Consider the following 57671-nt stretch of genomic DNA (forward strand, 5'->3'; position numbering starts at 1 on the left):
TGTCTCGGCGTCAGCGGATGCGTACTTTACGACTCTCACCGGCAGTTGGCAACCCTTGGATGAAGAAAAAGTTGATGATACGACCCAGTCGTCATCAAACAGTCACCTCGAGGCCTTCTCTCTTAGATAATCCAGTGCTCCAGAAAGGTATTGACCGGCATCGCTTCGAGCTGCGCAGCATCTTCATACAAGGCGAGTATCCGCTCGCCTCGTTGTGCCGGGAAGCGCGTTGCCAGGTTACGGCGAAACTTCTCTTTCAACAGGGGAATCCCCTCCTCCCGCCGACGTCGATGCCCGAGGGGATATTCCACCGCCACCCGGTCGGTGTGCGTTCCGTCATTGAAGAAGACCTGAATGGCGTTAGCGATGGAGCGCTTGTCCGCCTGGTGATACTCGCGGCTGTATCGCTCGTCTTCTACGATCTCCATCTTGTCACGCAGGAGATCGATGACAGGATGCGCCCGATGGAAGTCATCCTCGTAATGCTCGGCGGTCAAGTCACCGAACGCCAGCGGCACGGCGATCATATATTGCAGGCAGTGATCCCGATCGGCAGGGTTGGCGAGCTCCCCCACCTTGGAAATGATGCGGATGGCAGATTCGTGCGTGGTCACCACGATCCGCTCGACCTCGTCCAGGCGATCGCGCACTTGAGGATGTAGTGCAACGGCTGCTTCGGCCGCGGTCTGGGCATGAAACTCGGCCGGGAAGCTGATCTTGAACAGGACGTTCTCCATCACGTAAGTCCCGTAGGGCTGAGACACGCGAAAGGCACGCTCGGCCTCGGGCTTGATCGCCTGGTCCCTGTTGGTCTTGCTGAACAGGACATCGTAGAACCCCCACTGCGGCGCGGAAAGTACGCCCGGAACGCCCATTTCGCCCCGCATCGCCATATCGGCCAGCCTCACCGCCCGGGATGTTGCATCCCCTGCCGCCCAGCTCTTGCGCGATCCGGCGTTGGGTGCGTGGCGGTAGGTGCGCAGACTCTGCCCATCGACGAACGCATGAGAAAGCGCCGAGAGCAACTGCTCGCGGTTGGCGCCCATCAGCTTGGCGACCACAGCCGTCGATGCCACCTTGACCAGCACGACGTGATCCAGGCCTACACGATTGAACGAGTTCTCCAGCGCCAGCACGCCTTGTACCTCGTGGGCCATGACCATGGCGTCGAGTACATCACGAAGGGTCAGCGGTTGTTCGCCCTTTGCCAGGCGCTGCTGGGAAAAGTGATCGGCCACCGCCAGAATGCCGCCGAGATTATCGGAGGGGTGCCCCCATTCCGCCGCCAGCCAGGTGTCGTTGTAATCCAGCCAGCGGATGATGCAGCCGATATCCCAGGCCGCCTTCACCGGATCGAGTCGAAACGGAGTACCGGGTACCCGGGCCCCGTGCGGAACGATCGTACCTTCTACCAGCGGCCCCAGATGTTTGGTGCATTCCGGAAAACGCAGTGCCAACAGTCCGCATCCCAGCGTATCCATCAGACAGTGACGCGCAGTATCCAGCGCTTCCCGACTTTCGATGCGATAGTCGAGCACGTAATCCGCAATCGCCTGAAGCTCCGGATCGTAATCGGGGCGCTGGTTGAAATCGACGTTGGCACTCATGGCATTTCCTTTGATTTGTGACTTGTCCGGCTCGATGTTCGAAGCCGATATCATTGACGCTGCTCGATCGGCACCCAGTCGCGTTTTTCCGGTCCGACATAATCGGCACTGGGACGGATGATACGGTTGTTGGCGCGCTGCTCGAAGACGTGTGCGCACCATCCCGTCAAACGGGAGCAAACGAAGATCGGCGTGAACAACTTGGTGGGAATGCCCATGAAGTGATAGGCGCTGGCGTGATAGAAATCGGCATTGGGGAAGAGCTTCTTCTCTCTCCACATGACTTCATCGACACGCTGCGACACCGCATAGAGGTGATTGTCGCCCACGTCATCCGCCAGTTGTCTGGCCCATCCCTTGATGATCGCGTTACGAGGATCGGACTCGCGATAGATCGCATGGCCGAAGCCCATGATCTTGTCCTTGCGCTCGAGCATTTCGAGAATATGGCGCTCCGCCTCGTCCGGCGTCGACCAGCGGCTGATCATTTCCATCGCCGCTTCATTGGCACCGCCATGCAATGGTCCGCGTAGCGAGCCGATCGCCCCGGTAACGCAGCTGTGCAGATCCGACAGTGTCGACGCACACACCCGCGCCGTGAAGGTCGAGGCGTTAAACTCGTGCTCGGCATAGAGAATCAGCGAGACGTTCATCACCTTGGCGTGCAACTCGGAGGCCGGCTTGCCGTGAAGCAGATGCAGGAAGTGACCACCCACGGAGTCGTCGTCGGTTTCGGTCTCGATGCGCTCGCCGTAATGTGAATATCGATACCAGTAATTGAGAATCGACGGCATGACCGCCAGCAGCCGGTCCGCGTGGCGCTGTTGATCTTCCATGCGCTGCTCGGTTTCCAGATTGCCCAGCATGGAAGTCCCCGTGCGCAGTACATCCATCGGATGCGCATCGGACGGGACCTGCTCCAATACCTTCTTCAGCGCCTCCGGCAGCGAACGGGAACGCTGGAGCAGCGCAACGTAGTCATCCAATTGACGCTGATTGGGCAACTCCCCCTTGAGCAGCAGGTAGGCGACCTCTTCGAAGCGCGCATTCTCCGCCAACGCCTGGATGTCGTAGCCACGATAGGTGAGCCCCGAGCCGCTCTTGCCGACCGTGCAGATTTCGGTCGAGCCGGCGCTCTGCCCGCGCAGCCCGGTGCTTTTGGGTCGTTCCGCCATGGTAGTCTCCTCCGATAGTCTTCTTCCTGGCTGCGACTCAGTCGCCCCCTTTCTCGAAGAGCGTATCGAGCTTGCGTTCGAAGGCGTGATAGTCGAGGAAGTCGTAGAGCTCTTCTCGTGTCTGCATCAGATCGACCACGTCTCGCTGATGCCCTTTGGCGTGAATGTCCCGATACACCTTGAGTGCCGCGGCATTCATCGCACGGAAAGCCGAGAGCGGATAAAGCACCATGCGACAGCCGACCTCGGCCAGCTCCTGCTGGGTAAATAGCGGCGTAGCCCCGAACTCGGTGATATTGGCGAGGATGGGTGCCTCGACGCCCTCGCAGAACGCCCGATAGTCATCCAGGGTATGCACCGCCTCGGCAAAGATCGCATCGGCGCCCGCCTCGATACAGGCGTTAGCCCGCTCGATCGCAGCGGCCAGACCCTCCTTCTGGAAGGCATCGGTGCGCGCGATGAGATAGAAATCCGCGTCGTGACGGGCATCGGATGCCGCCTTGATACGATCGACCATCTCCGACTGGGAAACGATCTCCTTGTTGGGACGATGGCCGCAGCGTTTCTGCGCCACCTGGTCCTCGAGGTGAACCGCGGCAACACCGGCGCGCTCCATCTCCTTGATCGTGCGGGCGATGTTGAAAGCCCCGCCCCAGCCGGTATCGATATCCACCAGCAGCGGCAGATCGCAGGCGCCAGTAATGCGACGGGCGTCTTCCACCACATCGTTGAGCGTGGTCATGCCCAGATCCGGCAGCCCGTAGGACGCGTTGGCCACCCCGCCGCCGGACAGATAAAGGGCATGATGCCCGACCGCCTTTGCCATCATCGCGCTATAGGCATTGATGGCGCCGACGATGGGCAACGGACGGTGGCGATCGAGCGCTTCACGAAAGCGGGCGCCGGGGCTTGGTTGAGTCATGATTCGATCCTCGGGATGTCGGGAGAGTCGGACGCCTCCTCTCCCAGCGTACGGGCATAATGGGCAGCGACGTTCTCGCGAGAGGCGCTGACATGGCGGCGCATCAGCAGCTCGGCCAGCTCGGCATCGCCCGCTTCGATCGCATCGACGATACGATGGTGCTCGACGAACGCTCGTTGCGGCCGGGAGCCCTTGGCACTGAATTGGGTACGATAGAGCCGCACCAGGTAATAGAGGTCATCGCACAGCAAGGTCATCAGCATGCGATTGTGGCTGCCTTGCACGATGCGATAATGAAAGTCGAGATCGCCCTCGCGCTGGTAATAAGCCTCTCCGCTGGACAAGTCTTCCTGACGTTCGTGAAAAGCCAGCACTTCTCGCAGCCCGGCAATTTCCTCGGCGGTCATCGACTTCGCGGCCAGTCGCGCCGCCATGCTCTCCAGCGCCTCACGCACGTCGAACAGCTCCAGCAGCTCGTCCATCGACAGCTTGACGACCCGGGCACCGACATGGGGCACGCGCTCGATCAGGCGATAGGTTTCCAACCGGCGCATGGCTTCCCGCAACGGCCCCCGGGAGATACCGTAATGCGACGAGAGGTCCGGCTCCGTGATGCGCGTGCCGGGTGGCAGCTCGCCACGAACGATGGCACGCTGAAGCTGGTGGAAAACGCGCTCGGCCAGGGTACGAACTACAGGAAGTTCGGTGTCGGCATCGTGCGCATCGGAAGTTGGTTGAAACATTAAGTTGTTAACAATCAAAGGGCGAAGACCCAATCATAGGCGCCCCGTTTTCCCGGGGCAATGGAAAAAACGTCGCAGATATCGCACTTTAGTCGAAAACCACAAACTTCTTTCTGCATCATTGTCGACAATCAATTCCACAAGCGGCCAGACACCGGCAGATACGCTTCCGCTCCCGGCGCCATTCACGTTCGCCCCACGAGAGCGCAAAGACCTCGCTCATCATCACGACTCCCGATAGACTTGCCGCCAGGCATTCGTTGCCCGCATGACAAGGCTTTCGATGCCGTGTCGTTGTTTCATTCGTCAGGAAAAAGGTGTTCATGGCTGACGCGCGACCGTGGCTCGAGATAGCCGACCTTCCCTATACCTCCGATCCCACGTCGCTCTTCGAACGATTGCAGTCGCGTCCCGGTGCCGTATTACTGGACAGCGGCCGTCCGGGCGCCCCGGGTGGACGCTTCGACATTCTCAGCAGCGATCCGCTGGCGATGCTGACCATCGATGACGGCCACCCTCGTTGCGAGCCGTCGATGCCACTGCCCGCCGCCCCCTTCGCGGCACAGCAGGCCTTGCTGGAGCACGCCGAGACCGAACTGCTGCCGAGACTGTCGGACACCGTCGCGGCGCGGGCCAGCGCTCTTCCCTTTCTCGGCGGCCTGCTCGGCTACTGGGGCTATTCGCTGGTCAAGGCTCACGATGCGACGGACGACGCTGCCCGGCGAGCCGCCCGCCGACCGGGGCCCGGGCTGCCCGAGGCCAGGCTCGGGCTCTACGACTGGGCGCTGATTCAGGATCACTACGCCCGGCGCACGTTCGTTGTCGCCACGGCCGAACGTCGCCAGCAGGTCATGGCCTGGCTGAACGAGCCTGCAACGCCGACACGGCCCGGCTTCACCCTGACCCGCCCCTTCGTGGCCGACCTGGATCGCGCCGGCTATACACAGCGCTTTCAGCGGGTCATGGACTACCTTCACGCGGGTGACTGCTATCAGATCAACCTGGCCCAGCGCTTTACCGCCCATTTCCAGGGGAGCACCTGGCAGGCGTACCAACGTCTTCGTCAGGCCACGCCGACGCCCTACGGCGGTTATCTCGCTTGGGAGGACCAAGCCATTCTGTCGCTGTCGCCGGAGCGCTTCATCGGTATCGCCGATGGACGGGTCGAAACCCGCCCGATCAAGGGGACTCGCCCCCGTGGCTCGACGCCCGAGGACGACCGGCGTCTGGCAGCAGAGCTACAGCAGAGTGCCAAGGATCGCGCAGAGAACGTCATGATCGTCGATCTGCTCCGCAACGACCTCGGCCGTGTCTGCCGGCCCGGCAGCGTCACGGTTCCCCAGCTCTGCGGACTGGAGAGCTATGCCAACGTACATCATCTGGTCAGTATCGTGCATGGGAAACTCGCAATCGGTGCGAGGCCGCTGGATCTGCTGGCTTCCGCTTTTCCCGGCGGCTCGATTACCGGCGCCCCCAAGCATCGCGCCATGCAGATCATCGACGAGCTGGAGCCCTCTCAACGTAGCGTCTACTGTGGCAGTCTCGGCTATCTCGATCGTCGCGGCCGTCTCGACACCTCGATCGCGATCCGTACCGTCATCGCCGATGGCGACACGCTGCATATCTGGGGCGGCGGCGGGCTGGTCGCGGATTCCGACGAAGAGGCCGAATATCAGGAAACGCTGGCCAAGATCGCACGACTGATGCAAGCGTTAGCGGGTTGAAGCCGTCGCGAGCCCGATTTCTGATAGCCTTTCCCTGGCTGACGCCGCCCGACGCCACCTCCAGACAACGATTCTTGCCTTGAAAGCCACCACTCGCTTGCCTCACATCGCGAAGCCGGAATCCACGGCTGCTCGCTACCTGGCCCGCCAGCGGCGTCAGCGGGGGTTGATCGTCCTGACCGCCCTGGCGGTCCTGGCTTCTCTCCTAGCCGATGTCGCCACCGGCCCGGGTGCCTATGCCCTTCCCGACGTGCTGAAAGCGTTGGTCGCACCGTCGGAGGTGTCTCGCGTCCTCCAGATCGTGGTGTGGGAGATTCGGCTACCGGTCGCCTTGATGGCTATCATCGTCGGGGCCAGTCTCGCCGTCGCTGGTGCGGAGATGCAGACTCTGCTCGACAATCCGCTCGCCGACCCGTTCACGCTCGGCATCTCTTCGGCGGCCAGCTTCGGCGCCGCGCTGGCCATCGTGCTCGACTTCGGCCTCCTGCCGGTGGCCGGCACGCTGCTGCTGACCGGTAACGCCTTCCTGCTGGCCATGTTCGCCTCCCTGGCGATATGGGCCTTGAGTCGACTACGCGGCGTCAGCATCCAGACGATGGTGCTGATGGGCATCGCGATCATGTTCTTCTTCAACGCGCTGCTGGGAATCCTGCAGTACGTCGCTTCCGCCGAGTCGCTGCAGCAGCTGATGTTCTGGTCGCTGGGCAGCCTGGACAAGGCCAGCTGGGGAAAGCTCGGGCTCGCCGGCCTGGCATTGCTGGTCACGATACCCATCTTCGTCAGGGCACGGTCGCGACTGACCGCCCTGCGACTGGGAGACGTTCAGGCCAAAGCGATGGGTATCGATGTCGGCAGACTTCGGCTGCGCATGCTGCTGTGCTGCGCACTGCTGTCGGCGACGGCCGTCGCCTTCGTGGGAACCATCGGCTTCATCGGCCTGGTCGGTCCGCACATCGCGCGCCTCCTGGTAGGCGAGGATCAGCGCGTGTTCCTGCCGATGTCCGCGCTGACCGGTGCCCTGATTCTGTCGTTGACCTCGATCCTGTCGAAGACGCTGATTCCCGGCATCCTGCTGCCGATCGGCATCCTGACGGCCCTGATCGGCCTGCCGTTCTTCGTCTCGCTGATCCTGCGTTCGCGCCGGGAGCTATGGCGATGACTCTCACCATCGATCATCTCGACTGTTCGCTGGGAAAGCGCCAAATACTGCACGACGTTTCCGGCCTGAGGGCAAGCCCGGGCGAGATCACGGCATTGATCGGCCCCAACGGCTCGGGCAAATCGACGCTGCTCAAGGCGATCGCCGGCATCGAAGCGGCCAGCGGTCGCATCCGGCTGGGCGAACGGCAACTCGATGCGCTATCTCTCGAGCAGCGCAGCCAATGCCTCTACTATCTTCTCCAAGATACCAGCACCCAGGCGGCGCTGAGTGTCTTCGAAGCCGTCCTGCTCGCTCGTCGCACGCAGGTTGCCGAGCCCGCCGCCACCGCGCTGTCGGCGGTCGAACGAGCCCTGACATCGCTGGAACTCGACCCCTTGGCCGAACGCGAGCTGGTCACGCTTTCCGGCGGCCAGCGCCAGCGAGTCGCAATCGCGCAAGCGATCGTGCGGAGGCCGAGGCTGCTGATGCTCGATGAACCGACCAGCGCGCTGGACCTGCACCATCAACTGCAGGTGCTCGACTATCTCAGGCGTCTGGCGCGCCGCGAAGAGATCGTCATCGTTCTCGCGATTCACGACCTCAACCTGGCCGCCCGCTTCGCCGATCATCTGTGGGTCGTGAAGGAAGGTCGACACATCGTCAGCGGCATGCCAGAGCAAGTGCTGACCCCCGAACGCCTGCGAGACATCTACGCTATCGAAGCCCACGTGGAATGGCCGATCGACGCCCCACCTCGTGTCATCCCGCTATCGGCCCTGCACCGGCTGGGCGGCTAATAATCAGAAGCTCGATTTCCAGCCCCAACTAGATAATCTGGTTATATATCCATCTAACCAAACGGTATTGGTGGATGCTTGGCCGCCCTTGCTAGAGTGACAACCACTCCACGCCCCCATCGGATCTTGCCCATCCTGCGGCGTGACCACCCTGAAGGAGTCAGCCATGGCGTTCGACCTCGATGCCCTCAACCGTGAAATCGGCCACGATCCGCTGGCCATTACCGAATTCGCACTGAGCCTAGATCAGAAGGCGATCTGCACCACCAACTTCCGTCCGTTCGAGGCCGTGATACTGCATCTGGTCACCCGTGTGCGCCCCGACATTCCGGTCGTGTGGATGGATAGCGGCTACAACACGCCCGCGACCTACCGCTTCGCCGACGAACTGACCAGGCAACTCGATCTCAACCTGACCATCTACCATCCGCTTCGCTCACGCGCCCATCGCGAGGCGGTGGAAGGTCCGACGCCGCAAATCGACGACCCGCGTCACGCGGCGTTCACCGAAGAGGTCAAGCTCGAACCGTTCCGCCGCGCCCTGGCCGAGACGGCGCCGGATGTCTGGTTCACGGCACTGCGGGCAGAAGACACCGCGGAGCGCTCGCGCATGCAGCCCATGTCCCGCAATGCCGATGGGCTGTTGAAAGTGGCTCCGGTACTGCACTGGACCGCCAAGCAGATGTATCAATACCTGCAGCAGCACGACCTGCCCAACAACTTCGACTACTTCGATCCGACCAAGGTGGAAGAAAAGCGCGAGTGCGGTCTGCATTTGCAACATTGACCGGCAACGCGTCTCGCTCGGTCCGCACCCTATAACGCATGAGCCCCGCCAGTGGCGGGGCTCATGCGTTGAGAAAAAGATCGTCTGCTGGAAACGATCCCGACAGGAACCGGCCTCTACGACACGGTTTCTACAGCACCGGCAGCTGAATTCCCTCGAACAGCTCGGCCTCGTGCCGCGGCCCCGCCGCCAGCGCCGCCTCGACGGTTTCTCGATCGAGGTGTGGTGCCATGCGCTTGACGAAGTCGTACATGTAGGTACGCATGAAGGTGCCGCGACGTATGCCGATCTTGGTGGTGGAACTCTCGAACAGATGCGACGCATCCACGGCGATCAGGTCGCTGTCGGCAACGGGGTCGACGGCCATGTGCGCAACGATGCCAATCCCCAGTCCCAGGCGCACGTAGGTCTTGATCACATCGGAGTCGGCCGCCGTAAGCACGACATTGGGCGTCAGGTCCCGGGACTTGAACGCATCATCGAGCTGCGAACGACCGGTAAAGCCAAAAACGTAGGTGACCAGAGGATGTTCGGCGACGCGTTCGAGCGTCAGCTCGCCGGTGGCCAGCGGGTGCCCCTTGGGTACGAGCACGCAACGATTCCAGCGGTAGCACGGTAGCAGTACCAGATCGTTGAACAGCTCCAGCGACTCGGTGCAGATCGCGAAATCCGCGGACCCTTCACTGACCATCTGCGCGATCTGCTTCGGCGTCCCCTGCTGCATGTGAAGAGCGACATCCGGATACTTCTGCCGAAACTCGCTGATTACGCCAGGCAGCACGTACCGTGCCTGGGTGTGCGTGGTGGCAATCGCCAGGTTACCGCGGCGTTCGTCGCTATGTTCCTGCGCGACGTGCTTGATATCCTCGACCGTTCGCAGCACCTTGCCGGCCAATTCGACGATCGCCTCCCCGGCGGGTGTCACGCGAGTCAGATGCTTGCCGCTGCGCGCGAAAATCTCCACCCCGAGTTCGTCTTCCAGCAGCCGAATCTGCTTGGAGATACCGGGTTGCGACGTGAACAGGCTTTGGGCCGTCGCCGATACATTGAGCTGATGCCGTGTCACTTCCCATACATAGCGCAACTGCTGAAGCTTCATAAGCGACCTCGTGGCTTCCCGACTCGCCAAAAATGGCATAAGAAACGATTTAAAGATTACTTTACGCAATAAGTGGCAGCACGTGAAGGCCAAAAAACGCTATTCCGGATATGAAAAAATGACCTTTAATAACTTGGCGCTATCGTTTCGATAAGCCAGGATATTTGCCAGCATCCCATGCAAGGGCTAACATCGACGCCATAAGCTCGGTAAGAGCCCAATGTCTACAGGAGTTAACGTCATGTCCAACAACGTCGATGTCACCACGGCCAATTTCGAACAGGAAGTGCTGAATTCGGACAAGCCCGTTCTGCTCAAGTTCTGGGCGCCCTGGTGCGGTCCCTGCAAGATGATGGCGCCCGTCGTCGATGAAGTCGCCGATGAAAAGGCCGAGGATATCAAGGTCGTCAGCGTCAACGTCGATGACGCCCCGGAGATCGCCTCCGAGCATGGGGTGCGCGGCGTCCCCACGGTGATGCTGTTCAAATCCGGCGCCAAGGTCGCTTCGCTGGTCGGCGCTCAGTCCAAGTCCCAGCTGACGCAGTTCCTCGAACAGAACGGCTGATACCGGCAAGCCGCCGGCAGGTAGTCTCGGTTTCGCTGCATTCCCTCGGCCGCACTCTCGTGAGTGCGGCTTTTTCATGGCCGCCATTCCGGTCGCCGGGTAACCGAACGGCAGTCGGAACCTCGAGAGGCCAAGCCAGCCTGCTCTCGAACTGGGTCCGACCGGTCGAATCTTCGGTGTCTGACACTACCTGATCGCTACTCGATTTCTTCCTCCAGCTCATCCAGCGCTTCCTGAGCCTTGCGCTGACGCCGCCGTCTACGCTCCGAGGGGCTCAACATCTTGGCGATCCAGCGCGTCTCGGGATGGCTGTCCAACGCGATCTTGAGCGTCATCGTCAGCGGTACCGACAGCAGCATGCCGACCGGCCCCAGAACCCACCCCCAGACCACCAGGGAAAGAAACGCGACCAGCGTCGATAGTCCCATCGTTCGGCCCATGACACGCGGCTCGACGATGTTGCCAAGAATGAAGTTGATGGTGAGATAGGTACCCGACAGGATCAGCGCCTTCACTACCCCGCCGTCCGGCATCGCGAGTGTCAGCAGGACCGGCGGCACCGCGGCCAGCACCGAGCCGATATTGGGAATGTAATTGAGAATGAAAGCCAGCGCCCCCCAGAGCAGCGCGAACTTCACCCCGACGAGCCATGCCGAAATCGTGACCAGCACCCCCGTGATCAGGCTGATCACGGTTTTTACTGCCATGTAGCGCTTGAGGTTGTAGCTGAACTCGGTGAACCGCTCCAGACTCGGCCCCGGATTGGTCAGTGCCCTGGCCACCTTCTGGCGAAAATCCAGCGTCTCGAACAGCATGAAATTGACCATCAGCAGAATGACCAGACTCTGGGACAAGACTAGGCCCAGGCCGCTGAGAAAGCCGGAGACCCAGCTCTGGTCGTCGGAGTCGTCGACCATGTCGGAAAGCTGCTGCGGCGAGACGGAGAGCCCCTGGTTGGCCAGCCACTCCAGCAGAGTCAAATAGTGCCCTTGGAGCTGCTTCTGCGTTTCCGGCCAGCTCTCCATGAACATCGCGAAGCTGTTGGCCAGCAAGGTGCCGAACAGCGCCAGCAATCCGCCCAGTATCAGCAGCGTGATCAGTACGGCCGCAAAGGAATTGACCCCTCGGCGGTAGAGCCAGTGGACCGGCGAGGCACAGATCACGGCAACGAACAGCGACAGCAGTATCGGGATGATGAGACTTTCCGCGGCGCGTATCCCGGCGATGATGATCGTCAGCGACGCCAGCGTCAGCATCAGATTGAAGGGAACGTTCCGAAACGTGGGTTCCTGCCCGGGCGACATAGTGATAATCCTAGTGACACATCCTGTGAATCGAGACAGTAGCACGATCCTTGCACGGGTTCGTTGCCACGATGCAAAGTGTCGGAAATATCCTCTTTATCCAGACGCTGAACGCAGACACGCCCGAGCCAGAGCCCGGGCGTGTCTGCCAACCTCGATCGACATCCGATCTTCGGCGATCAACCATAACGGCCGGTAATGTAGTCCTCCGTCCGCGATTCCTTCGGCTGGGTGAAGATCCTGGTCGTGTCGTCACACTCGATCAAACTGCCCAGATACATGAAGGCGGTGATATCCGAAATGCGGGCTGCCTGTTGCATGTTGTGCGTCACGATGACGATCGTGTAGTCCTTCTTGAGCTCGTTGATCAGGTCTTCGATATACCCGGTCGAGATAGGGTCCAGCGCCGACGTCGGCTCGTCCAGCAGGATCACTTCCGGCTTCACCGCGATGGTGCGGGCAATGCAAAGTCGCTGCTGCTGCCCGCCGGAAAGCGCCTGACCACTCTGCTTGAGCTTGTCCTTGACCTCGTTCCAGAGCGCCGCCTTGCGCAGCGCCCACTCGACTCGCTCTTCGAGCTCGCGTGCCGAGAGCTTCTCGTAGAGACGAATCCCGAAGGCGACGTTGTCGAAGACCGACATCGGGAACGGCGTCGGCTTCTGAAAGACCATCCCGACCCGGGAGCGCAGCAGGTTGAGATCGACGCCCGAATCGTAGATGTCGTGATCGTCGAGCAGGATCTGCCCCTCGGTCCGGATCCCCTCGTAGAGGTCATGGATGCGGTTGAAACAGCGAATCAACGTCGACTTGCCGCACCCGGAGGGGCCAATGAAGGCCGTGACCTGACGCTCCGGAATTTCCATGGAGACGTTCTTGAGCGCCTGGAACTTGCCGTAATAGAGGCTCAGATCGTCCACCCGCAACTTGGTAGCAACCTGGGGAGCAGGCGTCGCATCGACGGGATCGGCGTCGCGTTTCTGCTTGAGAGAAATATCGGCTGTCATGGCAGTCTCGCAGCTGGAAATCAGGAACGCTGGCGCGAGAAATAGCGCGCCGCAATGTTCAGAATCAGGATGGCAGCGGTCAGGATCAATGCACCGCCCCAGGCCAGTGCAACCAGGTCGGGAATGAAGGCATTGATCGTCATGTTCTGGTAGATGGTCATCGGCAGGTTGGCCATCTCGCTACCCAGGTCGAATAGATTCCACTGGTTGGAATTCAGCGACGTGAACAGCAGCGGTGCCGTCTCGCCACTGATACGGGCAAAGCCCAACAGGATACCGGTCAGGATGCCTGCGCGAGCGCCGCTGTAGCAGACCCGAACGATGATCCACCAGCGATGGGCGCCCAGCGCAGCGGCCGCTTCACGCAGCGAATTGGGGATCAGACGCAGCATGTCCTCGGTGGAGCGAATCACCACCGGCACGATGATGACGGTCAGTGCCAGCACGCCCGCCCAGCCGGAGAAGTTACCCATCGGCACGACGACCACGGCGTAGATGAACAGGCCGATGATGATCGACGGTGCCGACAGGAGGATATCGTTGATGAAGCGAATCACCTTCGCCATCAGTCCCTTGCCGCTATACTCCGCCAGCCAGGTGCCCGCAGCGACGCCAATGACGGTACCGATCAGGGTCGCGGCGCAGGTCATGATGAACGTTCCCCAGATCGCATTGCCCAGGCCGCCGCCGGTCATCCGCGTACGCTCGACGAAGGTCGACGGCGAGATCGCGCCGATGCCCTTGGTCACCAGCGTGAAGAGGATCGCGAACAGGAAGACGAACCCGATCACGGTGGCCAGCTGACAGAGCAGCATCACCAACTGATTGAGCCGTTTGCGTCGGCGGTAAAGCGGCGTTTGACTGATATTCATGGCTCTCTCCTGCCGCTTACGCGTGACGACCGGTACTGTTGCGCAACAGATAGCGCGCGAACGCCAGTACCGCAAAGGTGATCAGGAACAGAATCAGACCGAGCGCCAGCAGCGCCGAGCGCTGAGTGCCGTCCGACTCGGAGAACTGGTTGGCGATCAAGGCTGCGATCGACGTGCCCTGCCCGGTCAGAGTCGTGTTCAGGAACAGGTTGTTGCCGATCACGAACGTTACCGCCATGGTCTCGCCCAGCGCACGCCCCAGACCGAGGACGACACCGCCGACCAGACCGCCTTTCACCGACGGCAGAATCACGCGCCGCGTCACTTCCCAGGTCGTGCAGCCCAGCCCGTAGGCGGACTCGCGCATGACCGCAGGCACGGTATTGATCACGTCCCGGCTTACCGCCGTGATGAAGGGAATGATCATCACGGCCAGAATGATGCCCGCCGTCGTCAGACCGGTACCGGCGGGAAAGACCGTAGGGAACCAGGTGCGCAGCAACGGTGCCAGCACTTCCATACCCCACATGCCGTAAATGATTGATGGGATACCTGCCAGCAGCTCGATCAACGTGCTCAGCGGCTGACGCAGGAACCCGGGGCATCGCTCGGTCAGGAAGATAGCGATGCCGAAAGAGACCGGCACGGCAATGACGATCGCGATGAACGACGTCAGCAGCGTCCCGTAGATTGCCGGCAGTGCGCCAAAGACCTCGACGTTGGCCGCCCAGCGGTTTTCCGTAAGAAAGTCCAGGCCGTAACGCTGGATTGCCGGCCAGCTGGACAACATCAATGACGCGATGATCGCCCCGAGCAGCAGCAGCACGGCAAAGGCGAACGCGAACAGCGTGCGCTCGAACCATACATCGATGCGTGCCTTGCGTCGTAGCCGCTTGCGGGCAGCATCGCTGAGATGCCCCAGGCCGCTGGCTTGAATCGCGTTGGAGGTGGCCATCTTCATTCCTCATCGACTTGCCAACATGCCGCCAACCGGCGGCATTCGATACAGCGCCGCGACGGAGGCGGTATCCCGCCCACCGTCGCGGCATGTCATGCAGGGATTACTGGTTCCAGACAGCGCCGCCATCCGGACCCTGGATTTCGCTCCAGCTGTCGCGAACCATCTCGGCGACGTTCTCCGGCATCGGCACGTAGTCCAGCTCCTGAGCCATCTCGCTGCCGTTGTTGTAGGCCCAGTCGAAGAATTCCAGTGCCTGACGCGCAGCGTCGGCGTCCTGGACTTCCTTGTGCATCAGGATGAAAGACGCACCGGTGATCGGCCAGCTTTCGTCACCCGGCTGGTTGGTCAGCACCAGATACATGCCCGGCGCGGCCTTCCAGTCGGCGTTGGCGGCAGCAGCCATGAACGATTCCATGCTCGGCGCAACGACTTCGCCGGCCTGGTTCTTCAGGTGCACCAGGCTCAGGTCGTTCTGGGCCGCGTAAGCGAACTCGACATAACCGATCGCGCCATTGGTGTTGGCGATCTGGCTGGCGACACCAGCGTTCGCCTTGGCGCCGACACCGGCCGGCCACGCGACGGACTTGCCTTCACCCACGTTGTTGGCGAAATCTTCGCTGACCTGGGACAGGTAATGCGTGAACAGGAAGTTGGTGCCCGAGCCTTCCGCACGGTAGACCGGCGTGATCTGGGTATCCGGCAGATCCATGTTCGGGTTCAGCTTGGCGATCGCCTCGTCGTCCCAGCTGGTGATCTTGCCCTGGTAGATGTCGGCCAGCGTCGGGCCGTCCAGGTTGAGCGAACCCCCTTCGATACCTTCGACGTGGAATGCCGCGACCACGCCGCCCATGACCATCGGCCACTGCATCAGGCCGTTCTCGTCGAGCTCTTCCTTGGTCATCGGTGCATCGCTGGCGCCGAAGGTGACCGTCTTGGCGACGATCTGCTGAATGCCGCCACCGGAACCGATCGCCTGATAGTTGAGGCCGACACCGGATTCATCCTGGTAGGCGTCCGCCCACTGCGAATAGACCGGGTACGGGAAGGTTGCGCCGGCGCCGGTAATGGCTTCCTGGGCCTGAACACCAGCGGCACCCAGAACCAGCGATCCGGAAATGAGCGTTGCGAAGACGTGTTTAAGCATAGCGATATCCTGTTTCCACCTTGAATGCGTGAGCGATAACGACGTTGCGAAGGTTGCCAACACTCTCAGCACACACCGTACTTCAGTGTCGTGACAGTTTTATGACACCGATGTAGCAACTATCGCGAAGGTTTCGAGGTCGTGCCCGCCCTGTTATGAAAAAACCATCGAACGATTGCCCGAAGTCTTCAGGATCGTCGATGGTTCTTTGACGGAGCATTACCGTGACAACCTTCGCGCCACCACAGTGGCAAGGTTTGATGACAACAGGATGACAAACGTCAAATCGGGTAACGATATCGCCGCTTCGGGTAACGGCTCAGGATGTCATCTCGTCAGACACGACACGGCGTTTGAGCGCCCGGCCGGCCAGCATGCGAACGGCAACATTGCCCAGTAGCGTGGCGCCCAGCATCGTCAGCACCGTCGGCCAGGCGCTGGCCAGTTCAAAGGCCCCTACCAGCGCCCCCGAGACGGCGCCGCAAGTAAACTGCAGACAGCCTTGCAACGCGGTCGCCGTCGCGCTCATGCGCGGGAAATGATCCAGCATCGACGACATCGCATTGGGGCTGATCAGCCCCTGCATGCCCACGAACACCACCATCAGCGGCGCGACGGTGAAGATGGAGTCCAGCCCCGTCGCCACCATGGAGACCAGCAGTAACCCCGCCGTGAGCTGGATTCCCAGCCCCAGGAGCAGATTCTGCTGCGGTGTGCGCGTCTTCAGCAGCCGGATATTGAGCCGGCTGGACGATGCCATGATCAGGATGTTGGCGCCGAAGACGAAAGGATAGAGCGTGGTCGAAAGCCCGTAGTGCTCCATGTACAGATAAGGAGAGCCGGTGATGAACGCGAACATGCCGGCAAACGACATCGACACCGCACCGATGTACCCCATCGCTTCGCGATGCCGAAGCACGCTGACGTAGTTGCCGAGGATCTGACGTGCCGAAGGCGCCTGCGGATCGCGTCCATGGGTTTCCGGGAGATAGCGCCCCAGCAGCCACAGCACGAACGCGGCATAGACGGCGAGAAAAAGGAAAATCAGCCACCAGTCCGCCAGATTCAGCAACGCACTGCCGATGGCGGGTGCCACCAGCGGCGCCATCATCAGGATCATTACCATGGTGGACATCACCTTGGCTGCCTCGCGGCCACTGAATCGGTCACGCACGATCGCCGCGGAATTCACCACGCAGGCCCCGCCGCCCAGCGCCTGCACGAACCGCCACCCCCACAGTGTCGCCAGCGAACCCACCTGGGTCAGCGCCAGACTGGCGATGAAGAAGACGCCTAGCCCCAGCATCAACACCGGCTTACGGCCGAAGCGATCCGAAAGCGGCCCGCAAATCAGCTGACCAAGCGCGAATCCGAACAGAAAGACGCTGAGAGACAGCTCCGTATGATGCACGCTGGCACCAATCGAAGCAGCCAGTGACGGCATCGCCGGCAGATAGGCATCGATTGCCAGCGGCGCCAGCGCCGTATTGGCTGCGACCAAAAACGCCAGACGGCGTGCGCTCAAAGTCGTCACACTCTCTCCTTAACACTCCGGCGCCTCACTCCGATTTTCCTGCCGGAGGCAAACTGGAAGGAACCCATGGGAAATCAAGCAAAAACGCCTTGCCAAAGCGGCAAGGCGCGAAGGTTCGACACCCGATAATCACAACATAGCATTCTAAACACGATCCTGAGGCTGCCGCGGAAGGCTGCCCGGTCCCGGCTCATGGCTGGTGCTTCTGTTTCCGGCCCGACAGCTCGTCATGCCCGGCACCTAATCGTTCGGATCAGCCGCGCGATGGCGCGTTGGTGCGCTGTGACTCGAGCAGTTCGACGAACGGCTGAAACTCGTGCCGATTGTGCTCGCTCATACGCATGAGGATGCGGTGAGCCTCGAGGATTCGCCGCTGGATGTCATTTTCATCCGCCTCGACATGGGGCAGCTCGTCCAGCTCCGACGGCTCGGTCAGCGGGGCTTCCAGCAGCGTGAAATAGCGCGCGAACCCCATCACATCCAGCATGCGTCGCACGTCCGGGTGTTCAGCGATGATCGTGGGCGGATCATCCAGCCGCCCCTGCACGGCCATCGCCACCTTGGCCAGAAAGCCCAGTGCGGTCGAGTCAACATTGGTAGCCTCGCGCAGGTCGACCATCACTGCGCGCAGCCCCGGCAGTTCCGCCAGGCGCTGGGCCTCGGCATCCAGAGTGGCACACAGCGTCAGCCGCACGTCACCGCACAGCTTGAGCACAAATACGCCCGACTCGAAGGCCGCCTTGATTCGCCCTTCAATCATGGTCGAAACCACTCAGTGTCATCATGCTGAGATCATCCGGCAGAGGATCCCCCAGCGCCAACCCTTCCCTCAGATCGTCGACGCTGGTGCAGTGTGTCGTGCGGCGCTCGAGTTCCATGAGCCGCGCGTCCAGTGAATCCGCCGGCAAACACTCGAGAACGCCGTCGGAGCAGAACCAGAGTCGAAACGACTCCGGCAAGGGACAACCATAGATGGGGTACTCGACATCGGGAAACAACCCCACGGGAGGCCCTTCGCCTCCCAGATAAGCGCTACGCCCCTCGGCCTGAAGAATCGGCATTGGCAACTGGGCGCCGAGCGCATAGTGCAGAAAACGACGCTCGTGGTCCAGTACCCCGGCGAAGACCGTCGCATGCTTGCCGATTCCGGTCTCGAGCAGCTCACGGTTGAGCTCGCCCAACCATCGCGACGGAAACGCCTCCGGCAACAATGTTCGCCATTGAGCCAGCCAGCGGTTGCAGAGATACCGCAGAAGCACGGTAACGAACGCCGACGAGGAGCCGTGCCCGGCGACGTCGGCAAAGTAAAAGAAACTGTAACGGTCGTCGCAGCGCTGGAAGTCCAGAAAATCGCCCGACAGGTACAGCGATGGCGCGAACCAGTAGTCACAGCGCACGCCAAGGTGCGTAACGCCCTGGGGCGGCAGCAACTTGCGCTGCACGTGGCCTCCCGCACGCTGATCGTCCCGCAGCATGGCGAGATGCTTCTCGAGACGTTCATTGAGCGCCTCGAGCTCTGCCCGGCTCTGGCTATGATCACGCGACAACCGATCCAGTTCCAGGGCTCGCTCAACCAGACGCCGCAGAATATCGGCATGCTTCAACGGCTCGACCAGATAGTCGATCAGGCCTGCATCGAGCGCCTTGTGCAGATCGCCATCGCGACGACTCTCGCTGATCACGATGGTCGGACGCCCGACGGCAAGCCGCTCCCAGCCATCGTGGGAGACGGCCCGCACATGCGCAACGACCAGATCGCAGTGCGCCGGCAAGGTCGAGACCGAAACGGCCACTCGCACCTCGACGTCGAGGCGAGAAAGCTCTTCCGCCAACCGCTCGCGATCCGGTCCGGGCAGATCGATCAGCCCGATCACGGGCAACTCGTCCGACAGCGTCTTGGACACGGGTCTACTCGGCGAAGTCGTCTTCACTATATTCGAAATCGTCACCGAAACCGCCGCTGGCGAAGGGATCCTCCCCCGCTGCGCCGTTGGTGACCTCGAACTGCCGACGCTGGAGATAAGCGTCGCGAATGAAGCTGTAGCGGTCCCCCTGGATCAACGCCTCCTGGTCGAGCAGGCTGGCACGCAGATCCACGTAGCGCAGGAAGGTCAGGCCGTAACGCCATTTATCGTCCTCCACATAGGTGACCGGATAGGTATACATATCGACCGGCAGGCCGCTGGTATCGCGAACGGTACTCGGCCCCAGGATCGGCAGCACCAGGTAGGGGCCGGAATCGACACCCCAGACGCCCAGCGTCTGGCCGAAGTCTTCCTCGTTCTCGTTCAGACCCATTCGTGTGGCCGGGTCGAGAACGCCGCCGACGCCGAGAATGGTATTGACCAGGAAACGGCCGGACGCCACGCCAGCGTTGCCCCACTGCCACTGGAGGATGCTATTGAAGACGGTACGGATCTCGCCCAGGTTGGAGAAGAAGTTACCCACGCCATCCTGGACCGGATCGGGCGTGACGGTGTCGTAACCCTGGGCGATCGGTTTCAGCGCATAGCGATCGAGCGTGTCGTTGAACTGATAGACGCCCCGGTTGAAGCCTTCCCAAGGGTCCTGAGGATTGGAATCCTGTCCCGTCGAGGCACAGCCGCTCAACGCTGCAGCGACACAGACACCACCCAGCCAATGGATCGATTTCATTAACACGCATTCCCTTTACGCAGTATCACACTGCCCGCACTGTAGCCCGCACCGAAGGAACACACCACCCCCACGTCGCCCTCCTGCAGATCGTCTCGATGCAGGTGAAAAGCGATGATCGATCCTGCCGAGCTGGTATTGGCGTAACGGTCAAGAATCACCGGCGCTTCTGTCTCCGAGGCTTCTCGCCCCAGCACCCGCTGCGCGATCAGGTCATTCATATGACGATTGGCCTGATGAAGCCACAGTTTCTTGACCGAATCCCCCGTCAGCGCCTGGCTCTCCAGGTGATCGAGAATCAGCGAAGCGACCATCGGGCAGACCTCCTTGAACACTTTGCGCCCTTCCTGGACGAAAAGCTTGTCCAATGTCTGCTCAGGTTCATCGGCGAGACGATTGAGAAACCCGAAATTGTTGCGAATGGCGTTGGAGAATTGGGTCACCAGACGCGTGCCGAGTACCGTGAAATGCTCGCGATCCTGAGCGAGATGATCCGCCTCCAGCAAGATGGCGGTACAGGCGTCACCGAAGATGAAGTGACTGTCGCGGTCGCGGAAGTTGAGATGCGCCGAACAGATCTCGGGGTTCACCACCAGCACCCGCTCCAGGCTGCCCGCCCGGATCGCATTGGTCGCCATATCGATGGCGAACGTCGCGCTGGAACACGCCACGTTCATGTCGAACGCATAGCCTCCGGCGCCCAGTGCCGCCTGAAGCTCGACCGCGACCGCCGGATAGGGCCGCTGGAGATTGGAACAGGCGACGATGATCAGATCGAGCTGATCGGCGCGGATACTGGCCGCGTCCAGCGCCTGGCGAGCGGCAGCCACCCCCATCTCGGCCTGCACCGAGAGCGTGTCGTTGGGCCGCTCGGGAATCCTCGGCCGCATCCGCTCAGGATCCAGGATACCGCTGGCCTCCATTACGTAGCGACTCTCGATACCCGACGCCTTGACGATGAAGGCCTCGCTCGAGTGTGCCAGCGGCTCGCGTTCGCCGCGGGCGATCGCCTCCGCCTGTCGCGCATTCTCCGAGTCGACCCAGGCATTGAAGCTGGCGACCAATTCGGCGTTGTCGATCGAATCCGGCGGCGTGAAAAGGCCCGTCGCGGTAATCACGGCTTGCGTCATCGGCTGTTACCTCTCGCGGCATTGGCCGCATTGATCCTTATGCGCATCCAGCCGCAGCGGATGCAGTGTGGCGACCCTCGTCGATCATACGGTCTGCCCGGTCATTTCCTGCCAGCGCCGCGTCAGGCGCTTTTCCGACACGCTCTCCAGCGTGCCCAACTGCTGGGCGAATAGCGAGACTCGCCACTCCTGCAGCCACCAGCCAAACTCGACCAGATCGGCGTCGACGATGCCGTCGCGGTGGGTCTGCTGCTTACGCGCGTCGACCCGCGCCTCCCAGGCCTGTACCTGCTGCATCGACAACTGGTCCCGGCGCAGGTCCCGAGGCGCTTTCTCGAGCCGGATTTCCGCTGCCTGCATGTAGCGCGGGTAATGCTTCAGCCAGGCGCCGGCATCGCGCACGAAGCCGGGATAGACGAGCCGCTGCATCTGGGCCTTGAGATCACTGTAGGTCAGAGCCAGCGCCAGCGTGACGTTGCCCTTGAGCGCCTTGGTCACGGCCAGGTGCCCCTGCAACGCCTTGTGCAGGTCTTCCAGCAGCGACTCGGCATACGCGACCAGCTCGCCACGCCAGCTTTCGAGGCGGGCATCGAACGCCTCGCGGGACCGCGGCAGCGGATCGGCGGCCACGGTCTGCGCCAGGCAGGCGTCGATCACATCGCGTGCCAGCTGCTCCTGACTGCCGACCTTGGCGAACAGCAGCGCGCACTGCTTGAGCTTCGGCAGCTCCCGCTGGATATAGCGCACCGTATCGGGAAGCCGACGGCGAGCCAGCTGCACCAGACCGTCGCGATGTGCCGTCGCCGCGCGCTCGGCATGGTCGAACCAGGCGACAGTCAGGTCGTCACCGTTAGCCACCAGTGCCGGGTAGACTTCCACCTGGATGCCGGCCTGGCGGGTCGTACGAGAATCCGGCAGGGCCGTTTCCGGGAGATCGTCGAGACGTTCGGCGCTCTCCCGTGGCGTTTCCGCCAGCGCCCTGGCCCCTGCTGCCGCCGCCTCACCGAAGCGTTTCTGCAGGGCGCGCAGGTCGCGTCCTTCCCCCAGCACCTTGCCGTGGTGATCGACCACGCGAAGATTCATGAGCAGATGCGGATCGAGCTGATCGAGACGCCAGGCAGATGCCTCCAAGCGCGTGCCGGTCTTGATTCGCAGGAACTCTCCCAGCGCCTCCTCGACCGGGCGCTCGTCCGGCGTCAAGGTCGCCAGTGCGGCATCGACCCAGTCAGGAATCGGCACGACCTGGCGGCGCATCGCCTTGGGCAGCGCCTTGAGCAGCGCGATGCACTTCTCGCGCAGCAGGCCCGGCACCAGCCAGCTCAAGCGACCTGGCGGCAACTGGGCAAGCATCACGGCGGGCACGGTCAGGGTGACACCGTCATCGCTGGCACCCGGCGCGAAGTGATAGCTCAGCGGGTAGCGAACGCCGTTGAACACAAGCTCGTCCGGGTACTGCTCGACGCTGACGTCGTCGGCCTCCCGCGCCATCAACGATGCCTTGTCCAGCTTGAGAATATCCGGCGTGTCGCGCTCAGCCTGCTTGCGCCAGTTCTCGAAGCTGCGCCCGCCGGCGACCTCCCGAGGAACGCGGTCGTCGTAGAAGGCGAACAGCGTCTCTTCGTCGATCAGGATGTCGCGCTTGCGTGCCCGATCCTCGAGCTCCTCGACTTCGGCGACCATTGCCCGGTTATGCGCGAAGAACGCAGCCCTGGTCTGATAATCCCCTTCCACCAGCGCGCGCCGAAGAAAAATCTCGCGCGCTTCTTCCGGCGCCACCTTGGCGTAATCGACGCGGCGGGCGGTCACGATCGGCAAGCCGAAGAGCGTGACCTGCTCCAGCGCCACCACCTGGGCCCGCTTGCGCTCCCAATGCGGTTCGCTATAGCTGCGCTTGATCAGATGGGCCGCCTGCGGCTCGATCCACTCCGGCTTGATTCTGGCCACGTCACGGGCATAGAGACGGCTGGTCTCCACCATTTCACCGGCCATGACCCACTTGGGCGGCTTGCGCGAAAGCCCCGATGACGGATGGATCAGGAAGCGCCGGTTCCTGGCGCCGAGGAATTCGCGGCTTTCCGGCTGCAGCTGCCCCAGGTTGGAGAGCAGGCCGGACAACAGAGCCTGATGTAGACGCTGCGTATCGATCCGGGGCAGCCTGGCGGCCTCCCCCGATACCGAGTCGCCGGAGCCGCTGTCGCCCGGCCGTGACGGCTCGTCGTCATCGGGTTGCACGGCGCTCGTCAGCTCGAGCTTCATCTCGCGGGTCAGCTGACGCAACTGGCGATAGGTATCGTGCCATTCGCGCAGCCGCAGATAATTCAGATACTGTTCGCGGCACCAGCGTCGCAGCTGGTTGCTCGACAGCGTCTCGCGCATGGCATCGAAGCCATGCCACAGGTTGAGCCAGGCGACGAAGTCGGAGTTGGGGTCTTCCCACTGCTTATGGCGCTGATCGGCGGCCTGGCGCTTTTCCGCCGGCCGCTCGCGGGGATCCTGCGTCGCCAGCGCGCTGACCACGATCAGCACTTCGCGCAGGCACTGGAAGCGCTCCCCCGCCAGCACCATCCGCGCCAGGCGCGGATCGATCGGCAGCCGCGACAGCTGCCGCCCCAGGCCGGTGATACGCTCGGCGTCATCCACCGCGCCCAGCTCGAACAGCAGCCGATAGCCATCCTTGACGAAGCGGGCATCCGGCGCGTCGACGAACGGGAAGTCGAACACGTCGCCCAGCTTGAGCGACAGCATCGACAGGATCACCGAGGCCAGGTTGGTGCGCTGAATTTCGGGTTCGGTGAACTCGGGGCGCGAGAGAAAATCCTCTTCGCTGTAAAGCCGAATGCAGACCCCTTCGGCGACACGCCCGCAGCGTCCCTTACGCTGATTGGCGCTGGCCTGGCTGACCGGCTCGATCGGCAGGCGCTGGACCTTGGCTCGCGCGCTGTAGCGGCTCATTCGGACTAGGCCGGGATCGATCACGTAGCGGATACCGGGCACGGTCAACGAGGTCTCGGCGACATTGGTGGAGAGCACGATGCGACGGCCGGCGTGGGACTGGAACACCCGGTTCTGCTCGGCATTGGAGAGCCGCGCATAGAGCGGCAGGATCTCGGTGCTCTTGAGATCGGCCCGCCGCAGCACGTCGGCGGTTTCGCGAATGTCCCGCTCGCCGGGCAGAAAGATGAGGATATCGCGTGGGCCGCTGTACCAGCGCTTTTCGCGTTCGATGCGCTCGACTTCTTCGACCGCTGCCAGGATCCCCTCCTGTAGCGTCAGATCCTCTTCTTCGCGGGATTCGCGTACCAGCGGCCGATAATGCACCTCCACCGGATACGCCCGCCCGGACACTTCCACCACCGGTGCCGGCTGGGTCTTGCCGTCGCGCTCGATGGCGAAATGCCGCGACAGACGCTCGACGTCGATGGTCGCCGACGTGATGATCACCTTGAGATCGGGCCGGCGGGCCGTCAGCCGCTTGAGATAGCCCAGCAGGAAGTCGATGTTGAGGCTGCGCTCGTGAGCTTCATCGATGATGATCGCCTCGTAGCGCATGAGATCGGGGTCATGCTGCGTCTCGGCCAGCAGAATGCCGTCGGTCATCAGCTTGACCAGGGTGTCGTCGCTGCTCTGATCGGTGAAGCGCACCTGATAGCCGACCTGCTCGCCCAGCGGCACCTCGAGTTCCTCGGCCAGGCGCGAAGCCACCGAGCGCGCCGCCAGCCGGCGTGGCTGGGTATGACCGATCATGCCCCGACGCCCCAGGCCCAGTTCCAGGCAGAGCTTGGGTAACTGCGTAGTCTTGCCGGAGCCGGTCTCGCCGGCCACGACCACGACCTGATGCTCGCGCAGCGCTTCGAGAATCGTCTCGCGCCTGGCAGCCACCGGCAGCGATTCCGGGTAGTCCAGCGTCACCGGCTGGCTCCGGCGACGCGCGAGCACCTCGCTGGAGGCGGCCAGCCGCGACTCGATCTCCTTCAGCGACCGGTCGATCGGCTTGCCGTCACGGGCACGCCGAGCCAGACGCCGGAGCCGCTGGCGCTGCTCGTGGGCGTCACGCAGCAGACAGCCATCCAGGCGAGTTTCCAGATCATTCAGGGCTTGCAGCGAGGGGGAAGCGATAGCGCTCAAAGAGATCCTCTACGTCGGCGAGATAACGACAGAAACGGGCCGCCACCAAAGGCGATGGCGAACCCGTCATTATAGCGCCGTCGGCGGATCAACTCACGTCCGAGGAGGATTGACGCTCCGTCGGTGGCGTATCGCCGGCCTGCCGGGACGGCGCGGATTCGCTGCCCGCCGACTCGTCGCGCAGCTCCCGACGCAGCACCTTGCCCACGTTGCTCTTGGGCAGCTCGTCACGCAGCTCCACGAACTTGGGCACCTTGTAGCCGGTCAGTTCCTGTTTGCACCACTGGCGTAATGCCTGCGGGTCGAGACTGTCGTTGCGCGCCACCACGAACAGCTTGATGGCTTCTCCGGTCTCTTCGTCGGGGACCCCCACCGCCGCGGCCTCGACGACATCGGGATGGCCCGCGACGACCTCCTCGATCTCGTTGGGATAGACGTTGAATCCGGAGACCAGAATCATGTCCTTCTTGCGATCGACGATCTTGACGTAGCCGTCGTCGAGTATCACCGCCATGTCGCCCGTACGCAGCCAGCCGTCGGCATCCAGCGTTCTGGCCGTGTCTTCCGGGCGGTTCCAGTAGCCCTTCATGACCTGCGGCCCCTTGACGCAAAGCTCGCCGCGCTCGCCAAGCGGCAATGCCCGCCCATCATCATCGATGACCTTGATCGAGGTGCCAGGTACCGGCTTGCCGATGGTGCCGATCTGCGTCGCCTCGGGCGGATTGACCAGCGCGATGGGCGAGGTTTCGGTCAGGCCGTAACCTTCGACGATGCCATTACCGGTGGTCTGCTCCCATCGCTGTGCCACCGTATGGGTCAACGCCATGCCGCCGGAAATCGTCATCTTGAGGCCGGAAAAATCGAGCGCCTTGAAGTCGTCGCGCTGACAGAGCGCATTGAACAAGGTATTGAGCCCCACGAATACCGTGAAAGGCGTCCTGGACAGCGTCTTGACGAATCCGGGGAGATCACGAGGATTGGGGATCAGAACGTTGTGCTGCCCGGTGACCATCGCGAACAGGCAATTCACCGTGAAGGTGTAGATGTGATAGCAAGGCAGCGGCGCGATGATCGTCTCCTCCCCCTCGACCAGCGCCTTGCCGACCACCTGCTTGGTCTGCAGCATGTTGGCGATCAGGTTGCGGTGGGTCAGCATCGCCCCCTTGGCGACGCCAGTGGTGCCGCCGGTGTACTGCAGCGCCGCCACGTCGTCGCCGCGGCTGGCGACCACCTTCACCTGATGCCGGCTGCCGACGGAGAGCGTATGCCGGAAACCGATCGAGCCGGGGAGCGAATAGGCGGGCACCAATTTCTTGACGTACCGCACCACGCCATTGATCAGCGACCTCTTCGGCCAGGGATGGAGATCCGCCATCTCGGTCACGTAGACATGGCGGATATCGGTCTGATCGAGCACCTTCTCCAGCTTGTGAGCCATGTTGGCCAGCACCACTACTGCCTTGACACCGGCATCACGAAACTGATGACGCATCTCGCGCTCGGTGTAGAGAGGGTTGGTATTGACGACCACCAGCCCGGCACGTAGCGCACCGAACACCGCCACCGGGAACTGCAGCACGTTGGGCAACTGGATCGCGATCCGGTCGCCGGGCTCCAGGTCGGTTTCCTGCTGCAGCCAGGCGGCGAAGTCGCCGGAAAGCCGATCGACGTCACGGTAGCTCAAGGTGTGACCCAGGCAACTGAAGGCCGGATGGTCGACGAACCGACGGCACGCCTCGGCGATGATGTCGTTGATCGACTCGAACGCCTCCATGCCCTCCAGCGGCGCTCCCGTTTCGATGCACGGGCTGACGCTGTCGCTCATAGGATCTCCTTGATTCGTGTCGGTTACTCGACCTTATAACAGGATCGGACCGGCGAGGCGCTGCCACCAAGGTTGTAAGGGAACCGCAAACCGTCGTCCGGGCAGCCCCATAGTGCGTCGGCGTGGTTAGACCGAGGGTTCTTCGCGCCGCGCCAGGCGGCGTCGCTTGGCCGCTCGCCGCCAGCGTAGCAGCATCCAGAGCAGCAAAAGCGCCGCAATCACGATCCACGTCACCGGGCGCTGAGCGTAGGTTTCCACGTAAGGCCTGGCCAGTCGCCATCCCTGCTGGGCCTTGTCGACGGCGATATCGGCCATCTGCGAAGGGGTCAATCCATCAGCGAAGTCATTACCGTCATCGGCATTCACACTGTCTTCTTGCTGGCGCGACTCGCTGGCGACACCCTGCTCGAAATCGGCACCGCTCAGGCCCACCGCGGCGTCGGGATTGAGACGCACCACCGGGAGATCGAGATGCAACGTGCGGCCATCCAGCTGCGCCTCGGCGGTGATTCTGACCGGCAGCGACTCGTTGGGATCCGTCTGCGGTACCGCGATCGTCCATTCCCGATCGCCGGTCTGGCGTATGTCGAGCGAACGGCCGGTGAGGCTTGCGCTCAGCCGGGTGTTGTCGACGTTGAGATCCGGGTGGTTGGCATGCACCACGATCCGGGTGCCATCCTCGCTCAGCACGGCACTCAGGGCAGCAACCACGTTCACCGGCTGCACCTGCTGGCGAATCATGCGCTCGCTGCGCGCCGTGATCGTCAGGCGCGCGTTGCCCAGCTGGTCGGCACCCGGCAGCTCGCCACGGAAATGATCCTCGGACGAGGCCAGCGCCGTCTCGGCGAGCGTCGCGTCGTCGAGATCCCGCAGTTCGGCGCGCACGCTCATCCCCGCCGGGTGCTCGTCGGCGGCCAGCGTCCTGCCTTCCGAAGCCAGCCAGACATCCAGCGGTGTCGAAAATCCCTGATAGAGCGTCGCCGGCAGCGGCTCGCTGCGCAGCACCGTATCGGCATGGATGCCGATACGACTGTCGGCACCGATATCGCCTTCGATCTGCCATTCGCCCGGTGCGGGGTCGGGCACGGTGATCAGGTCGTAGCGGTCACTGCTCAGCCATTCCACGGAACCCGGGTGGTCATCGCGGGAGTATCGCTGCCCGCCGGGGCCGATCAGAACCGGCGAATCGACGCCCGGCGCGTGGAACAGCAAGGCATTGAACTCGTCGATATCGTCATCGACGCTAAAGCGCTGTCGATCGTCGATGGGCACCTGGTCGCCCGGCAGAATGCGGTCGAGAACATCCAGGAAGGCCCGCAGCAACTCTTCGGGCGTGTCGGCCACCGCCGCCAGCCCGCCGGTGGTCTGCGCGACCTGCTCGAGCAGCGGCAGGTCGACGTTGTTGGAGAGCGCGATGGGATGCACGACGACGCCGCGCGCGGCGAGGTCCGGCCCCAGCTCGGTGATGATGCGCTGGCGTGAAGCGCTGTCACGTTGCGCCTTGTCGCTACCGGAAGCCGGCAGGTCGACCATGCCGTCGGTCAACAGGATCAGATGCCGATTGCCGCTGTCCGGCGTCGCACTCGCCGTCTGCCGCAGCGCGCGCTCGATATCCGTGAACTGCTGGTAGTCGGTCAACTGCGAAGCCATGCTTCCGGCCTGCTCCCGCCAGGCATCGACGACCTCGCCACTCGGCAGCGGGTTGGCGACGGTGGTCCCGAAGGTCCAGACCGATCCTCGCGCACTGGGAGGCAGCAAGGTCGCGGCGAAACCCAGTGCATTGGCGCGCAGGTTGCCGGGATCGTTCTGTTTCATGCTGCCGGAAACGTCGATGACCATCCGCACGTCCGGCGCCGTCTGCGCCAGCGCCCAGCCGGGAGACATCCCCGCCGCCAATATCAGAATCAACAACAACGCACGCATTTTTCGCTTCCTTTCGAAATACACGTCAGGACGAGATCATCTCATCCGAAAATCTACTCGGCTCATCAGTTGACCACCGGCTCGCGGCGGGTCCGCCCCTTCGCTCGCGGCGCCGGCCCCTCCTGCGGCGAGCTCCGCTTTCCCCGGCGCGGGCCGTCGCCAGCATCGCCTCCATCGTGGCGGCGAGCCAGTAGCCGCCATGCCAGCACGCCCAGCACCGCTCCCATGGCGGCACCTGCCAGTAGCAGCGGCAGCGCGCCGGCGACCTGGCCGCCATCGTGCTGGAGCACGCCGACCGCCATGACCACGACGGCTGGTGCCAGGCCGGAGTACGTCTCTCCCGGTTCCAGCAATGGCAGCGAGAATGGCGCCACCATCCACAACCCGCCAGCGACGATGCCCACCAACACAAGACGCGGCAGCAACGGCAGCAGTCGCACGCCCAGATAACCGGTGATCAGAACGACCAGAGACAGCACGCCATAACTCAGCCAGAGTTGCGGCAGGGAATCGGAAAACAGCATGGTAATGACTCTCGATTCATACGATTTGGGACATGGTACACTCCAAGTCGGTAAAGCACAGCCGCGCCGCTATCCGACGTGGCATGCGGCTCGCCCCCGCCGCACGGCCTCCCGAGCGCAACAGACGGCAATCGTCCCACGGCATTGTCGAAGCGCGATTGTCAGAAGTATCCTTTTTCGACGTTGACGCCTCCTTTTTCGATGTCATTGAAACAGCCTGCCCGAAAGGACCTTTCCTCGACCCATGCCCCGCTCGCAGACGACACAAACACCACCCGTCGCTCACTTTCGCCGTAGCGACGATCCCGACTGGCACTGGCTGGAGTCCCGCGATGACCCGCAGGTCAAGGCATTCCTGCGCGCAGCCAATCGTGAAAGCGATGCTTTCTTTGCCCCGCTGAAACCGCTGGAAGATGCCCTCTACGACGGGCACCTGGCGCGCCGGGAACTCAAGGTCACCGGTTTGCCGACGACGCTCGAACGGTTCCGCTACTGGAGCGAAACGGCCGCCGATGCCGACTACCCCTTGTGGTGGCGCCAAACCAGGGACGGCGATACCGCGCCCGAGCTGCTGCTGGACCTGGAAGCTCGCTCCCAGGCCCATGATTTTCTCGAACTGGGCGACATGGCGATCTCGTCGGACGAACAGTGGCTGGCCTGGACGGAAGATGCCAGCGGCAACGAATATTTCGATCTCTACCTGAAGCGGCTGCCGGACGGCGAACCGCAACGGCTGCGCAGGCGCATCGGGCCGGATCTGGTGTGGGCGGAGGATAACCGGACGTTGCTGTTCACCCGTTACGATGCCACGCAGCGCCCCGCTACCGTGTGGCTTCTGCGGCCGGAGGACGATCACTGCGAAAAGATTTTCGAGGAAGTGGACGTCGAGTTCTGGGTCGGGCTGGGCAAGACACGCTCCCGTCAGTGGCTGGTACTGGAGACCGCCTCGAAGGACACCTCGGAGTGCCACCTGATCCCGGCGACAGCGCCCCGGACGGCGCCGGCATGCGTCCGGCCGCGGGAGACCGGCGTCGAGTACACGCTGGAGCATCGCGACGACGTCTTTTACGTGCTGCACAATCGTGACGGCTCGCATTTCCGCCTGGATACGGCCCCCGTCTCACAACCCGACTCATGGACGCCGCTGGTCCCGCACCGCGAGGACGTCACGCTCGAGGGCATCGATGCCTTTTCCTGGGGCGTGGTCGTCACCGAACGTGACCACCACGAAGCCCAGGTCTACCTTCGCGTCATCGAGCAAGGGGAAGCCGATCTGGACGGGAATGCTCAAGCTGACGAAGGGCTACCGGGGAGCCGGCTTCCGCTTCCCGAAGCTCCCTGCAGCCTGGCGCTTGGCGACACGCCGGATTTCCATACCCGCAAGCTGCTGCTGCGCGAAGAGTCGTTCACCCTACCAGTACGCTGGGTCGAGCACGATCTCGACAGCGGAGAGCAGCGCGTGCTCAAGACTCAGCCGCTGCATGGCGACCTGCAGCCCGACGATCTGGTCTGCCGGCGGCTCTGGGCCGAAGGTCACGATGGCGAGCGCATTCCCGTTTCCGTGGTGGCCCGAGCCGACAGGCTCGGTCAGGCACCGATGCCGACGCTGCTCTATGGCTACGGCGCGTACGGCGAAGTGCTCGATCCCTGGTTCTCGATTGCTCGCCTGGAACTGCTCTCTCGAGGCGTCGCGTTTGCCGTCGCTCACGTACGCGGCGGCGGCGATCGGGGCGAACCCTGGTATCTGGCGGGCAAGCTGGAGCACAAGGAGAACAGTTTCAGGGACTTTCTCGCGGCGCGTCAGGCCCTGGTCGCCGAAGGAATTGCCGATCCCGAACACATCGCAGCCTATGGCGCCAGCGCCGGCGGCCTGCTGGTCGGCGCCAGCCTCAATCTCGAGCCGGAGGCGTTCTGCGCGGCGGTACTGGACGTGCCTTTCGTCGACGTGCTGCGGACCATGGAAAATCCAGATCTGCCCCTCACCACGGCGGAGTACACGGAGTGGGGAAACCCGGACGAACCGGCCGTACGGCGACGCATCCGCGATTATTCGCCGCTGGACAACCTGAACGCGCAGCCCTACCCCAGCGTCCTGCTGCAGGGCAGCTGGCACGATTCGCGGGTGCCCTACTGGGAGCCCGCCAAGCTCTACGCACGCATGACGGAACTCGGCAGCGCGCGTGGCCCGGTCCTTCTGCGTACCGACATGGCCGCCGGCCACGGTGGCGCGTCAGGACGATTCAAGGCATGGCGAGACAACGCCCGCCAGGACGCTTTCATCCTATGGGCACTGGGGCGAGACGCCGTCTGACGCTAGCGGGAGTGCACCTCGGGGGACGCCGGCGGGAGGAGTGACATCCCGCCGGCTGAGGGTTCAACGTTGCTCGTCGAGGGGAATAATGTCGATGATGTGTTCTTCATAGTCGGCATCATCGACCTCGGCTTCGCTGACGGCGAAATGGCGAACGCTCATCTTGCGCTCGTGCATGCGGCGATCACTGCCGCTGCGCAATGGATGCCAGCTGGCCAGCTTGCGCCCCTCGGCGACACGCCGGTAGGCACAGCTGTGCGGCAGCCAGTGAAACTGGTCCAGGTTCTCCAGACTCAACTGGGTACACTCGGGTACCCGCTCGAAGCGATGCGCATAGTCGCTGCAGCGGCAACTGCCGATGTCCAGCAGTCGGCAGGCCACGTTGAGGGTGGCGACGTCTCCCGTATCGGCGTCTTCCATCTTGACCAGACAGCACTTGCCACAGCCGTCGCACAACGCCTCCCACTCCTGCTGGGTCAGTTCTTCCAGAGGGAACCGCTCCCAGAATCGCTCACGCATACGACTCTCCTTGCCTTGGCTCAGGGCCGCCCCGGAAGAACGGGTGCCACGTTCGGCCAGGATCACTCATCCCGCCGGGTAAACAGGTCCAGCATCTCGGGATCCTTGGGCGGCGGCATCTGCAGATAGAACCCCTGCCCCCGGATCGCCGCCATGACCTTGACCACATCGACCCGCGCCAGCGGTCGCTCGGGCCGCAGCAACAACGTCATCACCGGGATCGGTCGACCGAATTGCTCGCGCAGCGCCTGGGGCACCGGCGCCATGCCGCGCGCCTTGTCGAGATAGAGATACATTTCATCCCGTCGCGAGCTCTTGACGATCTCGCAGATGAGCCTGGAGGTATCGTTCATCACGCGGCTTCCTGCTCGGCAAGCGCCTGCTTCCAGTCGGCCGATAGCTGCTGCCCACGCCACCCGGTCGGCAACGGCAAATCCAGCTGCCTGAGATGCGCGGTGACCACCGCCTCCATTTCCGCTCGGTTGGAGAGCCGTTCGGGTGCCAGCCCCAATGCTTCGGCACGGGTCTGTACGACCTTTTTCAGCGCCTTAAAGCGGCACTTGAAGGCAGGGGATGTCGGGACCGGCAAAGGTTCGCAGAGTTCGGACGCCTCCCGATGCTGCGCTGTCTTGACCAGCGCCAGCATCGCGTCCCCTTCCCGCTTGACGAGACTTGGCGTCATGCCATCGACGGCGGCCAGTTCATACCGGTTGCTCGGCATGGCCTCGGCGATAGCGTAGAGCACGCTATCCTTGGCCAGCCAGCCCCGCGGCACATCCCGACGCCGCACTTCGGTTTCACGCCAGGCGGTCAGCTCCCGATACGCTTCGACCTGCCGGGGCTGCAGGCGCCATAGCTGGCGATGGCGGGTGTACCACTGCTCGCCGGCAGCAGCGTTGCGACCCTGGCTCAACGCCTCGCACTCTTCCTCGAACCAGCGCTCGCGTCCCAGCGTCGCCAACGCCTGACGCTGCTGCTCCCAGATCACCGGAAGATAGACGACATCGAGAGCGGCATAATCGAGCTGCGCCGGTGTGAGCGGGCGCTCGAGCCAGTTGGAACGCGTCTCCTCCTTGGGCAGATCGACGCCGCAACGCTGCGCGACCAGGCGTCGATAGCCCATGGCCGGGTCGGCGCCAAGGAAGGATTCGGCGATCTGCGTATCGACCAGCGGAGCCACCGTCACGCCTGCCCATAGCGCCAGCACATCGAGATCCTCGCTGCAGGCGTGGATCAGTTTCGGCGGGCCGGCGCTCAGCAATTGCCGCAAATCGTCACTTGCCGCGATCGCCTGAGGATCGATCAGATAGACGACTTCCCCGGCCGTCAGCTGGATCAGCGCCGGCACGGGAAAAAAGCTCGACTCCCGGAAGAATTCGGTATCCAGGGCGACGAGATCCGCCGTGGTCAACGCCTCGCAAGCGGCCTGCAATCCTTCCGGGGTGTCGACCCAACACAGCGAATAGTCAAAACTCATTCAGATCCCTCTCGGCCCGTCATTCGGCCGGCATTACAAAAAATCGGAGCGAGGGCTCGGCGGACGAGCCACCGATGCCCTTACTCGTAGGAAAATGGCTGGCGCCCCTGAAACGCCCGGCTGAGCGTGCCGCCATCGACATACTCCAGCTCGCCGCCCATCGGGACGCCGTAGGCCAATCGGGAGAGCTTGGCCTCCCGCCCGACCAGGTGCTCGGCGATGTAATGCGCGGTGGCCTCCCCCTCCACGGTCGGGTTGGTCGCCAGGATGATCTCGCTGACCATCTCTCGGGAGAGCCGGGACTCCAGTTGATCCAGGCCGATATCGTCGGGGCCGATGCCGTCGAGCGGTGACAGATGGCCATGCAGCACGAAATACTGACCGCGAAAGCCGCCTGCCTGCTCGATCGCCAGCATGTCGGCCGGCGACTCGACCACGCACAGCAGGGCCGAGTCGCGCCGCGAATCCTGGCAGACGCCGCACAGCGCCTCTTCGGTCAGCGTACGGCATCGCTCGCAGTAGCCGACCTGCTCGATCGCCTGGACCAGCGCTTCCGAGAGCCGCCGCCCACCCTCGCGATCACGCTCCAGCAGGTGAAGCGCCATCCGCTGCGCGGTCTTCGGCCCGACTCCCGGTAGCACGCGCAGGCTATCCAGTAACTGCTCGACAAGCGGTGAAAAGCTCATCAGAACGGCATCTTCATCCCGGGCGGCAGATTGAGTCCGGAAGAGACTTCTTCCATGCGCGCCTTGGACTGGGTCTCGACCTTGCGTGACGCGTCGTTGACGGCAGCCGCCAGCAGATCTTCCAGCAGCTCCTTGTCTTCCTGCATTACGGAAGGATCGATCTCGACGCGGCTGACGTCATGGCGGCCATTCATGGTCACCTTGATCATGCCGGCGCCGGCTTCGCCCAACACTTCCATCTGGGCGATCTCTTCCTGAGCCTGCTGCATCTTTTCCTGCATTTCCTGGGCCTGCTTCATCAGATTGCCCATGCCACCCTTGAACATGACGAACTCCTTCGAGATTGGGAATGCTTTGCAAAAGCGTGACGCCCGCGAAAGCGTGACGTCTGCGAAATCGTATGTCTGCGAAATCATATGCCTGCGAAATCGTGATGCCCGGTCGGGATCACACGCGATCGGCGGTTACGCTTCCTTCCATCAGCCGAGCGCCGAAACGCGCTTCCAATTCCTGGATATGCGGGTCGACACGCAAGGCTTCAACAGCGCGTGCGTGACGTTCGCGTGCCTCGCGGTCACGCTTGGCCTTGGCCGTCTCGCGTGCGCCGTCCAGTTCAGCAACGCTGATCTCGAGCCGACGCGTGTAGCCGAGGCCCGCCAACGCCTTGGTGATGCGCTCGATATGCAGATCGGAGAGCATGGCCGACTGGCCGGGGTCCAGCGTCACCTTCAGCGCGCTGCCATCGTCACTCTCGATAACGCAGTGAGCCGCGAGATTGCGCGTGAGACCGCCAATATCGAGCTGATCGAAGCGATCCAGCCATAACCCGTGCGTGAGCTGGCCGGCATTTACCGGCGAGTCCTGTGTCGCCGCCGGGCTGTTCATCTCTGCCATCGGCGCCTCGGCCATCGCCGGCACCGCATCCGCTTCGATAGCGGCTGTCGACCCGTCAGCGCCAGCCGATGCATGCCCCGTGTCGGCTGGAGCGACGTCGCCTTGAGCACCGTCGCTTTGAATACCGCTACTTTGAAAGTCTGGCCGGGCCGGTTGCGCTATCTGCTCGACCGGGGCGGAAGCCGCTGCTATATCGGTCGCGACGTCGACAGCCGGCGAGTCGCCGGGCTCGGGTGCCGAAGCCTCTGCCGCTTCGGCCGCCCAGGCGTAGGCCTCGTCGCTGAAACCGGCTTGATCGTCGAAACGGCTCGCGTCCTCGAAATCGCTGGCGTCATCGATAGCCGCGCTGCCCGACTCGGCCGCGACAGTGACTGTCTCGCCCTGTTCCGCGCCCTGTTCCGCGCTCGGCTCCGGTGACGCCGCTTCCGGGACGATACCGGTCGCGGGAGCTTTAGCTTGGGATGCCTCGGTCTCGGTAGACCAAGGCGGGCGGTCCTCTTCAAAATCGGAGGACGCGGGCGGCTCGGCCGGTGAAGACAAAGGGGGATCGGCAGGCTCCGCCGACGGCGCCTGACGCTCGACAGGTGCCGACGGTGCCGCAGCGGCTGGCTCCGGCGCGATCTTCGGCGCAGGAACGGTGCTGGTCGCCTGCGGCGCCTCCGCCGTCGACGTGGCCGATGTCTGACGCTCGTCGCTCGGCGACCTGCCGCCTTGCTGGGCGCCCCTGCGCAAAGGCAGGTCAGTCTGCGGTGGCGTCGGTACACCCTGGGGCCGGAAGGCCAACATGCGCAGCAGCGTCATCTCGACCGCCGCGCGGGTATCCGGTGCGTTATCGATATCGCCTCGGCCCTGCAGCGCAATCTGGTAATAGAGCTGCACGTCTTCCGCGGTGAAGCGTCCGGCCAGCGCCAGCAGCTCGTCACGATCGCCATGGCCGTTGTCCAGTGCGCCGGGAACCATCTGGGCGATCGCCAGGCGATGCATCAGGCCGGAGAGCTCGTCGAGCACGCCGGCAAAGTCCGGCCCCTGCTCGGCCAGTGAGGCCACTTCGGTGAGCAACCGCTCGGCATCGACATCCGCCAATGCCTCGGCCAGCGCGATCAGATGCGCGTGATCCAGGGTACCGAGCATGGCGGCCACGTCTTCCCGCCGCACCTCGCCCTGGCCAAAGGCGATGGCCTGGTCGGTCAGGCTCATGGCATCCCGCATCGAGCCGTCGGCGGCCTTGCCGAGCAGCCATAGCGCCTGCGGATCGAAGGCCACCTGCTCAGCTTCGAGAACCCGGGTCAGATGCTCGGCCACCCGCTCCGGCGGCATGTTCTTGAGCGTGAACTGCAGGCAGCGCGACAGCACCGTCACCGGCAGCTTTTGCGGATCGGTGGTCGCCAACAGGAACTTGACGTGCGGCGGCGGCTCTTCCAGCGTCTTGAGCAGCGCGTTGAAACTGTGCGTCGACAGCATGTGCACCTCATCGATGAGGTACACCTTGTAACGCCCCTGGGTTGGCGCGTACTGGACGTTGTCCAGCAGTTCGCGAGTGTCTTCCACCTTGGTGCGCGAAGCGGCATCGACCTCGATCAGATCGACGAAGCGGCCGCTATCGATATCGCGGCAGGTCTCGCACTGGCCACAGGGCTGGGAGCCCACGCCCTGCTCGCAATTGAGGCACTTGGCGAGAATCCGCGCCAGCGTCGTCTTGCCGACACCGCGAGTCCCGGTAAACAGATAGGCGTGATGCAGTCGCCCCTGGTCGAGCGCATTGACCAGAGCACGGCTGACATGCTCCTGACCGACCAGTTCGTGGAAGGTACGCGGGCGCCATTTACGGGCCAGAACCTGGTAACTCATGCGGCGCGATACTCCTCGCAGATAGGCTCGCGGCTGGACGTGATGGTCAGGAATCGGCACGACCACGATCGAAACATCGTTGCCAGCATCGGTCATCCTGAAGTGATCGGGCCATTCTAGCAGGGTCGGGAGAAAACTGACGAGGCGGGAGGCAGCGACTTGGTCGCCGAATTCATGACAGGCCAAATTGCGCAGGGCCAGAAATGGAGGCGGCCCCTACCAGCCACATCCCGGCACACGCGGCCACCACTACCGTTGCTCCCTTCCGGGCCTGGCGGGGTTTGCGGTTTAGCGTTGCGGGAGGACCGGCAAGGGCCACCATAGCTCGATTCATCAGTGACGCGATGAGATCGAAGGCCGACAAAGCCTGTTCCATCAAGACGTTGCCGAGCGAGCGGCACTATAACAGCGTCATCGCTCTGCGGCAACCGGGAAGGATTCAAGAGTACCCAGAAAACGATAGCAGCGAATATCTCTACCCTCGCTGCGAACAAAAAAGCCCCGCCGTTTCAACGAGCGGGGCATGGAACATGTCATCTCGCGGCTCAGCCGACCTTCTCCTTGGCCGCCTGCATCCGGCGCCGCAGAATCGGCCCCACCACCACCGGCAGCACCAGCCCGATGATCGCCACCAGCCACAGCCCGATGGAGAGACCGCTACCCCAAAGGATCGACCAGTCGCCGTCGGAGATCTGCATCGCGTGACGCAGGTTCTTCTCCATTTCCGGCCCCAGCAGCAGGCCGAGAATCACCGGGACCAGCGGAATTTCCAGCTTGCGCAGAATGTAGCCGGCGACGCCGAAGGCGATCATGAAGTAGAGATCGAAGGTCGAGTGGCTGATCGAGTAGATGCCCACGAACGCGACCATGGTCACGATCGGCAGCAGATACATCGGCGGAACCGACAGGATCTTCACGAACACGCCGACCAGCGGAATGTTGAGCAGCAGCAGCATGAAGTTGCCCACCAGCAGTGCGGCGATGACGCCCCACACCAGGTCGGCATTCTGCGTGAACATCAACGGCCCCGGCGTGATGTTGAGCGACACCAGCATCGCCAGCAACACCGCCGTGGTCCCGCTACCCGGTACGCCAAGCGTCAGCATTGGCACCAGTGCGCCGCTGGACGCGCCGTTGTTGCCCGATTCGGGCGCAGCCACGCCACGCGGATCGCCTTCCCCGAAGTAGCCCTTCTTGCCGACGATCTTCTTTTCCAGCGTATAGGTGATGAAGCTGCCCAGCGACGCGCCCGCTCCCGGCAGCACACCGGCGATGAAGCCTAAAATGCCGCCGCGCACGGTGGTCGGCATGATCGACAGAATTTCCCGCCACTTCAGCTTGAGCGGGTTGACCTTGATCATCTCGCGGCCGGCGCCGGCCTTCTCTTCGATGAAGAACAGAAGCTCGGATACCGCGAACAGACCGACGATGGCGATGATGAAGTCGACGCCTTCGTAGAGCTCTAGCACGCCGAAGGTGTAGCGCTGCGTGCCGGTGGAGAGATCGATTCCGACAGTGGCGATGATCAGCCCGATCGCTGCGGCCATCAGCGTCTTCATCGGGTTCTTGCCGGTGATACCGCCCAGCGTGGCGAAGGCCAGCACGAACAGCGCGAAGTATTCGGCTGGGCCGAAGGTCAAGGCGAAGCGAGCCAGCAGCGGCGCCAGCAGGATCAGGCCAATGGTGGCGATCAGGCTGCCCATGAAGGAGGCGATCGCCGAAATCGCCAGTGCTTCGGCGGCCTTGCCCTGGCGAGCCATCGGGTAGCCGTCGAGACAGGTCATCATCGCCGGCTCGTCACCGGGAATATTCAGCAGGATTGACGAGATACGTCCGCCATACATCGCCCCGGCATAGACGGCCGTCAGCATGATCAAGGCGGTTTCCGGCTTGAGGCCGAGGGTGAACGCCAGCGGAATCAGGATCGCCACGCCGTTGGCCGGGCCCAGACCGGGCAGCGCGCCGATCAGCGTGCCGATGAAACACCCCATCAAGGCGAACATCAGGTTCTCGGGCTGCAGCGCCACGCCGAAGCCGAGGGAAAGATAGTGCAACGTTTCCATCAGTTCATCTCCAGCAGGCCAAGCGGCAGCGGCAATTCCAGTCCATAGGTGAACAGTACGAACACCACCACACCGCTAATCAGCCCGGTGAGATAGGCCTTGATCGGCCGCGCGCCCATGCGCCAGCAAAGCGTGCCGACCGCCAGCGTGGTCGAGACGATGAAGCCCAGCGGCTCGAGCAGCAGCGCGTAGACGACCAAGGTGACCACGGCAATCCCCAGCTCGCCAAAGGTCCTGGCGACCGGCCAGTGATTGTCGGGGTCGGGCTTGACGATCATGTAGAGACTGCAGATGGCCAGAATCACGGCCAGCAGCTTGGGAAAGGTCTCCGGGCCAACGGCTTCCGACCCCCCGAAGGGAACCGGAAACCGGGTGGCGCCGTAGTAGTAGGCGACGGCGATCACCAGCATGATCAGACCGAAGACGCGATCATTGAACTTGCTCATTGAATCAGCCCGATTTCCTTGGACAGCGACTGGATATCGTTGATCTGCTGCTTGACGAAGGCCTGGAATTCACCGGAATCCGGGTGGAACGGCATCAGACCGTTGCTTTTCATGACCTTCTTCCACTGATCGCTGGCATAGAGCTCGTCGACGGCATCGACCCAGTACTGCTTGGCGTCTTCGTCGATGTCGGACGGCATGTAGAAGCCGCGCCAGTTGGGGCCGACCGCATCGATGCCCTGCTCTTTTGCGGTGGGGATATCGGCCAGATCGCCGGGGAGACGCTCGTCGGAGAGCACCGCCAGCACGCGGAGATCGCCGGACTCGAGGAAGCCCTGGGTTTCGGTGATGTCGCCGGTGAATGCATCGACGTGGCCGCCGATGACCTGCGTCATCGCTTCGCCACCGTTGTTGTAGGAGAGATACGGAATACGCGGCAGATTCTCGACACCGGCAGCCTTGGCAGCGATCAGCACCTTGAGGTGATCCCATCCGCCATTGGCGCTACCGCCGGCGAACTTGACCGAACGCGGGTCTTCTTTCAAGGCGCTCATCAGCGAGTTGAGGTCCTGATAGGGAGAATCCTTGGATACCGCGATCACGCCGTAGTCGGCCCCTACGGCACCGATCCAGTTGACCATGTCGGCGTCCATGCCAGGGAACTGGCCCTGAGCCAGGCGGGTGGTGGTCGCCGTCGAGGCCGCCACCAGCAGCTGGTCGTCACCCTTGCGCTTGCTGACGGTGTGAGCGAACGCGACGCCGCCACCGGCGCCTGCCATGTTGATGGTCTGAACGCTGGCCGGCACGAGCTCCAGCTCCTCGAGCACGTTACCCACGCTGCGACAGGTAAAGTCCCAGCCGCCACCCGGGTCTGACGGAGCGATACATTCGACCTTGCCAGCAGGCTCGAACGCCATGGCGCCACTGGCGGTCAGGGCCAGCGCTGCAGCGGCCACCCAACGGATCGTCTTGCTTGCAAACATGATTATTCTCCTCGCTGATAGAGCGGAGTTATCCCTAACGCTGACACCAACCTTACAGTTCCGTAAGGTAGAACTTTGTTTCCATGGGCGGAAATTAGGGTGAAGTCATGTAACGGTCAACGGCGCGAACGCAAAAGCCGACTAAAGTTCAATGCCCCGATATTCAATTCGTTTACAATCGCCCGCCAACGCGCGATGGGCGATGCCATCGCTGGTTCATCGCACGAAGAACGGTGAAGGAAAGTGGATTCCTCGAGCGCCGGCGTATCCGATAAACGCGCATAGACGCGCACCGGGGTATTCTGTCTCTTTCACCTGCAGGAGTTTTCCATGCCCCTGAAGTTGCTGCTGATAGAGGACGATCCTCTGCTCGCCAGCACCCTGACCGAAACATTGACCGTCGAGAATCAGCGCGTCGAACGGATTGCCGATGGCGGCGAAGCTCTGGACCGCCTTTCCTTCGACCATGACTACGACCTGATCCTGCTCGATCTCAACCTGCCGAATCGCAGCGGCCTCGAGGTACTGGAGGCGCTACGCTCACGTGATCGACAAACGCCGGTCCTGATCCTCACTGCCAGGGCAGCGATCGAGGATCGGGTCAAGGGACTCGATCTCGGCGCCGACGACTACCTCGCCAAACCTTTTGCGCTCGACGAGCTGGAAGCCCGGGTTCGCGCGCTGCTGCGCCGTCGTCAGAATGATCCGAGCGAACCGCTGATGCTCGGCTCGCTGAGCTTCGATCGCCAGCGCCAGCATTTCACGTTGAACGACACCGCCTTGTCGCTGCCACCGCGGGAGCACCGCCTGCTGGCGTGCCTGATCCACTACGCCGGCGAGCCGGTGGACAAGGCACGACTGCTCGACGAGGCCTTTGCCGGCGAAGCGGTCGGCGACAATGCCATCGAGGTCTATGTACATCGGCTGCGTCGTCGGCTCGCGGCGTCCGACGTCAGACTGCGCACGGTGCGAGGTATCGGCTATCTGCTGGAGGTCGAGTGACCTCATTGCGACGCTGGCGTCTGTCACATCTAAGCCTTTACCGGCGCCTGATGGTCTGGCTGCTCTGCCCGCTGGCGCTGCTGGTCGCCATCATGCTGGTGCAAGCCTGGCTGGCCTCCCGCGAGGCGGCCGATCGAGCCTTCGACCGGCTGCTGGACGCGGCATCGCTCTCCATCGCCGAGCAGGTTCGCTGGCAGCAGAGTCGGCTGTGGATGGACCTGCCCCCCTCGGCGCTGGAGATGCTCGCCACCGACGCCGAGGAGCGAGTGTTCTACGCGCTCTACGACGCCCAGGGGCATTTCGTCACCGGCAATCGGTCACTTCCCTCCCTGCCTACCGAGAACGACATTCAAATGAACTATGGGGACGTGACTTCCCAGGACATGCCGCTCCGGCTCGGGGTCCTGCGTGCTCGTCTCGAGGGCTGGGATCGAAGCGATCGCTTCGAAGTCAGGGTGGCGCAGACGCGCGAAGGCCGGCAAGCCCTGGCCAATCAGCTGTTCCTGGCAAGTTTCGTCAATATCTTGATCATTGCCGGCCTGGCCGTGGTGGTCGTCCTGCTCTCGGCCCGCTTCGCGCTGGAACCGCTGACGCGACTGCGCCGCGCGATCCGCCAGCGCAACCCTCGGACACTGTCACCGCTCGAACTGGCTCTGCCCCTCGAACTGGCTGAGCTACGTCAAGCCCTCAACGAACTGCTGGCCCGCATGCGTCGCGTTCGTGCCAACCAGGAGCGTTTCATCGGCGATGCCTCTCACCAGTTGAAAACGCCGCTGGCCGGACTCTCGACCCGCGCGGAGCTGGCCCTGCGGCAGTCGGATCCGGCGGCCTGGCACGAGGCGCTTGCCACCATGCACGGCACCGCCACCAAGACCGCGCGGCTGGCCGGCCAGTTGCTGTCGCTAACCCGGCTCAACAACCCCGAAGCGACGCCGACCAAGCAGGCCGTCGATCTCACGGCGCTGGCCCGGCGCTGCGTGAGGGAGGCATTTTCCCGCCACCATCGCCGTGGCATCGACCTCGGCGTGGAGGTCCCGGAGCATGCGGTGATGGTCTCCGCCAACGACTGGCAGCTGGAGGAAGCGCTGAATAACCTGATCGAAAACGCCTCAATCTATGGCGCCAGCCAGGTCACCGTTCAGGTCACCGATGCACCGGCGCGGCTGACGGTCACCGATGACGGTCCGGGCATTCCCGAGTCCCAGCGCCTGCTGATGCTGCGCCCTTTCCACCGCGGCCAGGAAACCGGCGACGGTAGCGGCCTAGGGCTGGCCATCGTCGACAGCATTGCCCGCGCCCACGACATCCGCTTAAGTCTGCAAGCCGCCCATCCCGACCACCCCGAGCGTCCCGGCCTATGTATCGCCCTGACCTTTTCATCCGACGCCTCATCCAACGCCTGACAACGGCGCCACACCGTACCCGGCGTCTCGCCAGCGCCTTGCTGGCGCTCATGCTGCTGATGACGGCGCCTGCGCAGGCAAGGACACTACATTTCACTGCAGACGCCGAGTCGTCCCAGCCGTTGACCATTTATGGTGTCGTCGACCCACCGCAGGTGTACCCGCTACTCGCGGACTTTCACCAACGGAATCCGGATATCGCGATCACCTATCACAACCTGGAGACACTGGCGCTACATGCGCGGGTACTTCAGGAACGTGACACGCCACGGGCCGACGTGATCATGTCGCCCGCCATGCCATGGCAATACCAGCTCGCCAACGAAGGACTCTCGGCCCCCGTCGACTCGCCCGCCGCCGCGGCCTGGCCAAGCTGGGCTCGCTGGCGTCAGGAGCTGTTCGGCTTCACCTTCGAGCCCATCGTCATGGTCTATCGGCGAGATCTCGCCGCCCGCATGCCCCCGCCGGAAAGCCACGCCGAGCTCCTGAGCCTGCTACGGCAACGGTCCGCTGAACTGAGCCACCGCGTGGTCACCTACGATCCGCGCTTCAGCGGCGCCGGCTATACCTATGCCATCGAGGATGCCAGGATCTCGGCCCGTTACTGGGATCTGGTCGAGGCGCTCGGCCATGCACACAGCGAGCTGAAGACCACCACGGCAGCGATGCTCGAGGGGCTCAGCGAAGGGCGCTACTGGATCGGCTACAACCTGATCGGCTCCTACGTCCAGGATTACGTGGCCGAACATCCCGAACTGGCCATGGTCGTGCCCAAGGATTATGCGCTGGTGCTGCAACGCCTGGTCATGATGTCTCGCAACGCGCCGCATCCCGTCGCCGCACAGCGCTTCATCGATTATCTCCTGAGCGCACCAGCCCAGCGCCTTCTCGCGACGCGGACGACCCTGGGCGCCGTGCACCCGTCGATCGACGGGCTCGGCACCGCGGCAGACCTGCGCAAGCGACTGGGAGAGGCGATCCGCCCCGTGCAGATCGGCCCCGGCCTGCTGGCAACGCTGGATACACTCAAGCGTCAGACGCTGCTGGAACAGTGGCAACAAGCCTTCAAGAACCACTCGACCTACGCCGACGGGCCGCTGGCCGACCCCTCTCCGCTCCCCCGACCATCGCAGGAATGAGCATGGCAGACATGCGTACCGTAGATATGAGCACCGTAGACATGAGCACTGCAGGAATGAACACGCCATGAAACGACTCGACCAACTCGTCACCGCCCACGTGCGTTCGCGCACCCGGGCGCAACGCCTGATTCGCCAGGGCTTTGTCAGCATCAATACAGGGGGAAAGTGGCAGGTCGCGACCAAGCCCGGCGAGAAACTGCCGGAGACGACGGCACTGCATATCGCCGAAGCACCGGAAGAACGCTACGTCTCGCGAGCCGGCCTCAAGCTGGAAGCGCTGCTGGAGACGTTGGACCGGCGCCTCGACGGCTTCACCGTGCTCGACATTGGCCAGTCCACCGGCGGCTTCACCGACTGCGCGTTACGCTACGGCGCGACAAAGGTCATCGGCATCGAGGTGGGACACGATCAGCTCGATGCCTCCCTGCGTGACGACGACAGAGTCATCTGTCTGGAAGGCACCAATGCCCGCCAATTGCCGATGACGCAACTGGAGGCCCTGGCACCTGGCGGCATCGATGCCGTGGTGATGGACGTCTCGTTCATCTCGCAGACGCTAATCCTGCCGGAAATTGCCCGCGTCCTGCGCCCGGGTGGCGAGCTCTACTCGCTGGTCAAGCCGCAGTTCGAGGTCGGCCCCGGCAAGGTCGACTCGCGGGGCATCGTCCGCGATGCCGAACTCTATAAAGGAGTCGCCGATACGCTGCATCAGACCTGTCGCTCTCACGGTCTCGACATCGACCACTGGCAGGAAAGCCCGATCCAGGGTGGCGACGGCAATCGCGAGTTTCTGCTCCACGCACTGCGCCGTTGAACGTCGCTCTATTTCCGAGGCGGTGCGATCAACGACCGCCGTCCCCTCCTCCATCGCCGCCACCATCGTGCCCGGCGCCACCGACTTCTCCATCGCCCAGGTGGCCATCGTCACCACTGCGAGACTGGCGTGAATTCCGGGGTGCCGCCGGCGTCGGGGATGCCGAGTCGGGCTCCGCCCCCAGCGCCGCCTCGTTCCCGTTGGCGCTCTGGACCTTTGTCACCTGTCCGTTGTCGCCATGCAGCCAGACGTCCATCTGGTTGAACGCCACGCGGATGCCATGCTCCTTGAACAACTGATCCAGCCGGCGGTTGATCTCGTCGCTGGCGTAGAGCCGATCGAGCAGATCGTTGACGAAGATCCGCAACTCGAAGTTGAACGATGTCGGACCGTAGCTGAGGCAGAACACCTGCGGCTCGGGATCCCGCAATACCCGACGGTTTTCGTCCGCCGCCTGCCGCATCAGCCGATGCACCTCGTCGAGATCCGAGCCATGGGCCACGCCATAGGTCAGCACGACTCGGGTCACGTTATCCGACAGCGACCAGTTGATCAGTTGATCGGTGACGAAGGTCTTGTTGGGAATGATGATCTCCTTGCGGTCGAAATCGGTCACCGTGGTCGCCCGGATACGAATGCGGCTGACCGAGCCGTGGAGCTGGCCGAGCGTGATGGTGTCGCCGATCCGCATCGGGCGCTCGAACAGGATGATCAGGCCTGAAATGAAATTGGCGAAGATCTCCTGCAGGCCGAAGCCCAGCCCCACGCCCAACGCCGCCACCAGCCACTGCAGCTTGTCCCAGGAGACCCCGAGCGTGCCGAGCGAGGCCACCACCCCGGTCCCCACAATGGTGTAGGAAAGCAGCGAGGAGATCGCGTAGGCGCTGCCCTGCTTGAGCGTCAGGCGCGACAGAACCATGACCTCCAGCAGACCGGGCAGGTTGCGCGCCAGCATCATGGTCAGCGCCACCATGACCAGCGCCACGACGATGTCCGCCACCGTGATCGGATCCAGGGTCATCGCCTCGCCCTGCCCACGCTCGATTTGCCACACGCTGACGTGATCGAGATAGGAGAAGACTTCAAGCAGGTCCGACCAGATCAGGTAGAAGGCGAAGGTAAAACCGATGAACAGGATCAGCTTGGAGAGTCGCAGCGACTGCTGGTTGACCTGCTCCATGTCCAGCGGCGGCTCCTCGACCACCTCGAGCCCGCCCTCGGCCCCTTCCTGAATCTGCGCCCGCCGACGTGCCACCGCCCGGCGATAGGCCAGGCGGCGCTGTGCCACCGCGAGCCCACGCACCACCGTGGCCTCGACCAGGATCCACAATCCGAAGAGATAGAGCGAATTGATGAATCGCCCGATCAACCGCAACGCCGCGTACTCGTAGCCCAACGCGATCAGCCCGGCCAGCACCAGCGGCACCAGCGCCAGTGCCAACCCCAGCAGCAGGCGAAACAGCTTGAGCCCGAAATAGGGGACATGCGCCAGGATCAACCGCACCAGGATGACGCTCATCGCCAGCAGGCCGGCCAGCAGCAACAGCAGGAACAGCGGTCGACTGGATAGCTCGGCCTGGCTGCCGGGCGACGTGCCACTGATGAGAATGACGGGAATGAGCGAAATTCCCAGCCAGAACAGCAGCCGGCGCAGCCGGGCCACGTAGCCGGTCGACCAGTGGAAATGGCGTGTCGCCACGCCGTCCGACACCAGCAGTCGACGAGTCCAGCCAATGACGCCCCATGCCAGGGCGAGCTGCAATAGCGACTCACCCACCCGCTCGGCGAACGCATCGCTGCCCAGTCTCAGCAGCCCGCCGATCACGGCCAGCAGCATGGGGCCATGGGCGGCCAGCAACGCGTTGTAGAGAATCGCGCGCGGGGTATGCATCTGGGTGTCGCGCTTGAGACGGCCGATCTGCTCATGAAGATTGAGCAGCCGGACCTTGATCCGGCGCCTCGCCATCAGCAGCACGGCAGCCAGAATCAGAACCGGCACGACCGCCAGCGCACGAAGATCCGGCACCTGCCAGAAACTCGCCAACGCCTGTGGCCAGGCATCTCCACGCACCTGGCTCGCGAGGAGACCGGGCGCATCCTGCCACCAGCTCAGCGTCAGCGGACGCGAACTGGCGACCCAGAACAGCTGCTCCTCGATGACGCCACGAAGCGACGTGGTGAGTCCGGCCAGCTGCTCCTGGTTGAGCTGAAGATCGATCGCCACGGTCAACAGGTTGCCGTATTCGCGATCGAGCTGTTCGAGGATTTCGCTCCGCGACTGGAACAGCTTCACCAATGAATCGATCAACGCTGGCGTCACATCAATATCGGTATCGGCCAGACTCTTTTCGGCCAATGCCCTTGGCTGGCGAAGGGCGTCCCGCTGTTCGACCAGATCGAACTGACTCAGCCGCGTTTCGGCGATCTCTTCCTGCAACCCGCCCAGTTCGTCCACGTCCGGGAGGGCTCGGCGCTGCTCGTTGAGGATGCGCGACAGCAGCGGGCTGCCGCGGATCGCGTCGATCTGTTCGTTGAGCGTACGCTTGATCTGGCGCACGCGATCGAGCTGCGAGCGGATATCGATGGCCCGCCGGATCAGATCGTTGGTGCGGTCGGTGACCTCGAGCAGCTGGTCGCTGAACTCGCGATTGGTCGCCTGAATATCACGCAGCACCGGATGCGCAGCGATCGCTGCCCGATCTTCTTCTCCGATATCGGCGACGGCCTTCTCCGATTCGGCACGCCGCTGCCGGTCGAGCGCCGCCCGCAATGCATTCAGGCGGGCTTCTTCGATGGCAATCTGGCGCTGGAGCAGGTCGCGGCGCTGGGCATCGAGCTCCCGAAGCTGCGTGTTGTTGGCCAGTTCCCGGCGATGATACTCGGCTTGCAGCTCGGCCAGCGCGAGTTCCAGTCGATAGCGTGCCTGGGCCGGATCGAAGGTCTGGGTTTCGTCGCTATCGGGCGTCTGGAGCTGTGTTCGTGCCTGTTCCGCATCGGCCATCGCCTTGGCAATGGCCGACTGTGCCCGCTCCGGCCGTGTCTCCGCGCTGATCAGCCGCGCGTTGACCGAAGCCAATTGGCCTTGCAACGCTTCGAGCCGATCCAGTGCTTCGGAGGTTTTTCGGCCCAGGGTGTCCACCATGAGCTCGTCGAGAGCATCGGCTGCCGGGGCGTCGTCATCGCTCAGCGCGGAAAGCTGCCTCTCGAGTTCGCGAATACGCTGAGGGGCCTGCTGCGCCGAGCTTTCGAGCATCTTCAGTTCCTTGCGCAGCGCCTCCAGTGAATCCAGCGTCTGCAACGCGACGCCCAGATCCTCCAATTCCGTCTGCTGCTGCTCATCGGGCGTCTCGATCTGCTCGAGTTTCTGCTGTTCGGCAGTGAGCGTGTCGTGCGTCGGCAGGCTTTCCTGCTGTTGCGCCAAGGCGACAGTGCTTGTCATCAGTATGCACAATGCCAGCGCGAGGAACGTGATACGCTGAGCCGCTTTTTTGACGACCGAAACAGCTTTGACGACAGAGACAGCAGGCGCAGGCGCCCAGGCGGTCATTATAAGAGCATTGGCCCTCGTGGATTTGAACGCCCTCTGAGCAAGAGGCTCTGGTTGACTGACATACTCGCTCCCGGCCGGATAATCCGACATGCCCTCTCCTCGTCAACTCCGTTCATGCGGCCACCGTCGCGTTCGCGCGGTGCGATTCCTATCGAAGTCGGAGTTTACCGCCAGGGCGAGCGGATTCCGAGGCGTCCGTTAACCGCGTTTGCCGAGTTTGACTTAAGCCGACGACATGCTAGAAATCGTCACTACTTAATACGAAGCCTGATCTTCATCGACCTGATCGCGCTTCTATCCACTGGATTACCTTGACAGGACAGTCTTATGACGCCCATTCGTTCGCTGCGCGATACCAGCCTTCTACTATTGGGGATGCTGGCTACCCCATTAGCGACTGCGCAGACACCGGACAGCGATGGCGACCCGGTTCAACAAGCGAACGAGCAGGCCGAAGTGCGCCGTAACCTCGAAGCGGAAACCGCCGAGAACCCACTCGCGATCACGACCTATCGCCGCAACTACTTCCTGCCATGGACTTACAACGCTAACCCGGACGAGGCCGATTTCCGCCAGATCACGTCCGAGGGCGACATCGATGAGTCGGAAATCAAGTTCCAGTTGAGCTTCAAGATCAAGCTGCTCGACGACATGTTCGGAGACAACGGCGACCTCTATTTCGCCTATACCCAGCGTAGCTGGTGGCAAGCCTACAACTCCGAGGCATCGGCCCCCTTTCGCGAGACCAATTACGAACCCGAGGGTTTCGTGAGCTTCGATAATCGATGGACGGTGCTGGGCTGGACCAACACCATCAACCGGGTCGGCTTCGCGCATCAGTCCAATGGCCGTTCGGACCCGCTGTCACGCAGCTGGAACCGAATCTATGCCGAATCGATATTTCAGCGTGGCAACTGGGCGTTCAGTGTCGCCCCTCACTGGCGCATTCCGGAAAACGACGAGGATGACGACAATCCCGATCTGGAGAACTATATCGGCTATGGTGACCTGACCGTGGTCCGCGCCTTCGGCGACCAGGAAGTTTCGTTGATGGTTCGCGGCAACCCCGGCAAGGCACACTATGGCGGTCAGCTCGACTACTCCTTTCCGCTGTTCGGCAAGGTTCGCGGCTACCTCCAGTACTATCAGGGCTACGGCGAAAGCTTGATCGACTATGACCATGACGTGCAGCGTTTCGGCCTCGGCTTCAGTATCAATACCTTTTTGGCCGGCATCCCTGGCACTCGTTGATCCCTGCAGATAGCCTGTCTATGCTGATCCACGTTAATTGACTGTCAAAGGAAGACGACCATGACCATGCAATCCATCGGCGGCAACGGCTCCGAGCGCGAACGCGAAGCTTCTACCGAGCAGCTCAAGGAAGATCTGCGCAACCTGTCGCAGACCGTCGAAGAGTTGATCCACGCCACGGCGGACGACTCCCGTACCAATATCTCCGAAATGCGTGAACGCGCCCAGCAGCGCCTGCAGGAGACACGTGGACGTCTCGAGGCCCGCGGCGAGAAGCTTTATGCCAGCGCCAAGGATCAGATGGACGCCACCGATCAGTACGTGCACGAGAATCCCTGGACGAGCATCGGCATCGGCGCCGCCGCTGGCGTCGTTCTGGGGCTGCTGCTGGGGCGTCGTTGATGGCGGGTCCGGCTGAAAACGTCATCACCGCCGCCCGGCGGCTGATCGCCAACCTCATCGCCAGTGGCGAGACGCGCCTGCGTCTCGCCGTTGTCGAATGGGAAGCCGAACGCGACCGAATGTTGACCCTGCTGCTGCTGGCGGGCGCCGGCCTGATCATGCTCTCCTTCGCCATCGGCATGCTGCTTCTGCTGGTCGTGGTGGTGTACTGGGAGGATAACCGCTTGCAGGCCATCGGGATCTGCTCGGCGGTGCTTTTCGTCATCGCGGGCGCGCTGATTCTCTCGGCCAAGCGAGTGGCCAAACAACGTAAGTTGATGGCCGCGACCTTGCATCACCTCGAACGCGATCGAGAGGCACTGGGGCCTTCCCATGACTGAACGGACTCGGCAGCAGCAGATCGACGACCTCGAGGACGAGATTCTCCAGCAACGCCTCGACATGACGTCCGCCATGCGTGAATGGCGCGATGCCACGGCACCGATCGACCATGCCTGGGAAAAGATCGTGAGCTGGAAGGTGCCGCTGATGGCGATCGGCAGTCTGGTGGCCATGCGCAGCGCGCGCAAGCCACGTTCGACGGGTCGGCTGTTTCGTCGCGCCCTGACCGGACTGCTGATGTACAACCGCGGCAAGGCACTCTACCGGGCGTCTCGCGGGCGCAATCGCTAAGCGACGCCATACTCGCTCTTCAGCCTCAGAAGCGGCCACTATGACCTAGTGGCCGCTTTTTCGTTCAGCCTAGAGCGACTGACCACAGGCGACGCCGGACGCCCAGGCCCACTGGAAGTTGAAGCCGCCCAACTGGCCCGTCACGTCCAGCACCTCGCCAATGAAGTAGAGTTGAGGCAACGCATTGACCGCGAATGTCTTCGAAGAAATCGCATCGGTATCGACGCCGCCCATGGTGACTTCCGCCGTCCGCCATCCCTCCGTGCCTGCCGGCTTGAACTGCCATGCCCCGAGCCCCTGCGCAATCGTCTGAATATCGCCATTGGAGAGCTCGGCCATCGGCCGATCCTTCCATCCCTGCCATTGGAGCAAGGCCTGCGATAGCCGCTTGGGCAACACCTCTCCCAGCCAGGTTCCCAGATGCCGGCGAGGCGCTTCCTGGCGCAGCTTGCGCAGGGTCTCCTCGACAGGAATCGATGGTAGCCAGTCGATCTCGACCGCCATTCCCGGCCGCCAGTGGCTCGACGCCTGAAGCATCGCCGGCCCCGACAGGCCACGATGGGTAAAGAGCAGCGGCTCCTGGTACTGACCATCTCCGCATCTGGCCGCCACCGGGCAGGAAAGGCCGGCTAGCGCCGCCAGCGATGTCTTCCACTGCGACGTCACGGTGAAGGGTACCAGTGCCGCTCGCGTCTCGGTCACCTCGAGCCCGAACTGACGAGCCAGATCGTAGCCCAGACCGCTGGCTCCCAGCGTCGGGATCGACAGGCCGCCAGTGGCAACGACCACGGCCCCCGCCTCGACCCTGGCGCCATCGATCTCCAGCCGCATGCCGTCGCCGAGACGCTCGATGTGGTTCACCGGTGTGGAGAGCGAGACCTCCACGCCCGCCCACTCGCACTCGGTCAACAGCATGGCGACGACATCCTTGGCCGAATGGGCACAGAACAGCTGCCCGGGCGCCTTCTCGACATACTCGATGCCATGCCGCTCGATCAGCTCGACGAAATGGTGTGGCGTGTAGCGCTTCAGGGCCGAGATCGGAAAATGCGGATTGCGCGAGAAGAAATTCGCCGGCGTGGTCGCGAGGTTGGTGAAGTTGCAGCGTCCGCCACCCGACATCAGGATCTTCTTGCCGGCCTTGTTGGCATGATCGACGACGCGCACCCGAAGGCCGCGATAGCCCGCCGTGAGCGCGCACATCAAGCCGGCCGCGCCAGCGCCGATAATGACGACGTCGTAGGTTTTCATGTCCGCACCGATCTTGCCTTGCTGGTTGGGCGGGCATTCTAACAGAGCCATTTTGCGACACGCCCTTTTCATTCGGCAGGGGTTGAGGTACTAACGAGTAGCAAGACTTCACAACGTATCGACAGCCCTATACTTACACTTTGTAACGCAGCGCAGACACCAGCCCACTATGACAATGATATCGGTGACCCGCTCGACGCCCGCTCTTTTCCACAGACGCCTTCCGTCACCGTCGACACTGTCGAGCCTGTCAACCGCTGCCGCGCTACTGTTCGGCTCGATCCATACCGGCTCGGTATTCGCTCAGATGCAGAGTGATGCACCAATCGCAGTGATCGGCGCCACCGTCGACACCTCGATCTGGCAAGACCCGGTCGAAGCTCTGGGCACCTTGAAGGCGGACGAGAGCGTTACCCTTTCCTCGACGCTCACCGGCACTGTCAGTGCCATCAACTTCGAGGACGGCGACAGCGTCGAGGCCCGTCAGTGGCTGGTCCAGCTCGACGACGAACAGGCCCAGGCAGAACTTCGGGCCGCCCAGGCGCTGCTTGATCAGCGCCGGAGCGCCCTCGACCGCGCCCAACAGCTTCAGGATCGCAATTTGGGCGTACGTGCCACGCTCGAGGACAATGCCGCGCTGGTCAGGCAGAGCGAAGCGGAAATCGATGCCATTCGCGCCCGGCTTGCCGATCATCGGTTACGCGCGCCCTTTGCAGGCACCGTCGGGCTGCGCGACGTCAGCGTCGGTGCGCTGGTGACCCCCGGCACCGAGCTGGTCACGCTGGACAAGCTCGATACCATGAAGCTCGATTTCACCGTACCGGCAACGCTGCTCTCGGTGCTGCATCCTGGGCTCACGCTCAGCGCCACGACACCGAGCTATCCCGACGCCACGTTCCGTGCAGAGGTCGCCACCCTCGGCACCCGAATCGACCCCGTCTCCCGAAGCCTGGTGGTGCGCGCCAATCTGGACAATCCCGACGGGCGCCTGCTGCCGGGCATGCTGATGGAAGTGCAACTGAACCAGCCCGCCCGCGAGGCGCTGACGATTCCGGAGAGCGCGCTGGTGCCCGATGGGGAACGCCAGACCGTCTGGTTGATCGAACCCGGCCAGCCCGCCAGCGTCACGCGTCGGGAAGTCGCCATCGGCGAACGCCGCCAGGGTGAGGTCGAGATCACCGATGGTCTCGAGAGCGGCCAGCGTATCGTGACGCATGGCACCCTCAAGGTACGCGAAGGCGACCCCGTCGAACTGATCGCCGAGGACGTCAGCGACGGTGACATCAAAGAAGTCCTCGAGCGTCAGCGCCGCGCCACCGAATCGCAGATTAACGAATCGCAGTTCAACGAATCGCGAGCCAGAAACTGATGCGGATTTCCGACCTATCGATCCGTCGTCCGGTCTTCGCGACCGTCGTCTCGCTGCTGCTGATCGCCTTCGGCCTGCTGGCCATGGAGCGCCTGCCGTTGCAGGAGTATCCGGCCATCGATCCGCCCATCGTCAGCATCGAGACCAACTACCCGGGCGCCTCCGCCAGTGTCGTCGAGACGCGCATCACCCAACTGCTCGAAGACCGCATCGCCGGTATCGAGGGCATCGTCTCGATCGAATCCAGCAGTGCCGATGGCGAATCGGAGATCGACGTCGAGTTCTCGCTGGATCGCGATATCGACGGCGCCGCCAACGACATTCGCGACCGGATCTCGTCGGTAGCCGACAACCTGCCCGACCAGGCCGAGCCGCCGGAAATCGAGAAGAGCGACAGCAGTGACGACGTCATCATCTGGCTGTCGCTTTCCGGAGAGGGTTACACCATTCCGGAGCTGACCGATTATGCCAACCGCTATCTCGTCGACCGCTTCTCGACCCAGAACGGAGTGGCCCGGGTGCGCCTCAGCGGCGGCAAGGAGTACGCGATGCGGGTCTGGCTGGATCGCAACGCCCTGGCCGCGCGCCAGTTGACCGTCGACGATGTGGCCGATGCGCTGGAGAGCGAGAACGTCGAACTGCCGGCCGGCTTCCTCGAATCCCGCGATCGGCAGTTCACCCTGAGAATCCCGCGCAGCTTCACTACCGCCGCCGACTTCCAGAACCTGGTCGTCGCCCGCGGCAACGACGGTTACCTGGTACGACTGGCTGACGTGGCGCGCGTCGAGGTCGGTTCGGTAGAGGAGCGTTCGCTGTACCGAGGCAACGAGGTACCGATGGTGGGCCTCGGCATGATCAAGCAGTCGACCGCCAGCGTGCTGGAAGTCGCCAACGGGGCCAAGTCGGAAATGGTCCGGCTGCAATCCACGCTACCCGAAGGCATGCAGCTGTCGCTCAATTTCGACTCGTCGGTGTTCGTTTCCGGCGCGCTGCATGAAGTCGTATCGACACTGTTCATTGCCATGGGGCTGGTCGTGGTGGTGATCTTCGTGTTTCTCGGCAACATACGCACGACCCTGGTGCCCGCGGTAACAGTACCGATCTCGCTGATCGGGACCTTCATCTTTCTGGCGCTGTTCGGGTTCACTCTGAACTTGCTCACGCTGCTGGCGCTGGTGCTGGCGATCGGGCTCGTGGTCGATGATGCAATCGTGGTCATCGAGAACGTTCATCGCCGCATGGTGGTCCACGGCGAGACGCCCCTGGTCGCCGCTTTTCGGGGCACCCGTCAGATAGGCTTTGCGGTCATCGCCACCACGCTGGTGTTGATCACCGTCTTCATCCCGTTGAGCCTGCTCCAAGGCGATATCGGTCGCCTGTTCTCGGAGTTCGCCCTGACGCTCGCCGCGTCGGTCGGCCTCTCCTGCCTGGTGGCACTGTCGCTGGCACCGATGCTGTGCTCGAAACTGCTCAGTCCGCGTATGCATGAGAGTCGTATCAGCCATGGCGTGCATTGGCTGCTGGACCGTTCGCAGACGATCTACCGACAGGCACTGCTACGGGCGCTGCGTTGGCGCTGGATCGTGGTCGGACTGTTCGCCCTGGTGCTGGCACTCACCGCCTGGCTGTTTCAACAGCTGCCCAACGAATATACGCCCCAGGAAGATCGCGGCGCCTTTTTCGTGCTGATCGAAGGGCCGCCCGGCGCGACCTTTCACTACATGCAGGATTACTACGACGAGATCGAGGCCCGCCTGATGACGCTGGTCGACGCCGGCGACATCAATCAGGTGTCGGTTCGCGGTCCCCGCGGCTTCGGCAATATCGAGAACTTCAATGATGGCATGGCCGTCGTTACGCTCAATGATTGGGGCGATCGACGATCGGCCTGGGATATCCTCGCCGACGTCCGCAGCCGGCTGTCGGATCTGCCCGGCGTCACTGCCACGCCGGTGATGCGCCAGGGCTTTGGCGGCCGGGTCGAGAAACCGATCCAGTTCGTCATCGGTGGCAGCACCTACGAACAGCTGGCCGACTGGCGCGATCGGCTGCTGACTCGCATTCGAAGCGACGACAGCAGCGGCCTCGAGGCGGTGGACAGCGACTACAAGGAAACCCAGCCACAGCTGCGCATCCAGATCGACTACAACCGTGCCGCCGCGCTGGGCGTTACCGTGAGCACCATCGGCAATACCCTGGAGACACTGTTCGGAGGCCGTAACGTCACCACCTATGTCGACGGCGGCGAAGAGTACGACGTCATCCTCGAAGGCGAACGTGACAATCAGCGCGCCCCAAGCTCGCTGGACAACGTGCAGGTACGTTCAGCGGTCAGTGACGAGCTGATTCCGCTGGCAAGCCTGGTGTCGGTGTCGGAATTTGCCGGTGCCAGCGAGCTCAACCGCTTCAACCGAATGCGCGCGATCACGCTCGAGGCCAATCTCCAGGGAGGGGTCGCGATCGGCGACGCGCTGGCCTACCTGCAGGGTATCGCGGAAGAAGAGCTGCCCAGCGAAGCTGGTCATCGACTACAAGGGGCCCTCCCGGGATTACCAGGAAGCCAGCGGTGCGACGACCTTCCTGCTCATCCTGGGCATCGTCGTGGTCTTCCTGGTGCTGGCTGCCCAGTTCGAAAGCTTCGTGCACCCGCTGGTCATCATGCTCACGGTACCGATGGCCATCAGCGGCGCCTTGCTGGGCCTATGGGCCAGCGGGCAGTCCCTCAATATCTACAGTCAGGTGGGGCTGGTCATGCTGGTCGGTCTGGCCGCCAAGAACGGCATCCTGATCGTCGAATTCGCCAATCAGTTGCGTGACGAAGGTCAGGCCTTCTCCGACGCGCTGGTCGAGGCTTCCGTGACTCGGCTCAGGCCCATACTGATGACGACCGTCACCACCATGGCCGGCGCTGTCCCCCTGATCCTGGCTTTCGGCCCTGGTGCCGAATCGCGCATCGTCATTGGCACCGTCATCTTCTGTGGCGTTGCCGCCGCGACGCTGCTGACGCTATTCATCGTTCCGGTGGCCTACAACATGCTAGCGCGACGTACCGGTTCACCCGGCGACATCAGCCGACGTCTCGAACGCGAAATACACGGTCACGAGACACGAGACACGAGACACGAGACCAAGAAATCAATGGGTGAGACTTGGCTACCACACGAGCCTAGCGAGGAACGGAATTGCAACTACACTAGGGTAACCGTAACCATGCTGCTGCAATGGTGCCATTGCATTAGCCAGTCGGGAGGTCATTCCATCGAACCGGAGGGATGAACATGAGTCTGTTCCATCGTGACGACAAGGAAGCCGGGGCTAGCCGTATCGATGAAGACATGGCGGCCGCTGCCGAGCGCGCGCCCCATTTGGGAGATGATCCGATCCGGGAGGAGCCTGCATTGGCACCCGAAGAAGAACCGCTTGAAGAAAGCATCGACGAACCGTCACCCTACGCAACGGCTTATCTGACGCGTGACAGCTGGGCGAGCCGCTCGCGTCGCCGACTGAACGACCAGATCAGCGACACCTGCGAGAGTTGCGACGACTTCGTACAACGCAAGCCTTGGCAGAGTGTCGGTATCGCCGCGTTGGGCGGCGCGCTGATGACCCTGCTGTTGAACCGGCGCTGATAGCCGTTTTCCACTTGATCGGTCACGTGCACCGATCCACACATTGACGAATGGTTAAGGACGATCCATGAGCCGTAATTACCGTGAAGACACGCGCCATTACTACCGGGATGCCAAGCGCCGCGGCCGCAAGAGCCTCGATCGGGCCCGGCATCGCGCCGACGATATCAGCCATGAGCTGGTAGAAAACGCAGAAGAGGCGTGGCGCGAAACTGACGATTACGTTCATCGCAACGCCTGGAGCAGCATGGGTGTTGCCGCCCTCGCCGGGTTTGCCATTGGCTTCCTGGCCGGCCGTCGCTAACTTCCTTCACTGTCGGCCCCGTAGCGGCCGGCAGCCGAGTGTCGGCTGAATGAAACGGCCCCGCAATGCAGTTCATGCATCACGGGGCCGTTTC

Annotated in this window: 47 protein-coding genes, 1 other RNA gene and 1 pseudogene; 18 read left to right on the forward strand and 31 right to left on the reverse strand. The window is 62.9% G+C overall.

Going from position 1 to position 57671, the window contains the following annotated elements; translation table 11 throughout:
- Positions 1-122: 122 nt before the first annotated feature.
- Genes prpD through CCD76_RS01710 form a run of 4 tightly spaced genes read right to left on the reverse strand, consistent with a single transcriptional unit; the run spans position 123 to position 4447 of the window.
- A complete protein-coding gene (gene prpD, locus CCD76_RS01695) occupies positions 123-1607 on the reverse strand; it encodes a 2-methylcitrate dehydratase (RefSeq protein WP_087718095.1) in 1485 nt (494 codons plus the stop codon).
- Positions 1608-1657: 50 nt separating this feature from the next.
- On the reverse strand, positions 1658-2782 hold the full coding sequence (prpC, locus tag CCD76_RS01700; RefSeq protein WP_087717847.1) for a bifunctional 2-methylcitrate synthase/citrate synthase: 1125 nt from the start codon (positions 2780-2782) through the stop codon (positions 1658-1660).
- Positions 2783-2819: 37 nt separating this feature from the next.
- Complete coding sequence (gene prpB / locus CCD76_RS01705; protein WP_087717848.1) at positions 2820-3704, reverse strand: methylisocitrate lyase; 885 nt, start codon at positions 3702-3704, stop codon at positions 2820-2822.
- A complete protein-coding gene (locus tag CCD76_RS01710) occupies positions 3701-4447 on the reverse strand; it encodes a GntR family transcriptional regulator (RefSeq protein WP_087717849.1) in 747 nt (248 codons plus the stop codon). The genes prpB and CCD76_RS01710 overlap by 4 nt, the downstream gene beginning before the upstream one ends.
- Before the next feature lie 323 nt (positions 4448-4770).
- Here CCD76_RS01710 and pabB point away from each other — a divergent pair, with 323 nt between their 5' ends.
- The 4 genes from pabB to CCD76_RS01730 all read left to right on the forward strand — a co-directional run bounded on the left by pabB (position 4771) and on the right by CCD76_RS01730 (position 8896).
- Positions 4771-6171, forward strand: coding sequence for an aminodeoxychorismate synthase component I (gene pabB / locus CCD76_RS01715; RefSeq protein ID WP_087717850.1), 1401 nt, complete (start codon positions 4771-4773; stop codon positions 6169-6171).
- Positions 6172-6250: 79 nt separating this feature from the next.
- Entirely contained in the window at positions 6251-7330 is a 1080-nt protein-coding gene (locus CCD76_RS01720; RefSeq protein ID WP_256961035.1) for a FecCD family ABC transporter permease, read from the forward strand.
- Positions 7327-8109, forward strand: a complete 783-nt coding sequence (locus CCD76_RS01725) for an ABC transporter ATP-binding protein (protein WP_087717851.1) — start codon at positions 7327-7329, stop codon at positions 8107-8109. Before CCD76_RS01720 ends, CCD76_RS01725 begins: the two co-directional genes overlap by 4 nt.
- A 166-nt stretch (positions 8110-8275) precedes the next feature.
- Complete coding sequence (locus tag CCD76_RS01730) at positions 8276-8896, forward strand: phosphoadenosine phosphosulfate reductase domain-containing protein (protein ID WP_087717852.1); 621 nt, start codon at positions 8276-8278, stop codon at positions 8894-8896.
- A gap of 130 nt (positions 8897-9026) precedes the next feature.
- On the opposite strand, the gene cysB is transcribed toward CCD76_RS01730, so the two are convergent.
- Positions 9027-9995 carry an HTH-type transcriptional regulator CysB gene (gene cysB, locus CCD76_RS01735; RefSeq protein ID WP_071231618.1) on the reverse strand — a complete coding sequence of 323 codons (969 nt, stop codon included), beginning with the start codon at positions 9993-9995 and terminating at the stop codon, positions 9027-9029.
- 241 nt (positions 9996-10236) lie between these two features.
- Between cysB and trxA the strand changes: the two genes are divergently transcribed.
- The gene (gene trxA, locus CCD76_RS01740; protein ID WP_071231619.1) at positions 10237-10560 is read left to right on the forward strand and encodes a thioredoxin; all 324 of its coding nucleotides are present in this window, start codon (positions 10237-10239) and stop codon (positions 10558-10560) included.
- Between the two features lie 197 nt (positions 10561-10757).
- On the opposite strand, the gene CCD76_RS01745 is transcribed toward trxA, so the two are convergent.
- From CCD76_RS01745 to CCD76_RS01810, 14 genes are all read right to left on the reverse strand, one after another.
- Positions 10758-11864 carry an AI-2E family transporter gene (locus CCD76_RS01745; protein ID WP_087717853.1) on the reverse strand — a complete coding sequence of 369 codons (1107 nt, stop codon included), beginning with the start codon at positions 11862-11864 and terminating at the stop codon, positions 10758-10760.
- A gap of 179 nt (positions 11865-12043) precedes the next feature.
- Positions 12044-12868, reverse strand: a complete 825-nt coding sequence (pstB, locus tag CCD76_RS01750) for a phosphate ABC transporter ATP-binding protein PstB (protein WP_087717854.1) — start codon at positions 12866-12868, stop codon at positions 12044-12046.
- Between the two features lie 20 nt (positions 12869-12888).
- Positions 12889-13740: a phosphate ABC transporter permease PstA gene (gene pstA / locus CCD76_RS01755; RefSeq protein ID WP_087717855.1), complete on the reverse strand. Its 852-nt coding sequence runs from the start codon at positions 13738-13740 to the stop codon at positions 12889-12891.
- Positions 13741-13756: 16 nt separating this feature from the next.
- On the reverse strand, positions 13757-14695 hold the full coding sequence (gene pstC, locus CCD76_RS01760) for a phosphate ABC transporter permease subunit PstC (protein WP_087718097.1): 939 nt from the start codon (positions 14693-14695) through the stop codon (positions 13757-13759).
- Between the two features lie 106 nt (positions 14696-14801).
- Positions 14802-15845, reverse strand: coding sequence for a phosphate ABC transporter substrate-binding protein PstS (gene pstS, locus CCD76_RS01765; protein ID WP_087717856.1), 1044 nt, complete (start codon positions 15843-15845; stop codon positions 14802-14804).
- A 319-nt stretch (positions 15846-16164) separates the two neighbouring features.
- Positions 16165-17379, reverse strand: a complete 1215-nt coding sequence (locus CCD76_RS01770; protein WP_087717857.1) for a Bcr/CflA family multidrug efflux MFS transporter — start codon at positions 17377-17379, stop codon at positions 16165-16167.
- A gap of 253 nt (positions 17380-17632) precedes the next feature.
- The gene (locus CCD76_RS01775; RefSeq protein ID WP_071231623.1) at positions 17633-18139 is read right to left on the reverse strand and encodes an STAS domain-containing protein; all 507 of its coding nucleotides are present in this window, start codon (positions 18137-18139) and stop codon (positions 17633-17635) included.
- Positions 18132-19271 carry a PP2C family protein-serine/threonine phosphatase gene (locus CCD76_RS01780; RefSeq protein WP_087718098.1) on the reverse strand — a complete coding sequence of 380 codons (1140 nt, stop codon included), beginning with the start codon at positions 19269-19271 and terminating at the stop codon, positions 18132-18134. Before CCD76_RS01780 ends, CCD76_RS01775 begins: the two co-directional genes overlap by 8 nt.
- A gap of 16 nt (positions 19272-19287) precedes the next feature.
- Positions 19288-20034 (reverse strand): MlaA family lipoprotein, encoded by a 747-nt coding sequence (locus CCD76_RS01785; protein WP_087717858.1) that lies wholly within the window; start codon positions 20032-20034, stop codon positions 19288-19290.
- Positions 20034-21164, reverse strand: a complete 1131-nt coding sequence (locus CCD76_RS01790; RefSeq protein ID WP_087717859.1) for a beta-ketoacyl-ACP synthase III — start codon at positions 21162-21164, stop codon at positions 20034-20036. Before CCD76_RS01790 ends, CCD76_RS01785 begins: the two co-directional genes overlap by 1 nt.
- An 84-nt stretch (positions 21165-21248) precedes the next feature.
- Positions 21249-25289 carry an ATP-dependent RNA helicase HrpA gene (hrpA, locus tag CCD76_RS01795; RefSeq protein ID WP_087717860.1) on the reverse strand — a complete coding sequence of 1347 codons (4041 nt, stop codon included), beginning with the start codon at positions 25287-25289 and terminating at the stop codon, positions 21249-21251.
- A gap of 88 nt (positions 25290-25377) precedes the next feature.
- A complete protein-coding gene (locus tag CCD76_RS01800) occupies positions 25378-27114 on the reverse strand; it encodes an AMP-binding protein (RefSeq protein WP_087717861.1) in 1737 nt (578 codons plus the stop codon).
- Positions 27115-27240: 126 nt separating this feature from the next.
- Positions 27241-29037 (reverse strand): vWA domain-containing protein, encoded by a 1797-nt coding sequence (locus CCD76_RS01805; protein ID WP_087717862.1) that lies wholly within the window; start codon positions 29035-29037, stop codon positions 27241-27243.
- A 65-nt stretch (positions 29038-29102) separates the two neighbouring features.
- Entirely contained in the window at positions 29103-29561 is a 459-nt protein-coding gene (locus CCD76_RS01810; RefSeq protein ID WP_087717863.1) for a hypothetical protein, read from the reverse strand.
- A 244-nt stretch (positions 29562-29805) separates the two neighbouring features.
- Between CCD76_RS01810 and CCD76_RS01815 the strand changes: the two genes are divergently transcribed.
- Positions 29806-31872: a S9 family peptidase gene (locus CCD76_RS01815; RefSeq protein ID WP_087717864.1), complete on the forward strand. Its 2067-nt coding sequence runs from the start codon at positions 29806-29808 to the stop codon at positions 31870-31872.
- Positions 31873-31935: 63 nt separating this feature from the next.
- Here CCD76_RS01815 and CCD76_RS01820 read toward each other — a convergent pair whose 3' ends face one another.
- The 10 genes from CCD76_RS01820 to CCD76_RS01865 form a co-directional block, all read right to left on the reverse strand.
- Complete coding sequence (locus CCD76_RS01820; protein WP_087717865.1) at positions 31936-32391, reverse strand: YcgN family cysteine cluster protein; 456 nt, start codon at positions 32389-32391, stop codon at positions 31936-31938.
- A 62-nt stretch (positions 32392-32453) separates the two neighbouring features.
- Entirely contained in the window at positions 32454-32744 is a 291-nt protein-coding gene (locus tag CCD76_RS01825) for a YcgL domain-containing protein (protein ID WP_087717866.1), read from the reverse strand.
- Entirely contained in the window at positions 32744-33868 is a 1125-nt protein-coding gene (locus CCD76_RS01830; RefSeq protein WP_087717867.1) for a ribonuclease D, read from the reverse strand. The genes CCD76_RS01825 and CCD76_RS01830 overlap by 1 nt, the downstream gene beginning before the upstream one ends.
- Positions 33869-33948: 80 nt before the next feature.
- A complete protein-coding gene (recR, locus tag CCD76_RS01835) occupies positions 33949-34554 on the reverse strand; it encodes a recombination mediator RecR (protein WP_087717868.1) in 606 nt (201 codons plus the stop codon).
- Positions 34554-34880, reverse strand: coding sequence for a YbaB/EbfC family nucleoid-associated protein (locus CCD76_RS01840; RefSeq protein WP_071231634.1), 327 nt, complete (start codon positions 34878-34880; stop codon positions 34554-34556). Before CCD76_RS01840 ends, recR begins: the two co-directional genes overlap by 1 nt.
- A 121-nt stretch (positions 34881-35001) precedes the next feature.
- A complete protein-coding gene (dnaX, locus tag CCD76_RS01845; RefSeq protein WP_087718099.1) occupies positions 35002-37296 on the reverse strand; it encodes a DNA polymerase III subunit gamma/tau in 2295 nt (764 codons plus the stop codon).
- A gap of 214 nt (positions 37297-37510) precedes the next feature.
- An RNA gene (gene ffs / locus CCD76_RS01850) (signal recognition particle sRNA small type) lies at positions 37511-37607 on the reverse strand.
- 234 nt (positions 37608-37841) lie between these two features.
- Positions 37842-39359: a tripartite tricarboxylate transporter permease gene (locus CCD76_RS01855; protein WP_087717869.1), complete on the reverse strand. Its 1518-nt coding sequence runs from the start codon at positions 39357-39359 to the stop codon at positions 37842-37844.
- The gene (locus CCD76_RS01860; RefSeq protein WP_087717870.1) at positions 39359-39805 is read right to left on the reverse strand and encodes a tripartite tricarboxylate transporter TctB family protein; all 447 of its coding nucleotides are present in this window, start codon (positions 39803-39805) and stop codon (positions 39359-39361) included. The genes CCD76_RS01855 and CCD76_RS01860 overlap by 1 nt, the downstream gene beginning before the upstream one ends.
- Positions 39802-40788: a Bug family tripartite tricarboxylate transporter substrate binding protein gene (locus CCD76_RS01865; protein WP_087717871.1), complete on the reverse strand. Its 987-nt coding sequence runs from the start codon at positions 40786-40788 to the stop codon at positions 39802-39804. The genes CCD76_RS01860 and CCD76_RS01865 overlap by 4 nt, the downstream gene beginning before the upstream one ends.
- Before the next feature lie 330 nt (positions 40789-41118).
- Here CCD76_RS01865 and CCD76_RS01870 point away from each other — a divergent pair, with 330 nt between their 5' ends.
- The 4 genes from CCD76_RS01870 to CCD76_RS01885 all read left to right on the forward strand — a co-directional run bounded on the left by CCD76_RS01870 (position 41119) and on the right by CCD76_RS01885 (position 45149).
- Positions 41119-41790 (forward strand): response regulator transcription factor, encoded by a 672-nt coding sequence (locus CCD76_RS01870; RefSeq protein ID WP_306298780.1) that lies wholly within the window; start codon positions 41119-41121, stop codon positions 41788-41790.
- Positions 41787-43193, forward strand: a complete 1407-nt coding sequence (locus CCD76_RS01875; RefSeq protein ID WP_256961037.1) for a sensor histidine kinase — start codon at positions 41787-41789, stop codon at positions 43191-43193. Before CCD76_RS01870 ends, CCD76_RS01875 begins: the two co-directional genes overlap by 4 nt.
- Positions 43148-44332: an ABC transporter substrate-binding protein gene (locus tag CCD76_RS01880; protein WP_087717872.1), complete on the forward strand. Its 1185-nt coding sequence runs from the start codon at positions 43148-43150 to the stop codon at positions 44330-44332. The genes CCD76_RS01875 and CCD76_RS01880 overlap by 46 nt, the downstream gene beginning before the upstream one ends.
- Before the next feature lie 67 nt (positions 44333-44399).
- A complete protein-coding gene (locus tag CCD76_RS01885) occupies positions 44400-45149 on the forward strand; it encodes a TlyA family RNA methyltransferase (protein WP_087717873.1) in 750 nt (249 codons plus the stop codon).
- A 28-nt stretch (positions 45150-45177) separates the two neighbouring features.
- Here the strand turns inward: CCD76_RS01885 and mscK are convergent, their stop codons facing one another.
- On the reverse strand, positions 45178-48696 hold the full coding sequence (gene mscK, locus CCD76_RS01890; RefSeq protein ID WP_087717874.1) for a mechanosensitive channel MscK: 3519 nt from the start codon (positions 48694-48696) through the stop codon (positions 45178-45180).
- A 330-nt stretch (positions 48697-49026) separates the two neighbouring features.
- On the opposite strand from mscK, the gene CCD76_RS01895 reads away from it, so the two are divergent.
- Genes CCD76_RS01895 through CCD76_RS01910 form a run of 4 tightly spaced genes read left to right on the forward strand, consistent with a single transcriptional unit; the run spans position 49027 to position 51024 of the window.
- On the forward strand, positions 49027-49950 hold the full coding sequence (locus tag CCD76_RS01895) for a phospholipase A (protein WP_087717875.1): 924 nt from the start codon (positions 49027-49029) through the stop codon (positions 49948-49950).
- A gap of 60 nt (positions 49951-50010) precedes the next feature.
- Positions 50011-50352 (forward strand): DUF883 family protein, encoded by a 342-nt coding sequence (locus CCD76_RS01900; protein WP_087717876.1) that lies wholly within the window; start codon positions 50011-50013, stop codon positions 50350-50352.
- Entirely contained in the window at positions 50352-50732 is a 381-nt protein-coding gene (locus CCD76_RS01905) for a phage holin family protein (RefSeq protein ID WP_087717877.1), read from the forward strand. The genes CCD76_RS01900 and CCD76_RS01905 overlap by 1 nt, the downstream gene beginning before the upstream one ends.
- Positions 50725-51024 carry a YqjK-like family protein gene (locus tag CCD76_RS01910; RefSeq protein ID WP_071232829.1) on the forward strand — a complete coding sequence of 100 codons (300 nt, stop codon included), beginning with the start codon at positions 50725-50727 and terminating at the stop codon, positions 51022-51024. Before CCD76_RS01905 ends, CCD76_RS01910 begins: the two co-directional genes overlap by 8 nt.
- Before the next feature lie 69 nt (positions 51025-51093).
- On the opposite strand, the gene CCD76_RS01915 is transcribed toward CCD76_RS01910, so the two are convergent.
- Entirely contained in the window at positions 51094-52326 is a 1233-nt protein-coding gene (locus CCD76_RS01915) for an NAD(P)/FAD-dependent oxidoreductase (RefSeq protein ID WP_373419392.1), read from the reverse strand.
- 118 nt (positions 52327-52444) lie between these two features.
- Between CCD76_RS01915 and CCD76_RS01920 the strand changes: the two genes are divergently transcribed.
- The 4 genes and pseudogenes from CCD76_RS01920 to CCD76_RS01935 all read left to right on the forward strand — a co-directional run bounded on the left by CCD76_RS01920 (position 52445) and on the right by CCD76_RS01935 (position 57577).
- Complete coding sequence (locus CCD76_RS01920) at positions 52445-53644, forward strand: efflux RND transporter periplasmic adaptor subunit (protein ID WP_087717878.1); 1200 nt, start codon at positions 52445-52447, stop codon at positions 53642-53644.
- Positions 53644-56737, forward strand: a pseudogene (locus CCD76_RS01925) (efflux RND transporter permease subunit); the annotation flags it as partial. The gene CCD76_RS01920 and the pseudogene CCD76_RS01925, both read left to right, overlap by 1 nt.
- A 185-nt stretch (positions 56738-56922) precedes the next feature.
- A complete protein-coding gene (locus tag CCD76_RS01930) occupies positions 56923-57273 on the forward strand; it encodes a DUF883 C-terminal domain-containing protein (RefSeq protein ID WP_143543246.1) in 351 nt (116 codons plus the stop codon).
- A gap of 67 nt (positions 57274-57340) precedes the next feature.
- Positions 57341-57577: a DUF883 family protein gene (locus tag CCD76_RS01935; RefSeq protein ID WP_071232833.1), complete on the forward strand. Its 237-nt coding sequence runs from the start codon at positions 57341-57343 to the stop codon at positions 57575-57577.
- Positions 57578-57671 lie beyond the last annotated feature (94 nt).

Origin of the sequence: Salinicola salarius, assembly GCF_002179555.1 — a bacterium.
In the GTDB taxonomy this organism is placed as follows: Bacteria; Pseudomonadota; Gammaproteobacteria; order Pseudomonadales; family Halomonadaceae; genus Salinicola; species Salinicola salarius_A.

Coding starts and splice junctions, on each gene's coding strand:
- prpD (WP_087718095.1), bottom strand. CDS start 1,607: ATGAGTGCCAACGTCGATTTCAACCAGCGCCCCGATTACGATCCGGAG.
- prpC (WP_087717847.1), bottom strand. CDS start 2,782: ATGGCGGAACGACCCAAAAGCACCGGGCTGCGCGGGCAGAGCGCCGGC.
- prpB (WP_087717848.1), bottom strand. CDS start 3,704: ATGACTCAACCAAGCCCCGGCGCCCGCTTTCGTGAAGCGCTCGATCGC.
- CCD76_RS01710 (WP_087717849.1), bottom strand. CDS start 4,447: ATGTTTCAACCAACTTCCGATGCGCACGATGCCGACACCGAACTTCCT.
- pabB (WP_087717850.1), top strand. CDS start 4,771: ATGGCTGACGCGCGACCGTGGCTCGAGATAGCCGACCTTCCCTATACC.
- CCD76_RS01725 (WP_087717851.1), top strand. CDS start 7,327: ATGACTCTCACCATCGATCATCTCGACTGTTCGCTGGGAAAGCGCCAA.
- CCD76_RS01730 (WP_087717852.1), top strand. CDS start 8,276: ATGGCGTTCGACCTCGATGCCCTCAACCGTGAAATCGGCCACGATCCG.
- cysB (WP_071231618.1), bottom strand. CDS start 9,995: ATGAAGCTTCAGCAGTTGCGCTATGTATGGGAAGTGACACGGCATCAG.
- trxA (WP_071231619.1), top strand. CDS start 10,237: ATGTCCAACAACGTCGATGTCACCACGGCCAATTTCGAACAGGAAGTG.
- CCD76_RS01745 (WP_087717853.1), bottom strand. CDS start 11,864: ATGTCGCCCGGGCAGGAACCCACGTTTCGGAACGTTCCCTTCAATCTG.
- pstB (WP_087717854.1), bottom strand. CDS start 12,868: ATGACAGCCGATATTTCTCTCAAGCAGAAACGCGACGCCGATCCCGTC.
- pstA (WP_087717855.1), bottom strand. CDS start 13,740: ATGAATATCAGTCAAACGCCGCTTTACCGCCGACGCAAACGGCTCAAT.
- pstC (WP_087718097.1), bottom strand. CDS start 14,695: ATGGCCACCTCCAACGCGATTCAAGCCAGCGGCCTGGGGCATCTCAGC.
- pstS (WP_087717856.1), bottom strand. CDS start 15,845: ATGCTTAAACACGTCTTCGCAACGCTCATTTCCGGATCGCTGGTTCTG.
- CCD76_RS01775 (WP_071231623.1), bottom strand. CDS start 18,139: ATGATTGAAGGGCGAATCAAGGCGGCCTTCGAGTCGGGCGTATTTGTG.
- CCD76_RS01785 (WP_087717858.1), bottom strand. CDS start 20,034: ATGAAATCGATCCATTGGCTGGGTGGTGTCTGTGTCGCTGCAGCGTTG.
- CCD76_RS01790 (WP_087717859.1), bottom strand. CDS start 21,164: ATGACGCAAGCCGTGATTACCGCGACGGGCCTTTTCACGCCGCCGGAT.
- CCD76_RS01800 (WP_087717861.1), bottom strand. CDS start 27,114: ATGAGCGACAGCGTCAGCCCGTGCATCGAAACGGGAGCGCCGCTGGAG.
- CCD76_RS01805 (WP_087717862.1), bottom strand. CDS start 29,037: ATGCGTGCGTTGTTGTTGATTCTGATATTGGCGGCGGGGATGTCTCCC.
- CCD76_RS01810 (WP_087717863.1), bottom strand. CDS start 29,561: ATGCTGTTTTCCGATTCCCTGCCGCAACTCTGGCTGAGTTATGGCGTG.
- CCD76_RS01815 (WP_087717864.1), top strand. CDS start 29,806: ATGCCCCGCTCGCAGACGACACAAACACCACCCGTCGCTCACTTTCGC.
- CCD76_RS01820 (WP_087717865.1), bottom strand. CDS start 32,391: ATGCGTGAGCGATTCTGGGAGCGGTTCCCTCTGGAAGAACTGACCCAG.
- CCD76_RS01825 (WP_087717866.1), bottom strand. CDS start 32,744: ATGAACGATACCTCCAGGCTCATCTGCGAGATCGTCAAGAGCTCGCGA.
- CCD76_RS01830 (WP_087717867.1), bottom strand. CDS start 33,868: ATGAGTTTTGACTATTCGCTGTGTTGGGTCGACACCCCGGAAGGATTG.
- recR (WP_087717868.1), bottom strand. CDS start 34,554: ATGAGCTTTTCACCGCTTGTCGAGCAGTTACTGGATAGCCTGCGCGTG.
- CCD76_RS01840 (WP_071231634.1), bottom strand. CDS start 34,880: ATGTTCAAGGGTGGCATGGGCAATCTGATGAAGCAGGCCCAGGAAATG.
- dnaX (WP_087718099.1), bottom strand. CDS start 37,296: ATGAGTTACCAGGTTCTGGCCCGTAAATGGCGCCCGCGTACCTTCCAC.
- CCD76_RS01855 (WP_087717869.1), bottom strand. CDS start 39,359: ATGGAAACGTTGCACTATCTTTCCCTCGGCTTCGGCGTGGCGCTGCAG.
- CCD76_RS01860 (WP_087717870.1), bottom strand. CDS start 39,805: ATGAGCAAGTTCAATGATCGCGTCTTCGGTCTGATCATGCTGGTGATC.
- CCD76_RS01865 (WP_087717871.1), bottom strand. CDS start 40,788: ATGTTTGCAAGCAAGACGATCCGTTGGGTGGCCGCTGCAGCGCTGGCC.
- CCD76_RS01870 (WP_306298780.1), top strand. CDS start 41,119: ATGCCCCTGAAGTTGCTGCTGATAGAGGACGATCCTCTGCTCGCCAGC.
- CCD76_RS01880 (WP_087717872.1), top strand. CDS start 43,148: ATGTATCGCCCTGACCTTTTCATCCGACGCCTCATCCAACGCCTGACA.
- CCD76_RS01885 (WP_087717873.1), top strand. CDS start 44,400: ATGAAACGACTCGACCAACTCGTCACCGCCCACGTGCGTTCGCGCACC.
- mscK (WP_087717874.1), bottom strand. CDS start 48,696: ATGACCGCCTGGGCGCCTGCGCCTGCTGTCTCTGTCGTCAAAGCTGTT.
- CCD76_RS01895 (WP_087717875.1), top strand. CDS start 49,027: ATGACGCCCATTCGTTCGCTGCGCGATACCAGCCTTCTACTATTGGGG.
- CCD76_RS01900 (WP_087717876.1), top strand. CDS start 50,011: ATGACCATGCAATCCATCGGCGGCAACGGCTCCGAGCGCGAACGCGAA.
- CCD76_RS01905 (WP_087717877.1), top strand. CDS start 50,352: ATGGCGGGTCCGGCTGAAAACGTCATCACCGCCGCCCGGCGGCTGATC.
- CCD76_RS01910 (WP_071232829.1), top strand. CDS start 50,725: ATGACTGAACGGACTCGGCAGCAGCAGATCGACGACCTCGAGGACGAG.
- CCD76_RS01915 (WP_373419392.1), bottom strand. CDS start 52,326: ATGGCTCTGTTAGAATGCCCGCCCAACCAGCAAGGCAAGATCGGTGCG.
- CCD76_RS01920 (WP_087717878.1), top strand. CDS start 52,445: ATGACAATGATATCGGTGACCCGCTCGACGCCCGCTCTTTTCCACAGA.
- CCD76_RS01930 (WP_143543246.1), top strand. CDS start 56,923: ATGAGTCTGTTCCATCGTGACGACAAGGAAGCCGGGGCTAGCCGTATC.
- CCD76_RS01935 (WP_071232833.1), top strand. CDS start 57,341: ATGAGCCGTAATTACCGTGAAGACACGCGCCATTACTACCGGGATGCC.